Annotated in this window: 41 protein-coding genes (1 of these 41 running past the window's edge); 25 read left to right on the forward strand and 16 right to left on the reverse strand. The window is 32.9% G+C overall.

All coding sequences use genetic code 11. The annotated features are described in order from the left end of the window. On the forward strand, window positions 1-705 hold a 705-nt coding region (gene prfB / locus VLC96_RS05960; protein WP_325261314.1), incomplete at its 5' end, for a peptide chain release factor 2. 78 nt (window positions 706-783) lie between these two features. Here prfB and VLC96_RS05965 read toward each other — a convergent pair. After that, window positions 784-1,689, reverse strand: coding sequence for a phospholipase A (locus tag VLC96_RS05965; RefSeq protein ID WP_325261315.1), 906 nt, complete (start codon window positions 1,687-1,689; stop codon window positions 784-786). 261 nt (window positions 1,690-1,950) lie between these two features. Between VLC96_RS05965 and glgP the strand changes: the two genes are divergently transcribed. The 3 genes from glgP to VLC96_RS05980 all read left to right on the forward strand — a co-directional run bounded on the left by glgP (window position 1,951) and on the right by VLC96_RS05980 (window position 9,307). Next, window positions 1,951-3,612, forward strand: coding sequence for an alpha-glucan family phosphorylase (gene glgP / locus VLC96_RS05970; RefSeq protein ID WP_325261317.1), 1,662 nt, complete (start codon window positions 1,951-1,953; stop codon window positions 3,610-3,612). Window positions 3,613-3,769: 157 nt separating this feature from the next. After that, a complete protein-coding gene (locus VLC96_RS05975) occupies window positions 3,770-5,398 on the forward strand; it encodes an acyl-CoA carboxylase subunit beta (RefSeq protein WP_325261319.1) in 1,629 nt (542 codons plus the stop codon). A gap of 444 nt (window positions 5,399-5,842) precedes the next feature. Then, on the forward strand, window positions 5,843-9,307 hold the full coding sequence (locus VLC96_RS05980; protein WP_325261321.1) for a patatin-like phospholipase family protein: 3,465 nt from the start codon (window positions 5,843-5,845) through the stop codon (window positions 9,305-9,307). Between the two features lie 129 nt (window positions 9,308-9,436). On the opposite strand, the gene VLC96_RS05985 is transcribed toward VLC96_RS05980, so the two are convergent. From VLC96_RS05985 to VLC96_RS05995, 3 genes are all read right to left on the reverse strand, one after another. Next, window positions 9,437-9,742: a protease inhibitor I42 family protein gene (locus tag VLC96_RS05985; RefSeq protein WP_325261323.1), complete on the reverse strand. Its 306-nt coding sequence runs from the start codon at window positions 9,740-9,742 to the stop codon at window positions 9,437-9,439. 99 nt (window positions 9,743-9,841) lie between these two features. After that, window positions 9,842-10,243 (reverse strand): hypothetical protein, encoded by a 402-nt coding sequence (locus tag VLC96_RS05990; protein WP_325261325.1) that lies wholly within the window; start codon window positions 10,241-10,243, stop codon window positions 9,842-9,844. Window positions 10,244-10,272: 29 nt separating this feature from the next. Beyond that, window positions 10,273-11,379: a C1 family peptidase gene (locus VLC96_RS05995; protein ID WP_325261327.1), complete on the reverse strand. Its 1,107-nt coding sequence runs from the start codon at window positions 11,377-11,379 to the stop codon at window positions 10,273-10,275. Window positions 11,380-11,865: 486 nt separating this feature from the next. Between VLC96_RS05995 and VLC96_RS06000 the strand changes: the two genes are divergently transcribed. Then, complete coding sequence (locus VLC96_RS06000) at window positions 11,866-12,297, forward strand: DoxX family protein (protein ID WP_325261329.1); 432 nt, start codon at window positions 11,866-11,868, stop codon at window positions 12,295-12,297. 95 nt (window positions 12,298-12,392) lie between these two features. On the opposite strand, the gene VLC96_RS06005 is transcribed toward VLC96_RS06000, so the two are convergent. Both VLC96_RS06005 and VLC96_RS06010 read right to left on the reverse strand, forming a co-directional pair. Next, on the reverse strand, window positions 12,393-13,433 hold the full coding sequence (locus tag VLC96_RS06005) for an AMP-binding protein (protein WP_325261331.1): 1,041 nt from the start codon (window positions 13,431-13,433) through the stop codon (window positions 12,393-12,395). A 42-nt stretch (window positions 13,434-13,475) separates the two neighbouring features. Beyond that, entirely contained in the window at window positions 13,476-14,387 is a 912-nt protein-coding gene (locus tag VLC96_RS06010) for a CPBP family intramembrane glutamic endopeptidase (protein WP_325261332.1), read from the reverse strand. 105 nt (window positions 14,388-14,492) lie between these two features. On the opposite strand from VLC96_RS06010, the gene VLC96_RS06015 reads away from it, so the two are divergent. Next, window positions 14,493-14,834 (forward strand): arsenate reductase family protein, encoded by a 342-nt coding sequence (locus tag VLC96_RS06015; protein ID WP_325261333.1) that lies wholly within the window; start codon window positions 14,493-14,495, stop codon window positions 14,832-14,834. A gap of 80 nt (window positions 14,835-14,914) precedes the next feature. Further along, window positions 14,915-17,434 carry a TonB-dependent receptor gene (locus VLC96_RS06020; RefSeq protein WP_325261334.1) on the forward strand — a complete coding sequence of 840 codons (2,520 nt, stop codon included), beginning with the start codon at window positions 14,915-14,917 and terminating at the stop codon, window positions 17,432-17,434. 165 nt (window positions 17,435-17,599) lie between these two features. Here the strand turns inward: VLC96_RS06020 and VLC96_RS06025 are convergent, their stop codons facing one another. Then, window positions 17,600-17,800: a hypothetical protein gene (locus VLC96_RS06025; protein ID WP_325261387.1), complete on the reverse strand. Its 201-nt coding sequence runs from the start codon at window positions 17,798-17,800 to the stop codon at window positions 17,600-17,602. A 339-nt stretch (window positions 17,801-18,139) separates the two neighbouring features. On the opposite strand from VLC96_RS06025, the gene VLC96_RS06030 reads away from it, so the two are divergent. Then, complete coding sequence (locus tag VLC96_RS06030) at window positions 18,140-19,567, forward strand: L-serine ammonia-lyase (RefSeq protein ID WP_325261336.1); 1,428 nt, start codon at window positions 18,140-18,142, stop codon at window positions 19,565-19,567. Window positions 19,568-19,694: 127 nt separating this feature from the next. Here the strand turns inward: VLC96_RS06030 and VLC96_RS06035 are convergent, their stop codons facing one another. The 3 genes from VLC96_RS06035 to VLC96_RS06045 form a co-directional block, all read right to left on the reverse strand. Beyond that, window positions 19,695-21,638, reverse strand: coding sequence for a KUP/HAK/KT family potassium transporter (locus tag VLC96_RS06035; protein ID WP_325261338.1), 1,944 nt, complete (start codon window positions 21,636-21,638; stop codon window positions 19,695-19,697). Window positions 21,639-21,745: 107 nt separating this feature from the next. Next, window positions 21,746-22,432: a response regulator transcription factor gene (locus VLC96_RS06040; protein ID WP_325261339.1), complete on the reverse strand. Its 687-nt coding sequence runs from the start codon at window positions 22,430-22,432 to the stop codon at window positions 21,746-21,748. Next, complete coding sequence (locus VLC96_RS06045; protein WP_325261340.1) at window positions 22,425-23,537, reverse strand: sensor histidine kinase; 1,113 nt, start codon at window positions 23,535-23,537, stop codon at window positions 22,425-22,427. Before VLC96_RS06045 ends, VLC96_RS06040 begins: the two co-directional genes overlap by 8 nt. Before the next feature lie 322 nt (window positions 23,538-23,859). Here VLC96_RS06045 and panB point away from each other — a divergent pair, with 322 nt between their 5' ends. The 6 genes from panB (at window position 23,860) to ypfJ (ending at window position 32,848) form a co-directional block, all read left to right on the forward strand. Next, window positions 23,860-24,678 (forward strand): 3-methyl-2-oxobutanoate hydroxymethyltransferase, encoded by an 819-nt coding sequence (gene panB, locus VLC96_RS06050; RefSeq protein WP_325261342.1) that lies wholly within the window; start codon window positions 23,860-23,862, stop codon window positions 24,676-24,678. A 90-nt stretch (window positions 24,679-24,768) separates the two neighbouring features. Then, on the forward strand, window positions 24,769-25,458 hold the full coding sequence (locus VLC96_RS06055; RefSeq protein WP_325261344.1) for an RluA family pseudouridine synthase: 690 nt from the start codon (window positions 24,769-24,771) through the stop codon (window positions 25,456-25,458). 66 nt (window positions 25,459-25,524) lie between these two features. Beyond that, on the forward strand, window positions 25,525-26,856 hold the full coding sequence (locus tag VLC96_RS06060) for an aldehyde dehydrogenase (protein ID WP_325261346.1): 1,332 nt from the start codon (window positions 25,525-25,527) through the stop codon (window positions 26,854-26,856). A 195-nt stretch (window positions 26,857-27,051) separates the two neighbouring features. Next, a complete protein-coding gene (locus VLC96_RS06065) occupies window positions 27,052-27,843 on the forward strand; it encodes a DUF2189 domain-containing protein (protein ID WP_325261348.1) in 792 nt (263 codons plus the stop codon). A 697-nt stretch (window positions 27,844-28,540) separates the two neighbouring features. After that, on the forward strand, window positions 28,541-31,930 hold the full coding sequence (locus VLC96_RS06070) for a PAS domain S-box protein (protein ID WP_325261350.1): 3,390 nt from the start codon (window positions 28,541-28,543) through the stop codon (window positions 31,928-31,930). A gap of 60 nt (window positions 31,931-31,990) precedes the next feature. After that, window positions 31,991-32,848: a KPN_02809 family neutral zinc metallopeptidase gene (gene ypfJ / locus VLC96_RS06075; protein WP_325261352.1), complete on the forward strand. Its 858-nt coding sequence runs from the start codon at window positions 31,991-31,993 to the stop codon at window positions 32,846-32,848. 103 nt (window positions 32,849-32,951) lie between these two features. On the opposite strand, the gene VLC96_RS06080 is transcribed toward ypfJ, so the two are convergent. After that, on the reverse strand, window positions 32,952-33,758 hold the full coding sequence (locus VLC96_RS06080) for a ThuA domain-containing protein (protein ID WP_325261354.1): 807 nt from the start codon (window positions 33,756-33,758) through the stop codon (window positions 32,952-32,954). Between the two features lie 269 nt (window positions 33,759-34,027). Here VLC96_RS06080 and ku point away from each other — a divergent pair, with 269 nt between their 5' ends. The 3 genes from ku to VLC96_RS06095 all read left to right on the forward strand — a co-directional run bounded on the left by ku (window position 34,028) and on the right by VLC96_RS06095 (window position 35,888). Then, window positions 34,028-34,807 (forward strand): non-homologous end joining protein Ku, encoded by a 780-nt coding sequence (gene ku, locus VLC96_RS06085; RefSeq protein ID WP_325261355.1) that lies wholly within the window; start codon window positions 34,028-34,030, stop codon window positions 34,805-34,807. A gap of 156 nt (window positions 34,808-34,963) precedes the next feature. Then, window positions 34,964-35,458, forward strand: coding sequence for a DUF4199 domain-containing protein (locus VLC96_RS06090; RefSeq protein WP_325261357.1), 495 nt, complete (start codon window positions 34,964-34,966; stop codon window positions 35,456-35,458). A 7-nt stretch (window positions 35,459-35,465) separates the two neighbouring features. Beyond that, window positions 35,466-35,888 carry a DUF1801 domain-containing protein gene (locus VLC96_RS06095; protein ID WP_325261358.1) on the forward strand — a complete coding sequence of 141 codons (423 nt, stop codon included), beginning with the start codon at window positions 35,466-35,468 and terminating at the stop codon, window positions 35,886-35,888. Between the two features lie 147 nt (window positions 35,889-36,035). Here the strand turns inward: VLC96_RS06095 and ligD are convergent, their stop codons facing one another. Further along, on the reverse strand, window positions 36,036-38,579 hold the full coding sequence (gene ligD, locus VLC96_RS06100) for a DNA ligase D (RefSeq protein WP_325261359.1): 2,544 nt from the start codon (window positions 38,577-38,579) through the stop codon (window positions 36,036-36,038). 199 nt (window positions 38,580-38,778) lie between these two features. Here ligD and VLC96_RS06105 point away from each other — a divergent pair, with 199 nt between their 5' ends. Together VLC96_RS06105 and VLC96_RS06110 are read left to right on the forward strand one after the other, a co-directional pair. After that, on the forward strand, window positions 38,779-39,024 hold the full coding sequence (locus tag VLC96_RS06105) for a type II toxin-antitoxin system ParD family antitoxin (RefSeq protein WP_325261361.1): 246 nt from the start codon (window positions 38,779-38,781) through the stop codon (window positions 39,022-39,024). Then, the gene (locus VLC96_RS06110) at window positions 39,024-39,326 is read left to right on the forward strand and encodes a type II toxin-antitoxin system RelE/ParE family toxin (RefSeq protein WP_325261363.1); all 303 of its coding nucleotides are present in this window, start codon (window positions 39,024-39,026) and stop codon (window positions 39,324-39,326) included. The genes VLC96_RS06105 and VLC96_RS06110 overlap by 1 nt, the downstream gene beginning before the upstream one ends. Before the next feature lie 12 nt (window positions 39,327-39,338). Here VLC96_RS06110 and VLC96_RS06115 read toward each other — a convergent pair whose 3' ends face one another. The 4 genes from VLC96_RS06115 to VLC96_RS06130 all read right to left on the reverse strand — a co-directional run bounded on the left by VLC96_RS06115 (window position 39,339) and on the right by VLC96_RS06130 (window position 46,573). Continuing rightward, a complete protein-coding gene (locus VLC96_RS06115) occupies window positions 39,339-40,367 on the reverse strand; it encodes a LacI family DNA-binding transcriptional regulator (RefSeq protein ID WP_325261364.1) in 1,029 nt (342 codons plus the stop codon). Between the two features lie 177 nt (window positions 40,368-40,544). Continuing rightward, entirely contained in the window at window positions 40,545-43,217 is a 2,673-nt protein-coding gene (locus VLC96_RS06120) for a glycoside hydrolase family 2 TIM barrel-domain containing protein (protein WP_325261365.1), read from the reverse strand. Window positions 43,218-43,523: 306 nt separating this feature from the next. Next, window positions 43,524-45,326: a glycoside hydrolase family 2 TIM barrel-domain containing protein gene (locus VLC96_RS06125; protein ID WP_325261366.1), complete on the reverse strand. Its 1,803-nt coding sequence runs from the start codon at window positions 45,324-45,326 to the stop codon at window positions 43,524-43,526. A 206-nt stretch (window positions 45,327-45,532) separates the two neighbouring features. Next, window positions 45,533-46,573, reverse strand: a complete 1,041-nt coding sequence (locus VLC96_RS06130) for a LacI family DNA-binding transcriptional regulator (protein ID WP_325261385.1) — start codon at window positions 46,571-46,573, stop codon at window positions 45,533-45,535. Window positions 46,574-46,770: 197 nt separating this feature from the next. Between VLC96_RS06130 and VLC96_RS06135 the strand changes: the two genes are divergently transcribed. The 6 genes from VLC96_RS06135 to VLC96_RS06160 all read left to right on the forward strand — a co-directional run. Beyond that, a complete protein-coding gene (locus VLC96_RS06135; protein WP_325261367.1) occupies window positions 46,771-47,583 on the forward strand; it encodes an SDR family oxidoreductase in 813 nt (270 codons plus the stop codon). Between the two features lie 25 nt (window positions 47,584-47,608). Further along, window positions 47,609-48,784 carry a mannonate dehydratase gene (gene uxuA / locus VLC96_RS06140; protein ID WP_325261369.1) on the forward strand — a complete coding sequence of 392 codons (1,176 nt, stop codon included), beginning with the start codon at window positions 47,609-47,611 and terminating at the stop codon, window positions 48,782-48,784. A gap of 393 nt (window positions 48,785-49,177) precedes the next feature. After that, window positions 49,178-50,839 carry a hypothetical protein gene (locus VLC96_RS06145; RefSeq protein ID WP_325261372.1) on the forward strand — a complete coding sequence of 554 codons (1,662 nt, stop codon included), beginning with the start codon at window positions 49,178-49,180 and terminating at the stop codon, window positions 50,837-50,839. 183 nt (window positions 50,840-51,022) lie between these two features. Then, window positions 51,023-55,111, forward strand: a complete 4,089-nt coding sequence (locus VLC96_RS06150) for a hybrid sensor histidine kinase/response regulator transcription factor (RefSeq protein ID WP_325261374.1) — start codon at window positions 51,023-51,025, stop codon at window positions 55,109-55,111. Between the two features lie 483 nt (window positions 55,112-55,594). Continuing rightward, entirely contained in the window at window positions 55,595-56,653 is a 1,059-nt protein-coding gene (locus VLC96_RS06155) for a glycoside hydrolase family 88 protein (RefSeq protein ID WP_325261376.1), read from the forward strand. Next, on the forward strand, window positions 56,650-57,671 hold the 5' portion of the coding sequence (locus tag VLC96_RS06160; RefSeq protein WP_325261378.1) for a glycoside hydrolase family 2 protein. It continues 1,459 nt past the right edge of the window; the window shows 1,022 of its 2,481 coding nt (coding positions 1-1,022); its start codon is at window positions 56,650-56,652; its stop codon lies beyond the right edge, outside the window. Before VLC96_RS06155 ends, VLC96_RS06160 begins: the two co-directional genes overlap by 4 nt.

Genomic DNA, 57,671 nt, shown 5'->3' on the forward strand with positions numbered 1-57,671 from the left:
GGTACCGAAAGTTGCGATTGGGCTTCGATGCTAATGCGTATGTACATGATGTGGGCCGAAAAAGAAGGTTACAAAATTCGCGAACTGAATTATCAGGAAGGTGATGTTGCAGGTATAAAAACTGTCACGCTCGAAATTGAAGGCGATTATTCTTTTGGATATTTAAAAGGTGAAAATGGCGTACACCGATTGGTGCGTATTTCTCCTTTTGACAGTAACGCCAAAAGACATACTTCGTTTGTGTCTGTTTATGTATATCCATTAGTTGATGATACTATCGAAATTGAAATCAACCCTGCCGATATCGAAATTACAACAGCGCGTTCCAGTGGTGCCGGAGGTCAAAACGTGAACAAAGTAGAAACCAAAGTACAATTGGTTCACAAACCAACCGGAATTCAGATTCAATGTTCAGAAACGCGTTCGCAACACGACAACAGACAAAGAGCCATGCAAATGTTGCGCTCCCAATTGTATGAAATAGAACTAAAAAAGCAACAAGAACAACGCTCAGATATTGAAGCTGGTAAAATGAAAATTGAATGGGGTTCGCAAATCCGTAATTACGTAATGCAACCTTATAAATTGGTAAAGGATGTTAGAACTGGAGAAGAAACCAGTGATGTTGACAGCGTAATGAATGGAAATATTGATCGATTCTTAAAAGCATATCTGATGATGATGGGACAACGTGAAGAAGAATAGTCTTTAGTATTAAGATTGCAGATCGCATAACTTGTAAAAACCCGAGAGTTTAAAAAAACTTTCGGGTTTTTATTTAAACTACAGCCATTCTATTAAAGAAATTCCCAGTCCAACTGTAGTCTGAAGATGATTATAATCAATTAGTGATTCCCCATAACCGTGAGAAATTTGCAAATACGCTTTCAAATTATTTTTGATCGGGTAAGACCAAGAAAGCTCAGCATATCCTTTTGGCAAAGAAGTAAAATTCATATTATAACTTCCATAAAATGCAACTGTGTGTCCATTTTTTGTATAAATTAAATTTAAATCAGTTCTCCCTGTATAATCTGAAATATCTGGATTGTCACCGCTATTATCAGATAAACCATACCATGTTCTCAAGTAAACAGTCCAATTTTTACGTTCTAATCCAGCATGCGCAATAACTCTATTTAAAGTCCTGGAAAATGGATCACTTTTCCCATTCGACAAGTGATTAAAAGCTATTCCGACCATTTTTGTGTTAAAGCCAAAAATTTTAAAATTTACCGGGAAATTTAAAATCACCTCAGGTTCATAATTTATTTCCCTAAAAGGACGCGAAAGGTCATGATTGTAAACCTGCCAAAATGATTTTTGAGTATAAGCAACCCATAAATCGGCGCTTTTCCACAAAACGCCTTGCAATACTTTTGTTTTAAAGCTCAATTGGAATTTTAGTTCAATATTATCATAATTTATACCTTCCGGAACAATGTATTCAGGGCTATTGTTTTCAGAATGTGGTTGATCATTGGGATGAGTTGAATATTTTCCCAACAAAATATAAATCGGTTTATAGGGCGTTAATAAAAAAGTACTTCTTACCGCTGTTGTATCAATTTCCCAGCGTTGAGTTAAATTTTTCGGCCGGGGACTATCAACATCCAAAGCCTGAATTTGAGCATTTGCCACAAATGAGAAGAACAGCAGAATAAAAGCCAATTTTATCGTAAATTTCATAACCGAAGGTCTTATTTATTAACAAATATACCTTTCTAAAAAAATAAAAAATTATAGATTCACAACCAATGAGTTACATAATTATCACTTCTTTTTAATCAAAAAACATTATAGATTACTATTTATCATTGCTACAACGATATAGAGCAAACAATCTGGCAAATAACACTTTACCAACATTTTTATAACATTTTCACCTCTTTGATGGAATACCTTTTTTTCTACATTTGCCCCAGCATCCCATTTCTAAATTACATGAAAATGAAAAAGTTACCTAAACAATACAGACATCCATATACATTCAATAAAAAATATCAAAAATCAGCTGTTTATTTCTCTATGGAATTTGCAATTGATCAAAGCCTTAAAATCTATTCTGGAGGTCTAGGCTTTTTAGCAGGATCACACATGCGAAGCGCTTATGATTTGAAACAAAATTTAATAGGAATCGGAATTTTATGGAAAAATGGATATTACGACCAATCCTTCAATGAAGATTCATCAATGGGAGCTCTTTTCAGAGAAAAGAATTATAGCTTTCTGGAAGACACCAATATCAAATTCACCATTAAAATCAATAATTGCGATGTTTGGATTAAAGCTTACTTCCTGAAACCAGAAACATTTGGAACAGTTCCAATGTTCTTCCTTTCTACGGATGTTCCTGAAAATGATTATTTAGCCAAATCAACTACATTTAGATTATACGATTCAAATCCAAGTGCCAAAGTAGCTCAAACAATGGTTTTGGGATTGGGTGGTGCCAAATTATTAGACGCTCTAGAGTATGAGCCGGAAATTTATCATTTAAACGAAGCACATGCACTTTCATCTGTTTTTCATTTGTATAACAAATACAACAGTGTAGATAAAATAAAAGAGAAATTAGTTTTTACAACACATACTCCCGAAGAAGCAGGAAACGAAAAACACGATATTCATTTCTTAGAAAACCTAAGCTTTTTTGATGGGATTCCGTTAGAGAAAGTTAGAGAAATAACCGGAATTTATGATAACACTTTTAATCATTCATTAGTTGCATTGCGATTAAGTCATAAAGCAAATGGTGTATCCAAATTACACGGTGAAGTTTCTAGAGAAATGTGGAAAGAAGCAACAGGAATTTGTCCAATCACACATATTACTAATGCTCAAAGCAAAAAATACTGGATAGACCCGTGGCTAAATGAGGCTCTTACTGCCAAAAAAAGAGAAAATTTAATCAGCCGCAAAAAACGATTAAAAGAAAAATTATTCGAAGTTGTTGCCGATCAAACTGGAAAAATATTTGATCCAAATGTTTTAACCATTGTGTGGGCAAGACGATTTGCAGATTATAAAAGACCCGATTTGATTACTCGAAATTTTGAAAAATTCAAAAGTTTAATGACAGATTCAGAAAAGCCAATCCAAATTATATTTGCTGGAAAACCTTATCCTTCAGATTATGGAGCGATTCACAATTTTGATAACCTTTCACGCATTAGCAAGGAATTCAAAAACATGGCGGTACTTGTTGGACATGAATTAAGATTATCTCGTGAGCTAAAAATGGGTGCTGATATTTGGTTAAATAATCCAAGAGTAACTAGAGAAGCTTCGGGAACTTCGGGAATGACAGCAGCAATGAACGGTGCCATCAACTTTTCTACTAATGATGGTTGGGTTCGCGAATTCCAGGAATTGAATAAAACTAAGAATTCATTTATATTACCAATTGTAGATCACAATTTGCCTGTCCACCAACAAGACGGAATGGATTTGGAAAATTTGTATAAAATGCTTGAAGAAGAAATCCTTCCGTTATATTATGATCAACCAAAAGATTGGTGGAATTTAGTAGAAACCAGCATGAAGCAAATTGTCCCATTCTTTGATTCTGCAAGAATGGTCGATGAATACTATATAAAGATGTACAATTAAACCTAACCTAAGGATTCAAATTAATTTTGAAGTACACAAAAGAGCCTCGTTATTTTAATAAATGCGGGGCTTTTTCTTTTTAATAAAAATTCAACTTACAAACCATTATCTTCATTCGTTTCCGTAAATTAGCGATCACATCAATTAGATTATACTTATGGATTTAAACTTCAATCAAAACGAAGATCACAATAAACTTTTAGTTTCTGAACTTAGACAGAAATTTGCCCAAATCAAAATTGGAGGCGGCGAAAAAAGAATTGAAAAACTTCATGCCGAAGGTAAAATGACCGCTCGGGAACGTATTGATTATTTGCTGGATCATAACAAAAAATCTATTGAAATCGGCGCTTTTGCTGGTAAAAAAATGTATAAAGAACATGGAGGCTGTCCGTCTGGAGGTGTAATTGTAAAAATTGGATATGTCAAAGGAAAACAATGCATTGTAGTCGCCAATGATGCCACGGTAAAAGCAGGAGCTTGGTTTCCAATTACTGCAAAAAAAAATCTAAGAGCTCAGGAAATTGCTATTGAAAACCGTTTACCGATAATTTATCTGGTTGATAGCGCAGGAGTTTATTTGCCTTTGCAAGACGAAATTTTTCCAGATAAAGAACATTTTGGACGTATTTTTAGAAATAATGCTATCATGAGCAGTATGGGAATCACTCAAATCGCGGCGGTTATGGGCAGTTGCGTAGCTGGCGGCGCATACCTTCCGATTATGAGTGACGAAGCTTTGATTGTGGATAAAACCGGAAGTATCTTTCTGGCCGGAAGTTATTTAGTCAAAGCTGCAATTGGCGAAACCATTGACAATGAAACATTAGGTGGGGCAACAACTCACTGTGAAATTTCTGGTGTCACGGATTACAAAGCCAAAGATGACAAAGATGCTTTGGACAAAATAAAAAACATAGTTGATAAAATCGGTGATTTTGACAAGGCTGGATTCAATCGTATCAAAGCAGAAAAACCAGCTTTGGACCCAAATGAAATCTATGGTATTCTGCCAAAAGCAAGAAACGAACAGTACGATATGATGGAAATTATTCGCCGACTGGTTGATAATTCCGAATTTGAAGCCTATAAAGAAGGCTACGGGCAAACTATCATTACCGGTTATGCCCGAATTGATGGTTGGGCGGTTGGAATTGTTGCTAATCAAAGAAAGGTTGTAAAAACTGCTAAAGGCGAAATGCAATTTGGAGGTGTTATTTATTCGGATTCTGCAGATAAAGCGACTCGTTTTATTGCTAATTGCAATCAAAAGAAAATTCCTTTGGTATTCATTCAAGATGTAACTGGATTTATGGTTGGCTCAAAATCCGAACATGGCGGAATTATAAAAGACGGCGCCAAAATGGTTAATGCAGTGTCGAATTCGGTGGTGCCAAAATTTACTGTGATTGTCGGAAATTCATACGGAGCAGGAAATTACGCAATGTGCGGAAAAGCATTTGATCCAAGGTTAATATTTGCTTGGCCAAGCGCAGAATTAGCCGTTATGGGCGGTACTCAAGCCGCCAAAGTATTGGCGCAAATAGAAGCTTCAGCATTAAAAAATAAAGGAGAAATTATAGACGAAGCCAAAGAAGCCGAACTATTTTCGAAGATAAAAAATCGTTACGACGAACAAGTTTCTCCCTATTATGCAGCCGCTCGATTGTGGACAGATGCGATAATCGATCCCTTAGAAACTAGTACATGGATATCAATGGGAATTGAAGCTGCTAACCACGCTCCTATCGAAAAACAATTTAATTTGGGTGTGATTCAGGTTTAAGCAATTTTATTCCATGAAAATTATGTAGAACATTTTCAATTCCTGAATTGTCTTAATATCAAAAATTCAAAACAAAACTCATCATTTTTCGTAAATTATTAAGCCTTTTTTTCAAAAGGCAATTTCTATATATTCTATTTATAGCATATTTGAATAATTCAAACTTAACGGATTCTTTAATTGTTGCATCGCTTCATTTTCTCAAAATACTATTCCAACATTCTGAAATTTTATTTTAAAACTTTTCAAATTCAACCGTTCCGACTTACTTTTTGAGAACTTTCAAAAAATCGAATAATACACTTAAAAGTTGTATGTTATTTTTAAATAATTAACAATAATTCAGATACAACGCATTACCAAATAGTTAATTATCTGTATATTTACATTTAACATTTTTTAACATGAGTAGTTTTATTTTATTTATAATCTAAACTTTTAACCATGGACATTGTAACTGATCTTACAGCTGAAGCAATATCTTATCTAAACCTTTTTCAGGATATTTTGAAAAGCAATCCTCAGAATACTTTCCCAAAAGAATTCTTAGATAGAAATTCCTGGAGCGATCTCGGAAAAAAAAGTGATAATGACTATGGTATAAATAAATTAACACCCAGTCAAATAGACGAGATAACAGACTTAGTCTGGCATAGCCCTGATAATTGTAAAGATGAGATTCTAGTAAGGACATATTTGGATATAATGTACGATCTTTTGGAATGGCTAGGTTCCAATATTGATATAAAATATAAAGACACACCAACAACAACGGAACTTTTATTGTTTAGGGTTTCGTTTTTTTGGCGGCAACAAATGCGAGCAGCACTTTATAAAGGAGAATTAAACGAACGCAAGAAACTTTCGGCCTTGCTTATGTATATGCCAGTACAGGTAATTCTTGCAATTACCGGCCAGAACAAATCAGCATATGAAATTCGTCTTTATCAATTTTATATCTCAAAAGATAACAAATATGATTATTCGAAAATTCTAAATGAAGTTGATTATAAAAATCATAAAACGTGGTGGAACAAAAATGAGGAGGAATCAATAAAATACCTTACAAATGATAAGTTGTTACTTAAACAATTGTTGAAAAATAATACGGAAAGAAAAATACGAACCGAATTTCCATTACCATTTGAAACATTATTTAATGATGAACTGGACGAAATTGATAAAGCCCGCAAGAAGCGAAGCGAGGAATGGAGAGTGTCAGTCACAAATGATAAAATTGCAGATGAAAATCTGAATAATGTAGCTTCTGAAAAAACTAAAATACATGATCCTATGTCCAGAGCTGTAGATTTAAAGCTTACTGGACTCGCCTTTTCCGGAGGCGGCATTCGTTCAGCCACATTTAATCTTGGTATATTACAAAGACTGGCAAGTCTGGACGTTTTAGAAAAAATAGATTATATATCAACAGTATCTGGTGGCGGTTATATAGGTACATGGTACACTTCGTGGATAAAAAGATCCGGATCTTTTAGCAAAGTTACCGATCAGTTATGTCCAGAAAAATCATCTGACCCATTTGCTGATGAAGTTCGCCCGATACGCTGGCTTCGAATGTTTAGTAATTATCTTTCTCCAAATGTAGGCATTATGTCACCAGACGCCTGGACATCAGGAATGACATGGCTTAGGAACACTCTTGTCAATCAGATATTATTATTGCTGGTATTGCTGACTGTTTTTTCTTTGATTCTGGATCTGTATAATGGTTGGGAAATTCTTGGGCAACTATTTAAAGGGTTTGAAAAAAAGAATGAAATTCCGTATTTTTTTATAAATCTTTTAATGCTTTTATTTGGAGCTTTTACTGCGGCATTTGCCATGCGATCTTATTATAAAGTTAAACGAAAAAGAAAAGTAGCTCGAGCCAAAGAAAAATTGATTTTTTTCAATTTTAACATTTCTTTTTTAACGAAAATATCTAATCTTCTTCCTTATATACTCATAATTTGGACCGTCATTTGTGCATTTCTGATCAGTACATTTATGTTTAACATAAGCATAGATGAAATTTCCCCTAAACATGAAGATATTTACAAATGGTTCTTTATTAATGTCTCACTTCCTTCATTTATTGCATTGATTATAGTAGCGTTATTGGGTAATTATCACAAAAGATATGATCTTATTCAATTAGGCAGGGCAAATGTTGTCAAGGAGAAATTGTCTAGTGAAGAAAGAAATCTCGTAAATAATAAAATCAATAATATTTTATTATTAATCATATTAACAGTATCCTCAGCTGCTGCTGCACTATTGTTAAGTGCATTACTTTATTTGTTTTGGAAAAATTATGAATTGCTATTGATTCTGATTAGAAATTTAAATAAAAACATAAGCTCAAATAAAGTAATGTTATTGATCGGCGTTCCTATCGTACTTGAAATTTTTTCTTTTGCAATAATAATGCGTATGGCGATAATGGGCAAAATGTTTCCTGATTACCGTCGGGAATGGTGGGGAAGAACAGGCGGTTATGTAAATCGGTTTGTGCTTTTCTGGATTCTTATTTGTTTTTCAATATTCATTATGCCTGATTTATGGTCAACTTCGTCAATTGTTTTGCCAGCTGCATGGGGCGGTTGGTTCGGGATAGTTGGTTGGGGAGTAAAAATAGCATTTTCATCAAAAGGTGATGAAGACCCAAATAAATCTAAGAGTATTGGCAATATCTTCGTTAAAATTATACCATTTATTTTTATGATTGGGGTACTGCTTATTGGTTCCTATATTATAAATCTGATTAGAGGAGGAAATAATGATTTTATAAATTATCTGACTACCATAGGTTTATTATTAGTTACACTCTTTTTAAGTTGGCGCGTTGGAGTTAATGAGTTTTCTCTTCACCATTTTTATCGCAACCGGCTTATAAGGGCTTTTATGGGAGCAACCCGCAGCAGAGAAGATCGTATTAAAACAGCAAATGTATTTACCGGTTTTGACACAAATGATGATATATTGTTATCCTCTATGAAAGTTGAAGACGGTTATTTTGGTCCTTATCCAATTCTTAATACCGCTCTTAATGCAACGGTTATTTCAGCACTAGACAGGCAAGATCGTAAAGCAGAATCATTTGTTTTTACACCTCTGTATTGTGGTTATGATTTTAGTCCTACTCGTCCGTCAACTTATGATGTGGATCATGTTTATGAATACGGCTATCGTCCTACCAATAAATTTTCTAACGAAAATGGAGGTCCAACTATTGGGACTGCAATGGCAATATCTGGAGCAGCTGTCAATCCCAATTGGGGACATCATTCATCTGCACCAATGGCTTTTTTGCTAACAATATTTAACGTTCGGCTGGGCTGGTGGATTGGTAACACGAGACTTAAAAGATGGAAAGATTCTGATCCAAGAGGTGGTTTATTGTACTTAATCCATGATCTGACTGGTAAATCCGACATCAGTATGGATTATGTATGTCTCTCTGATGGTGGCCATTTTGATAATATGGGGTTATATGAACTCATCAGAAGACGTTGTCATTATATTATATTAGGGGATGGCGAGCAGGATCAGGAAGTTGCATGCGAAGGTTTGGCAAATGCCATAAGAAGATGTCGAATCGATTTTGGTGTTGAAATTATCTTTGAGAATTTTGAAGATATTACAAAAAATGCTGAAAAACTGAAGAAAAAGCACATTCTGAAAGGTGAAATCATCTATCCTGGTGTACCAATAAAGGGAACATTAATTTATATTAAAGCAGCGTTAACAGGTGACGAACCTATTGATATAAGAGAATACGCCTTGGCAAATCCCGATTTTCCACAGCAGTCTACAGGTGATCAGTTTTTTGACGAAGCACAATTTGAAAGTTATCGCAAATTAGGTTATCATTCGATAAAAGATTTATCCGAATTGCACTTGCCATAATTTAAAATTAGAACGATGGATAATTTTATTGCTGATCGAAACAATAATTAGATCTATTATAGGCATAAAAAAAATCTCTATTATTCGTAATAGAGATTTCTTTTTATGAATTTGTGATGATGTATAAAACTAACTTTCTATTGTCACGTTGAAAGTATCCGCTGGATCATTTTCCCAAGAGTTACTAAGAACAATATGCAAGTCACTTACGCCCTCGTTATTAATCTCAAAATAGAAAGTTTTTATTCCGCCTGCACCCACTCCGTCACCTTCAGCTTCAAACTTATCTTCTTTGAAATGAATGTGTTTATCATCTAAAGATTGAATTTTCCAAATATATCCTGTGGTTGGATTTTCTTCCAATTGCACTTTAATCGCCTCGCCTTTTTTAGACTTGATTTTCTTCCCATTAAATGTTTTATTTATCACTATCATTGTCTTACTTTTTTTAATTAAAACAAAAAAAACACCTGAAAAGTCGTTGTAATTTAGGAAAATAACAAGCTTCTTTTCAGATGTCTTAAAGATATAAAATTACCAAACGTAAATTTGAGTCACTTGTCCACCATCAAGAAAATAGTTAACAGGTGAGTTTTTGACTTTTCCTGCTGTAGAAAATACAGTAAGAGCTTCGTTAGCCGAGTCAATAGTATTGGCTAATTTTACCCATCCAATACCTACAACACTAATCCAGGAATTACGAGTTTCATTGACTGAAAACAATGCATTTATCCTTTTATCATTGTTCCATACGCCTGCTCCAAAGCCATCTTCAGCAGCATAATTTATAGCTGAAGGTGGAGTTAAAGTTGGAGCCGCTTCATCACTACTTATTGATGATGAACTTTCTATTTTTTCCACTGCTAAAGATGGAACACTTGCACCCTCTGTCTCAACTTGAGCAATTGGAGGATTATTTACTGGTGACTTTGCCATAATATTTATTTTTTAAATTAATTTTTTTTTTAGAATACATACACTTGTTGGATTAAACCATCCTTAATTACCACGTTGACATTTGAATTTGTAATTTTTGCTGAAGCCAACTGATTAGCCATGTTAATGAAAGCGGCATCATTCAAATTACCGATTTTTTTCCAACCGTTTCCACCACTTAAATACACCCACGCGTTTCTTGTTTCATTAATTGTCCATAATCCTTGAACTTTTACAGTATTAATATTGTAATCATTTACAATTCCGGTAACTCCATACACTTGACCTTCAATACCACAGTCTCCAAAAGCAATTTTAAAAAAACCAGACTCACCAAAATTAGTTCCCCAACTATTTTTACATATCCAGTATTTACCTGCGGTATCATAGCCTACAATACAAACACAATGTCCTCCCAATAGTTCTCCAGTAATATGTTTATAAACACCCGATCTATAATTATAGAAATCTCTATAAACGCTAAAACAAGCTTCTACAGGACCTTTGGTAGCAATATATTCCTTGATAGCTTCAATACCATTGATTTTTGAATAACCAGTTATCTTCGTAAGATTACTATCCCACCCAGCAAGTTTCCCTGAACAATTTTGATCACCAGCTGTATATGGATAATATACTTCTTGTGTTACACCAGCTGACTGAAAAAAGCTTAATGCTCTATCAGGCCACCAACCGTTGCCACAATTGCGACTTTCTGATCTTGCGTGGCAATAAAAAAGGTGCGCTTCCGATAGATCGATAGCATAAGTTGCGCCACGCAAAATTTTAACTTGACTTTCTACCGAGGCAATTGTACCAAATGCCACACAAGAACCGCAATTTCCTTGATTTTTTACTGCGGTAACAAAATTCCCACCATTATTGCGCCAATCTAAACCTGCCGGCGCGCCAAAAGAATCCGCTGCTGAAGCAGCTAAATATTGATTCAAGGCTGCCGAACATTGCTGTTCTTGTTCTTCTAAACTTGGATCCCCAGGTCCTGGTGTATATCCAAGAAGAATTAATTTAGCGTTTTCAGATAATTCCGATACACTTGTAATACCTGCTTCCCAATTAGCATCTGAACTTGCAATTGCTTCCTGAATTGCTCTAAGTTCTAATTTTTCTTTTGCCATTTTTAATAAAATTATGCACCTACTCTTTGATTGGATTTTCGGCTTATTCCATTTTTTTAGAAATTGTAATTAAATGATAATCAAATAATTGAATACAAAACAACAACAATAAAAAGCATTTTATTTCAGTATAATCACGATATTTCGATAGGTGTTTTCCACAATAATCACCATATCAAAGACTATTTCGATACTTGAAAGCTGATGTTACAAAAAATGGTAATTTGGAATTTCTTTATTTAAAAAGATGAAGATTATAATTAAATAGTCACGTAGCTACTTTAATAGTGGAATCAAGCGCTACTAGTGGGCAATAATTTTTTAAAATGATTTAACGTCATCTTAAGGTTCAAATGCTTCCTTAAAAAAATTAAATTCATATAAATATTCCATAAAAAAAACATAATCCACATTTTTTGGCGCTAAAATCAGACTTATGTCGTTAATAATTAATAACTTAGTATATTAATTTTAAACCAAAAAAATATGAACAATGTAAAAAGCTTAAATAAGTGGGCCAATGCGCATACTTATTTGCCATTAGATCTACTTCGAATGGGTCTTGGTGTTTTTTTATTTATGAAAGGTGTTTATTTTGTATCAAACACTCAATATTTGGTCGATTTACTATCACCTATCGACAGGTTCGATAAGTTTGGGGGAGGAATGTTTTTAGTTCATTATATTGCACCAGCCCATTTAATTGGAGGAATTCTGATTTTCTTTGGTTTATTAACCCGCTGGGCAATTATAGCGCAATTACCAATTTTATTTTGTGCAGTTATAATCAACTTTATGGGGCATATGCATCAACAAAATTTATTATTAGCAATACTGACACTCGGTTTATGTATCTTTTTTGCCATTTATGGTGGCGGTAAAAATTCTGCCGATTATTATTTTAAAATGGAAAAATAATTGTTTCCAATCATTTCATTACCTGAAAAAGTTACAAAAAAAAGCTGTCTAACTAGACAGCTTTTTTCATACAATATTATTAAACTCGAGTATAACTAATTTTTACTTTCGTCCCTCATTATCTTTCCTGTTGGGGTTTCTTTGAACTTTGGAATAAAAATAATTTCTTTTGGTTTTTCATATTTATTTAAAACATTAAAAACGGAAGGATTAATATCAAATGATTCTCCTTCAACGTACAAAACCACTTTTTCGCCCAAAGTGTCATCTTGTTTCCCCGCAACAAAATAACGTCTCGGAATTAATGTTGACAATTTACCTTCTACTTGTTCTGGTAAAATTTTAATTCCACCGCTGTTAATTACATTATCAATACGGCCTAACCAAATAAATTGCTTGTCTGAAATTAATTTTACCAAATCATGAGTAACAATTTTTTCATCTCTGATATTTTTTGCCAGAATCTCCAAACACTGGTTTTCATCTACTGAAACTGTAACGTTTGGCAAAGTCGTAAAAGCCTCTTCTCCAATTCTTTTGGCAGCAATATGAGTGATTGTTTCTGTCATTCCGTACGTTTCATAAATCTCTACTGGAAGTTTAAGTAATTCTTCTTCGAGTGATTTATTTACCTTGGCTCCGCCTACAATTATCTTTTTGATATTGGTTAATTTGTCAACTGAGTTTTTTGCTTGCAAAGGCACCATTGCAGCAAAATCATATTTTTGATCATTATATTCTAATGGATGAGAACTTGGTGCAACAAAATCCAAATCTAAACCTAAAACAAAAGCACGAATAAACATCATTTTTCCGGCTACATATTTTGCAGGCAAACAGTGCAATACTCTATTTCCTGGTTCCAATCCAAAAAATTCTCCTGTCGAAATAGCCGAATGAACCATCGCATCTTTTTGAATTCTAATGCTTTTCGGCTTTCCGGTGGTTCCAGAAGTAGACATATCAATATACGACTTATCATCAAACCAATCTAATACGAAATCTCCAACTGCTTGCTCAAAATCGGCACCTTCTTTTATAAAGCTATAAGCAACTCTACATAAATCTTCTTTGGTCAAATGGTAACCATTTATTTTAAAATGGCTGTGCACACTTTTGTAAGTTATTGTACTCATACTATAAAATATTGATTGTTGTTTTAAATTATTAAATATGATCTATTCTAAGGTTCCAGTCAATTTTTCTTTCCAATCAGACCACTTATATTTTCTACCAAATATAATCAAAAGCACAGGATAAATCACTATCACAGGCAATATAATATCAAATCCAGCCGTTGGTTCCGACACATCTTTTAAAACAGAATAAGTTTGAAAAGCAGACCAATCCGAAGTTACTAATAAAGCTCCAATTAAATTATTGGCAGCATGAAAACCAAGAGCCAATTCCATTCCGTCATCCATCAAAGTTATTATTCCCAACAGCAATCCGGTACCAATATAATAGACCAAAATTATATTGCCCATTTTTAAAACTTCTGGATTAAAAATATGTAGTAATCCAAAAATAGTTGAAGTCATAATTAATGGCAACCATTTATTTTTGGATAAATTGCCAAATCCCTGCATTAAATATCCACGAAAAACTAATTCTTCGACAGTTGTTTGTACTGGGATTAATAAGGTTGCAATCACGAATAAAATCAAAAAAGGGCCAAGCTGAAAATTAATTTTATAGTCAGAAGGATTTAAATAATAAGTAATTAATGTAGAAACCGCCATAAATATAGCCCATAACGAAAATGAAAATATGACTCGTTTCCAATCTATATTTTTTCTTGCCGTAATGATTGAAATAAACTTTTGATGATGAATATAACGAACGATAAGATAAATCGCTCCAAGAATCACAACGTAAGAAAAAAGCAAAAGAAACAAATTCAAGTTTGGCTCTAAAAAATTCATTAATTCTGAATCGGTGGAGGGAAATGGTTTTCCTTTTAGAGTTTCAAATAAAATTACCGCCAACATTGGAATTTGCCCCAAAAATGATGCTCCAATAATAATTAACATCCCCAAAAAATACTTTCCAAATTTGTTTTCTTCATTTATTCCCTGCTCTATAAACATATATTTTTTTTCTAAAATTATACCTCAAATAGTATTTCAAATCTTATTTTTGCTGGCTCTAAAATAGCTATTCTATTTTATAACAACTCATATTTTACTCAAAAAATGATACAAATTTACCATAATCAACGTTGCGGAAAATCAAGAAATTGTTTGCTGGTTTTGCAGGAATCAAACAAGGAATTCGAAATTATCAATTACTTAAACACTCCTCCTACCGCTGCTGAATTAATCTTATTATTAAAAAAATTAAATTTCACTCCAATTGAATTAGTCCGAAAAAAAGAAAGCATCTGGATAGAGAATTACAAAGGAAAAACTCTTACTGATGATCAAATTATTCAAGCAATGGTAGAGAATCCAATTCTTATAGAACGTCCAATTGTTGTCAAAGGTGACCAGGCAATTATTGGACGAGATTTAGACCTAGTCATTCCATTTATTTAAATATTAACATAAGTTTAAGAACTGTCATTTAAACTATTTCCCCATTTCAACGTCTTACGGACTAATCTATTTATCAAAAAATGAAAAATTTCAACCTTACTTTAGTCCTATTATTTTTGTTTTTAGGACTATCTAACTTTGCACAGCAAGGCCCCCCAGCATTTAACAAAGTCAAAGTAACTGGAAAAATTGTAGACAAAAAAAGCAATCAACCATTAGAATATGCTACAATTACTTTAAAAAATCAAAAATTTCCTAAAGCCATTTCGGGAGGAATCACCAATAACAAAGGAGAATATGAAGCTGATGTGATTCCTGGAACTTATGATATTACTGTCGAATTTATTTCGTTCAAATCAGTTAGTATAAAAGGTAAAAATATTAGCGGAAAAACGACATTAGAAACTATCGCTCTCGAAGATGATGCTTCGCAATTGGATGAAGTTGTTGTTCGTTCTGAAAAGTCATCAGTTGAAATCAAACTGGACAAAAAAGTATATAATGTTGGTCAGGATATGATGGTAAAAGGAGGAACAGTAAGCGATGTTCTTGATAATGTACCATCAGTTTCTGTTGACACAGAAGGGAATGTGAGTCTAAGAGGAAGCGATAATATCCGAATTTTAATTGACGGAAGACCATCTTACGCCGTAAACATCGCAGAAGCATTAAGACAACTTCCTGCTGATGCTATTGATAAAGTTGAAGTTATCACCAATCCTTCTGCACGATATGATGCCGAAGGTGGTTCTGGAATAATCAATATCATTCTTAAAAAAGGGAAAAATCAAGGTTTTAACGGAACAATTATTGCTTCTGGAGGAATTCCTGAAACGTATGGTTTGAGTGCCAATGTCAATTACAAAACAGAAAAGTTAAACTATTTCACTACTGTGGGCTATAACCACAGAACAAATGAAGGTGGTGGTAAAACCAATTCTCAGTATTTTAATGATGATGGTTCTGTTAAAAATTATTTAGACGAGGACCGTGACACAAAAAGAACCAATGATGGTTTTAACGGAAGAGCCGGCCTTGAATGGACTGTTGCTCCAAATACATATTGGACAAATGCTATTAATTATGAAAAGTATACTGGCGATACCGAGGATTTAATTAATTACAACAACTATGATGCAGCCCATGTTTTCACAACCAGCTCATATCGTTTGAATACGGGAGATAGTGGTAGTGAAAATGTATCATATACTTCAAACTTAATTAAAAACTTCAACGACAAAGGGCACAAACTTACAGTTGATGCTTCTGTTTCAAGAAATACTGATGATAACCAAAGTATTATTACGGGTTCTGATAATTACAACAACACCTTAAATAATCAGGTCCAAAAGCAAGCACAAATTCAAGCTGATTATGTTCTTCCATTGGGAGAAGGGAGTCAATTTGAAGCGGGATATAAAGGAAATTTTGGAGATTTAAATAATATATATTCTGTTAAGGACGAAAATGGAAATCCAATTTCAAACTTATCAAATACTTTAGAATACAAAGAAAACATCAATGCGCTTTACACACAGTATGGTTTCAAAGCAAATAAATTCTCTTATTTGTTTGGATTGCGTTGGGAAGACACGAATATTCATGTAAACTTATTAGAGGACCCAAAAGATTTTAATACTAAAAAGTATAACAACTTTTTTCCAAGTGCTTTCATTAGTTATGAACTTTCAGATCAAAGTAACATTACAACAAGTTACAGCAAGCGTCTATCAAGACCTAGAGGTCGTTTTATGAATCCTGCCGTTAATTATTCAAGTAATGTTAATATTTTTCAAGGAAATCCAGATTTAGATCCAGCCTTAACAGATAAATTTGATATTGGATATATTAAACGTTGGGAAAAAGTAACTTTCACTACTTCTGCTTATTTTGAAAGCACTAAAGATGTTTTCAGCTTTGTAAGATCTCCAACCGGTGACTTCGTAACTCCTGATGGTGAGGTGGTAACTCCATCTCCAGGTGAAGAAATTATAGGGATTCCAGTTATAAAAAGTCAGCCAATTAACTTAGGAAAAGAGCAAAAAATAGGTTTTGAATTTACTTTAAATTATACCCCATTCAAAGTATGGAGAATAAACAGTAATTTCAATTTCTATAATGTAAAAACAACAGGAGAGCACAGTTACACTGATACGACAGGAAAACTTGTAGTACAAGACCTTAACAATCAGGCTACAACTTGGTTTGCAAGAGTAAACTCAAAATTAACTTTGCCATACAAAATCGATTGGCAATTGAATGGTACTTATAACGGGGAACAAAAAACTGCACAAGGGAAAAACTTGGATCAATTTTCTATGAACACAGCTTTCAGTAAAGATATAATGAAAGACAAAGCTACAATAGCGTTCAATATTAGTGATATTTTCAATACGAGAATTATGAGATCTTATACTTATTTTACAGACGAAGTAACAAATCTCCCAACTCAAATCTCGTATGGTGAAATGCAATTCCGTAAACGTCAATTTAATTTATCATTTACTTACCGTTTCAATAAATCTAAAAACGACAGAGAAAAGAATCAAACTCCTAGAAATGAAGGTGGCGGAGATGGCGGAGGAGAATTTCCTGGATAATCTTAAACCAGACACAATAAAAAAAGGATTCGTTATAGCGAATCCTTTTTTTATAATTTTGACTTTGGGTAAAAATTTCTTGCGTATCTTTTTATATACAAAAAAACATAAAAAAAGGACTCGTAATAACGAATCCTTAATTTCTTTGCAAAGTAAAAAATGAGACTAAGCCTCTTCTTCTTCTCTTTGTTTTGCTCTCTTTTCTTTATATGCTTCCCAAGATGCTCCCGTTACCCAATAAGATAAGAAACCAACTAAGAAAAACATTAACCAAAATCCCATTGTAAGGATGGTTAAGAAAAGTAAAAAGCCTAAATACTGTTGAAATTCAAACATGTTTTCCGGAATTTTTGAATGTAGCGACAAATATAGTTTTTAAATCGTTTCACACCAATAAAATCAACAAAAACTGCACTACTTTTTTTAAATATCTTAACAGATGAATGTTGCTGCGTTTCGAAGTCATTAAGGATGAAGATTTAATAGTCTGATTTTTCAATTAGACAACCTGGGATTGACGTAAAAGTGCTCATTTTTAGTAAAAAACAAAAAAATCTCAATGAACACAAAACCATTTTACCTGCCCTATTATTTAATTAACATAATTATCTGATTTTTTAATTCACAAATTATCATTTATTCAAACATTACAATCATTTTTACCTAAATTAATAATTATATTTGTTCTTCTATAAATATAACTTCATGGAAGAATGTATCTCTGTTTTTGATATGCTAAAAATTGGTGTCGGTCCTTCGAGCTCGCATACACTAGGCCCTTGGCGTGCTGCCGAACGTTTTCTAGAGGAATTAAGAAGTGATTTTGATATCAATACAATATCAAGAATAAAAGTGGATTTGTATGGTTCTCTTTCATTAACTGGAAAAGGACACGCAACCGATTTGGCGATTATGCTTGGTCTAAGCGGTCAAGATCCCGAATACATTCCGGTGCAAAATATTGATGGAATCATCAAATCAATAGAAAGCAAAAATGAAATCAATCTCGGAAACCAAATCCATATTCCTTTTTATATTCTTCAGGATATTGTTTTCAATAAAAATTTCCTTCCTTTTCATGCAAATGGATTGACTTTTACTGCCTATTTCAATAATAATACCGAGTACAGCAGTACATTTTACTCCATAGGCGGTGGTTTTGTTGTAAAGGAAGAACGAGAAAATGCCCAAAAGAAAAACGCTATCAAATGTGCTTTTCCTTTCCCTATCAACAAAGCTTCGGAATTGTTAGCTTATTGTAAAAATGAAAACAAAGCCATTTCGGAAATAGTTTACGCCAACGAAAAGTCGATGAAACCAGAAGCAGAAATTCATCATGAGTTAATGCGAATTTGGAATACGATGCTGGAATGCATGTACATTGGTTGTCATTCTCAAGGAATGCTTCCCGGAGGATTGCATGTTCACCGCCGCGCTTTTGATTTGCATCAAAGTTTGATTGGTCTGTCTAATTATTCCAATCCCCAAGAATGGCTGGAAGAAATTAGAAAAACCGAAGTTAAATTTCGCCAGATCCTGAAATGGGTAAGTTGTTTTGCACTTGCCGTAAATGAAGTAAATGCTGCGCTGGGCCGAGTGGTAACCGCTCCTACCAATGGAAGCGCCGGAGTAATTCCGGCGGTTTTAATGTACTATTTGGTTATCGAAAACCATCAAGGTGGTGAAAATGAAATCAAGAAATTCTTGATGGTTGCTGGCGAAATAGGAAGTATTTTCAAAAAAGGATCAACCATTTCTGCAGCAATGGGCGGATGTCAGGCTGAAATTGGAGTATCGAGTGCAATGGCCGCCGGTGCATTATGCGAATTAATGGGCGGAACTCCTGAACAAGTAATAATGGCCGCCGAAATCGCGATGGAACATCATTTAGGACTTACATGTGACCCAATTGGTGGACTAGTTCAAATCCCTTGTATAGAACGTAATACGATGGGAGCAATAAAAGCAATTAATGCCGCAGAACTCGCCTTGGCAACCGATGCAAAAAATGCCAAAGTCTCGTTAGATAAAGTAATAGACACGATGTGGCAAACTGCCAAAGACATGAATTCAAAATACAAAGAAACCTCCGAAGGCGGATTGGCCGTTGCTGTGAATATGGCGGATTGTTAGGTAATAAGATAATTTGGAAATTAGAAAATTAGATAATTGACAAACTGGATAAGACCCAATCAACCAATTATCTAATTTTCAAATTTTCTAATTTTCAAATTATCTAATTTCCAAATTATCTCATTATCTAATTGACCAATTTCCTATCCAATTCCAGTTTTGTAATAGGATGATAAACGATAGGGATTTCTTCGACAACTACATCACTTTTATCAAGGCCGAAAGCCCTAGTATCTGACAATGACATATTTTTCAACATATAATAGGAGTTCAATAAAATGCCATCACTTATAGAAAATTCATTTTCAACCGATAAAAACTTTTCGATAATTACGAATTTAAAATCGGGTTCCGGATTATATTTTGTTGAACCATCGGAGCGAATATGCAAATTCAGTTCTTTATTATTAATAAGATTTTGAACAATTCGTTTGAAATACAATTCGACTTTTGGCTGAATTCTAAAACCAATATTCAAGACAATCTTAATCACTTTATCGCTCACCAATTCTATAACTTCATAATTCAAATCAAAAGGTGAATTGGTTCTGTTGATGTGAAAAAACCAATATACGTCGGCTCTTTTGGGTTTCTTGGAAAAAATAGAATTCAATATTTTTTCTTCAATTTCATAATTTCGATCTGCTTTTGATAAATAAATTAAATGAGTCGAATATTTCGGAATGGTAACATCATTACTCAGTTCCAAAAATTTAGCTCCGTACTCTGTCAAATTAGTAAATTTCACCAATTTATTATTGATTTTTCTGGAAAAGAACCAAACGTACATTGTCATAAATATGAATAACTCGAAAAACAAAAACATCCAGCGTTCTTTGATTTTGACAATATTGGCAGCAAAAAACGCAATTTCAATAATCACAAAAACAGTAATAATTACAGTAATCAACACCCTGTTTAATTTTTTGATATAAATCAGATAATAATTCAAAAGAACGGTAGTCATCAGCATCGCTATGGTTATTGAAAATCCATAAGCTGCCTCCATATTAGTAGAAGTTCTGAAATACAAAACCATCAAAATACAGCCTACCCATAAAATCGTATTTACCGATGGAATATAAATCTGACCTTTCAAATTAGTTGGATTTTTCATTGTCACACGCGGCCAAAAATTTAGAGACACCGCTTCATTAATTAATGTAAATGAACCGCTTATCAAAGCTTGCGAAGCAATAATGGCAGCAAAAGTTGATATGAGAACACCCCAAAACAAAAACCATTGTGGCATGATGGCATAAAAAGGATTCTTGCCTTCTAGAAAAGGATGGCTTTGGTTCATCAACCAAGAAGCCTGACCCAAATAATTAACTACTAACGCAATTTTTACAAAAATCCAAGTTATTCTGATATTGCTTTTTCCACAATGTCCTAAATCCGAATACAATGCCTCGGCTCCGGTAGTGCAAAGAAAAACAGCTCCTAATAACCAAAATCCATGGGGATATTCAACCAATAACTCATACGCATACATCGGATTCAAAGCCGTTAAAATTGCCGGATGCTCTAAGATTTGGACAAACCCTAAAATTAAAAGCATCGAAAACCAAACTACCATAGCCGGACCAAAAAAAAAGCCTACTTTTTGAGTTCCGAAACGCTGAAAAACAAAGAGCCCAGATAATATTACAATAACTATTGGAAGTATTGGAATATTGGGTACCACATCTCCAAGTCCCTCCACTGCCGAAGTAACAGAAATTGGGGGCGTGATAATTCCATCCGCCAAAAGCGTAGTCGCTCCCAAAATGGTTGGAATTACTAATTTTCCTTTCCCAAAGCGTTTGACCAAAGCATAAAGAGAAAAGACCCCGCCTTCACCGTGATTGTCGGCGGATAGTGTCAGCAATACATATTTAAAAGTCGTTTGAAAAGTCAGTGTCCAAAACACACACGAAATTCCTCCATAAACCAGCAATTTTGATATTTCTCTTTGACCAATAATTGCTTTCATCACATATAACGGACTCGTTCCGATATCTCCGTAAATAATCCCAAATGCAACCAAAAGTGATGCTGCCGTAACTTTTTGAACTGTCGTAGTATTCATTTTATTTAAATTATCATTGTATATATTTCAATCTTTTGAGCATGCAAAACCCTATACAAAGTGTAGAGGACTTTGCATTGTATTTAATTTCAGTATTTTAAATTGATTTACCCTGTACTAAAACGGTATCCTACACCAGATTCGGTGATGATGAATTTAGGATGATTTGGATCTTCTTCAATCTTTTTTCTAAGTTGTGCCACAAAAACCCGCAAATATTGGGTTTGATCTACATAACTGTTTCCCCAAACCTCTTTCAGTAAATAGTGATGTGTTAATACTCTCCCTTCATTTTTTACAAAAATGGAAAGCAAATTGTACTCGGTGGTCGTAAGTTTCAAAATTTCATTATTCAGCCTTACCACCCTAGACGCTAAATCAATCGAAACAGAACCAAACTCAAATGCAAGTCTTTTTTCTATGCTTACTGAATTTCGCAAGGCAGTCCGAATTCTAGCTAGTAATTCTTGTGTACGAAACGGTTTAGTCAAATAATCGTTTGCTCCATTATCTAGTGCTTTTACAATTTCATTTTCGGAGTTTTTTACAGTCAAAATGATGATTGGGTTGTTGTACCATTCACGCAAACGTTTCAGAACCACTTGTCCATCCTCATCAGGCAAACCCAAATCAAGAATGACCAAATCAGGCTGATGATTGGCAACCATAGACAATCCTTCTTTTGCATTGACAGCAAAAATTGTTCGGTATTCATTAGAATCCAACGTTATTTCAAGTAGTTTCCTAATTTGAATTTCATCATCAATTACCAAAATTTGGGCACTATTACTCATTTGAAATTTCTTTAGTATTCATTGTTAAAGTTTGGAAACTGAGTATAAAAACTGAACCTCCTTCTTCCCTGTTTTCTAGTCTTACTTTTCCGTGTTGGGCTTCGACAAAACCTTTTACAATAGATAACCCAAGCCCGGTTCCACCTGTTTTGGAATTTTGAAGACGGTAAAATTTATCAAACACTTTATCAATTTCATTTTCAGGAAAACCAATACCGTCATCAGCTATTGTGATCACACAAGGCAATATTTTATCAGGATTGTATTCAAAATCAGCATCCACATTGTACGAAACTTTAATTTCGATTTTGGCTCCTTTGGGTGTATATTGGGAAGCATTAAAAACCAAATTATAAATAATCTGTTGCATCAATCCATAATCTAATTTAAAAAGTGGTAAATTCTCATCTGTTTTCACTGTTATTCTATGAAATTGCAAATCGTCTTTTAGTTGATCCAAAACATTATAAATCAATTCTTCCAAATCACACCAATCCATTTTAGGCTCAATAACACCCGATTCGAGTCGGGACATATTCAATAGATTTTCTACCTGATGATTCAATCGCAACGAAGCTTTTTCAATTTCAGAATATAAACTCTCTTTATTTACCTCGGAAATATGCACCGATTTACTCTGAATGGTATCTATGGCGCCCATTATTGTTGAAATCGGTGTTCTCAATTCATGCGATAACGAGTCCAATAATGCATTGTAGAGTTTCATGGTGTTCACTCTGACTTCTTTGATTTGCAATACCTTTTCGGCTCTTCTGATTTTATGGGTCAAAACTGCATTTACAAGGGTAATAATAAAAAACAAAACCAACAATAATGAATCTTCGGCATTACTGATATGTAAAGTATAATAAGGCTTAATAAATAAAAAATTTAATATTAATGCACTCAAAACCGCACTAAGCAACAACGGCAAAATTGCCAGAAACATTGAAAGTACCGAAACCACCACCAATAGAATATAACCAACAATTTTATAGTCCAAATAATCTCGGATAAATAAACACAATGAAGCGACTGTAACAACAGATAAAACGCTTATTAAGTATTGGTTTTTAATCTTTATTTGATTCAAAATACTGCTCATAACCTTAGTATTTATTTGATGAAACAAAGTTATATCATATCATGTAAGTATTTTATAATATAACAAAGCCACATATAAAGATTTTATAAAGATTTAGTTTTGGTCTAGATTAATTAAAACATCCGAATAACAACCAATTTAGCAAGCAAATTTCACCGCAAGAATTCTTTAAAAAGCCCCCATTAAATTGCCAATATCACAATTTGACCTGTCTTCAATCTCATATTCTTTATGAAAATCTAATTTAGAAAATTCTATTTATTACTTTTGTATTCTCAAAAAACAAAATCAATCCGAAGAATCGGAATAAAACATAAATAAAATGTCTGCAATAAAAAAAGATTACAAAAAAGTCACCACAAAGTCTCTAATTGAAATGAAAACCAATGGTGAAAAAATATCAATGCTTACCGCATATGATTATACCATGGCCAAAATTGTAGATACGGCTGGGATAGATGTAATTTTAGTTGGTGATTCTGCTTCAAACGTAATGGCGGGTCACGAAACCACTTTACCTATTACCTTAGATCAAATGATTTACCATGCATCATCAGTAGTTAGAGCTGTTGACAGAGCTTTGGTAGTTGTTGATTTGCCTTTTGGAAGCTATCAATCAGATTCAAAAGAGGCGTTGCGATCTTCAATCAGAATTATGAAAGAAAGTGGTGGTCATGCGGTAAAATTAGAAGGCGGAAAAGAAATAAAAGACTCTATCAAAAAAATCTTAAACGCAGGAATTCCAGTTATGGGACATTTGGGGTTAACTCCTCAATCTATCTATAAATTTGGAACATACTCTGTACGTGCCAAAGAAGAAGCCGAAGCCGAAAAACTAATAGAGGATGCCAAATTATTACAAGATTTAGGGTGTTTTGCATTAGTACTTGAAAAAATTCCAGCTTATTTAGCACAAAAAGTAGCTGAAAGTATTTCGATTCCAGTTATCGGAATCGGAGCTGGCGGCGGCGTTGATGGTCAAGTATTGGTCATTCATGATATGTTGGGAATGAATAACGAATTCAGTCCACGTTTTTTAAGACGTTATATGAATTTATACGAAGGAATGACTTCTGCTATCAGCCAATATGTGGAAGATGTTAAGTCCAAAGATTTCCCGAACGAGAAAGAACAATATTAAGACACTAAGATACTAAGTTTCTAAGTTTCTAAGCTGCTAAGTTTTTTTTATCTTAGGAACTTAGGAACTTAGTAGCTTAGAAACTAAAAAATGAAATTAATTTCAAACAAAAATAATCTCCAAATTTTACACGAAGACAATCATCTTATCGTGGTTAATAAGCGCGTAGGTGACATTGTTCAAGGAGACAAAACGGGAGATAAACCGTTAAGCGACGTTGTAAAAGAATACATTAAAGACAAGTATAATAAGCCAGGCGAAGTATTTCTTGGCGTTGTTCATCGATTAGACAGGCCAACAACTGGAATCGTGGTTTTTGCCCGTACCAGTAAGGCTCTGACTCGCATGAATGAATTATTTAGTAGCCGGGAAACCAATAAAACCTATTGGGCAGTGGTCAAAAACAAGCCTGCCAAACAAGAAGATAAACTCGTTCATTACATCAAACGGAACGAGAAAAATAACACTTCCAAAGCGCATCTTAAAGAAGTTCCAGACAGCAAAATGGCCAGTTTAGAATATAAAATTATTAAAGAACTGGATAATTATTATGGCCTTGAAATTTTACTACATACAGGAAGACATCACCAAATAAGGGCACAACTTTCTGCAATCGGATCGCCTATCAAAGGGGATTTAAAATACGGTTTTGACAGAAGTAATCCTGATGGCGGCATTCATCTTCATGCTCGAAAACTGGAATTCATCCATCCTGTTTCCAAAGAAAAAATAAGCATTATCGCTCCTACACCAGACGACGTTATTTGGAAAGCCATTTAATTTTTCAATTGGAAAAGAATTTTATTCTAAATTTACTAATGCATATGATTTAAAACTTTTTTTACCATGAGTTACAAATTAAATATTAGTACCAGAAAAGAAGCTTTAATAAAATTATTGGATGAAATTATCAAACGCGAAAATGAAATCATTCAAGCATTGTACGAAGATTTTAAAAAACCTCCCTTTGAATCGATTGCAACCGAAACCAGTTATACCATTTCTGAATTAAAAAATACCATTAAGAATATTGAGAAATGGGCAAAAATTAAAAATGTATTCCCTTCAATACTCAATTTTCCTTCTACAGATTATATTGTAAAAGAACCTTACGGCAAGGTTTTAATCATAGCTCCGTGGAATTATCCGTTCCAATTGGCAATGTGCCCAATGATTTCGGCAGTTGCAGCTGGGAATCAAGTTGTATTAAAACCCTCTGAATTGACTCCAAAAACATCAACTATAATTCTAAAAATAGTATCTAAAGCATTCCTCCCTCAACATGTAAAAGTAATTGAAGGCGGTGTAGATGTCACTCAAAAATTACTCGCCAAACGCTGGGATTATATTTTCTTTACAGGAAGTGTGGCAGTTGGTAAAATCGTTGCCAAAGCTGCCGCTGAACATCTCACACCGGTAACATTGGAACTTGGCGGAAAAAACCCCTGCATTATTGATGAAACTGCTAATTTAAAACTTGCGGCTAAAAGAATTGTCTGGGGAAAATTCCTGAATGCAGGACAAACTTGTATTGCACCAGATTATATTTTGATACAGGAAGAAATGAAAAGCCATTTTGTTGATTATATGAAAGATGAAATCACAAAAGCTTATACTGAAAATCCAAAAGACTCTCCCGACTTTGCCCGTATTATAAACGAAAAAAACTGGCATCGTTTAGTAAGTATGATTGAACCAAAAAAAGTAATTTTTGGCGGACAAACTGTCATCGAAGATCTTTATATAGCGCCAACATTAATTGAAGAAAATAACCTAGACAGTTTAATAATGAAGGATGAGATTTTTGGTCCTTTGCTTCCCATAATCACCTATAAAGAAGAAAAAGAATTAGTCAAAATCATATCAAAATACGAAAAACCTCTTGCTCTCTATGTATTTAGCGACGACAGAAAATTTGCCAGAAAAACAATTTTGGAACATTCATTTGGAGGCGGTTGTGTAAACGATACTGTAATTCATTTTGCCAATAAAAGACTTCCGTTTGGCGGTGTCGGTCATAGCGGAATTGGTGCTTATCATGGTCAGATGAGTTTTGATACATTCTCGCATCATAAAGGAATTGTGAAAAAAGCAAATTGGCTGGACCTAAATCTAAGATATGCTCCTTACACAAATAACAAAATAAGTACGCTAAAAAAAATATTAAACTGGTTATAACAACCAAAAATTATCAAAGCTCTAAAAATAACCTAAAACAGGTACTCTCTTTTTTAAACATAAAAAAAACAGTAAATTTACGTCCTGATTTATAAAGAAATACAACAATCTGGTTGTAAACGAAAGAATCATAATAAACCTTTTTAATTACCGTTTTAAAAAAACACATTACTTACAACAACTAATCATATATACATGAAAAGAACTTTAGAAAAACTAGAAGATATTGAGAAAAATGGATTCCAAATTGATTTTGGAAATGTTTTTAATCACGCTTTTGAGAATTATAAAAAAATTGCATTATATGCTGGGTTAGTACTATTTATCTTTATAGTTTTATTTATAGTTGTTGCAACTGTTTCGCTGGTTTCAATTCTGGGAATTGCCCAAATGACTGAGGAATTAACTCCAGAAAAACTTCAAAATCTTTCTGAAGAGAATTTACTGATTATTGGCGCTATTATGACTATTGTTTCGTCATTGCTGAGTCCTTTTCAAGCCTCATTTTTAAAAATGGCTCATCATGGAGACAGAGACGAAAACTTTCCAGTTTCTTCTTTATTTTCTTATTATAAATATCCTTATTCAAAAGAAATAATTCTTGCCACTTTTCTAATTTTAACAGCAAGTTATATCCAATCAAATTTATTTGTACACTTTAAATTTGAATTTACTGGTTCAATTATTTCGTATTTTATATCATTTATAACAATACTTACAATTCCATTAATAGTTTTTGGAAAATTAGGAGCTATTGATGCTATAAAACATAGTATTAAAATTGTTTTTAAACAGCCATTTGTGCTTTTAGCACTTATGATTGTTGCTGTAATTGGATCTTTTGTTGGATTTATAGGTTGTTGCATTGGTATATTTTTTACAATGCCATTTCTTTATTCTATGAATTATGCTATTTATAGCGCTATTGTTGGAATTGACGATTCTGAAGAAAATGCAAAAACACAACACAACGACCTGAATTATTAAACATTAAAACAAAAAATAGTTACACCCCCTAGAGACTATGACATTATGTTGTGAATTTTTATTGTTTTTCAACACCAGCTTTTCTTTACCGAGTTCAGTTTACGCTGCTATGCCATTAAGTTTGGTACACAATCTTTTCATATTACTGATACATAGAGATACATTTTTGTTTATAATGTTCTTTCTTCTAGCGGTTGCTGTTTTTTATTTCAATACCAAAATAAATTCAACTTTAAAACGAATTGATAATCTTCCAAATAAAGAATCTGAAAAAAGAGAATACCAACTCTATCTATTGTACCTCGGTTTAATCCTTCCATTGGTAGAAATTGTATTTGAGTTGTTTAAAGTTCGACCGCAAAGTCTACTAGTGTACAACTTTACAATTGGTTTTGTGTTTTTGCTGATTTTTTTAATAAGCGAAAAGTCAAAATATGTATATGATAGACTCCAAACCATATTTACCTTTTTGTTTTGTATTTATATTTCCTTAACAGCATTCAATATCGTTTTTTTACCAAATGATCTCATTCCAACATTTACCTTCAATTTAGCATTTTTCTTTTCTTATATAATTATCAAACCCATACAAAAATATTGGGTCTTTTGTGGCTGTATTTTCTCATTTATACTCTTTACTCTTTATTTTGATTTAATACCGCTTAATAAAGCTATTATCCTTATTTGTTATGCTATAATGGCATTTATAATTAATCACATTCGGTATATCTCAATTTTTAGGATTCAGGAAAAGGTTAATTTTACCAATCAAATTGTAAATAAAGGAAACTCACTCACAATAGCTACAAATAAATTAGGCGAAATAACTTTTTGCAGTGATACTATTACATCAATTTTGGGTTATACTCCGGATGAAGTTATGGGATATGGCTTTTGGGAGCTGACTGAAGATCCAGAATTTATTAGAGAAGATTACCATAAAAACTTTGTTGACAACCGTTTATATGTTCGCAAATTGAAATGTAAAAATGGCGAATACAAATTCATTCAATGGATTGATAAACAGTTTGCTGAGGATTCTATTATTAGTATTGGTCAAGATATTACTAATGAAATAAAAATAAGAAAACAGTACGAAACCTTAATCCAAACAGCAGTTGATATCATTTTTGAAGCTAATGCCAAAGGGAGATTTACGTTTGTGAATGATTATGGAATAAAAGCTTTAGGGTATTCTAAAGAAGAATTACTAAACAAAGATTTTTCTTCAATAGTCAGAAAAGATTACATCACCAATACGTTGAGCTTTTACCAAAACATTTTGGATATTGAAGAGAATTTTACCACGCTCGAATTTCCTATCATCAAAAAAGACGGAAGCGAAATTTGGATTTCCCAAAATGTTTTTGTCAGAAGAAATAGTTTTGGAGAAATCGATGGCTATTCCGGAATTGCCAGAGATATTACGCTATTAAAAAACATAGAAGACGAAAAATTAAAAAGACAATATAAGATAGAAAAATACAGCAAAACGCTCAAAGATCTTGCTGTATTAAATCATTCCAATACTGATAATTTCGATCAGACTATTAGCAATATTTTACAAATAACTGCCAAAGCTTTGGATATAAACAGAGCCGGATACTGGTTATATGATGTGAACAAAATTGTATGTAAAAAGCTTTATGAGTCTGGAATCGATGTCGACACTCAAATTGAATTTTATAAAGATGAAAATATAGATTATTTCAAAAAAATCGAAAATAAACTTCAAGTCGTTCAGTCTGATATTAGATCGTATACAAACAACAATGACATAAAAAACAATTATGTTTATACCAACAACATATTTTCAACTCTTGATACACCCGTTTTTATTGATGGCGTATTAAAAGGCATCCTTTCATACGAATCGACAGATCATGTCAAAAACTGGGATAATGAAGATATTAATTTTGCCAAATCAATCTCAGATTTAATTGTTATTGCATTAGCATCTCAAATGAGGTTAGAAATAGAACGAAAATTAGCTTACAAAAGTGAGTTGCTGTTTGTAATAAATAAAAACACTAACCAATTTTTACTGGAAAAGAGATCCAAAAACCTTATCATGGGAATAATAAATGAGCTTGGAAAAGTAACCAACTCAGGACGTATTTCTTATTTCAAAAAAAATCCAAGAACAAATTTATTTGACCAAAAGTATATGTGGACAAATGAGAAACGAGATTTTGAAGAAGTTTTTCCGATATTTCAAAATCTGGAGTTTAGTGAATTTAGTGATAATCTAAAAGACTTATCTCCAACGCAATTCTTGGAAGCTATTATAAATAACATGAAAAACGAAGCAGATAAAATGCGTTTAAGGAATTTAAATCCTGATTCATTGTTATTTCTACCTGTTTTTATAAAAAATGAATTTGATAGCTTTTTCGCATTTGATAATTCTATCAGCAAGCGAGTTTGGACCTCAGATGAGATTTCGATTTTACAATTATTAGTCAAAAATATTTCATCGTCAATTGAACGTAATATTAATGAATCGATTATCGAAGAAAGTGAAGAACGATTCCGTTTATTGGCTAATAATATTCCGGGAACTGTTTATTTATCTAATTATGATGAAAAATATTCGAAAATTTACCTCAACGATGAAATTGAAAAGCTAACAGGTTATCCAAAATCTGAGTTTTTAGAAAATAAGATTTACTACATTGACTTAATTTTTCATGAGGATTTAGAATGGGTTTTAGAAAAAAATAAAAAAGCACTACAGGAAAAGGAAGCGCTACATGTTATTTATCGAATTGTTCATAAAAATGGCTCAATCGTTTGGGTTGAAGAATTTGGGGATTCTATTTTAAAAAATGGTCAAATTGCTTTTATGGAAGGAATTCTTATCGATATCACCGAGAAGAAAAAGAATGAGTCTATCCTGAAAGAAAAAGAACTCGCAGAAGCAGCAAACAAAGCAAAATCGGAGTTTTTGGCCAATATGAGCCACGAAATACGAACTCCATTAAACGGAATTATTGGGTACACCGATTTATTGATGAATTCTAAACTCGAAAATACCCAAAAAAAATACATGAATACCATTAATCAATCGGCCAATATTTTATTGGAAGTAGTTAATGATATACTTGACTTTTCGAAAATTGAATCTGGTAAATTAGAACTTAATATAGAGAAATACTGCATTGAAGATATCATCCTTCAAATAAAAGAATTAATCAATTATCAAGCTCGTAAAAAGAAATTAGAAATAAACTATATTATTAATGAGGATGTCCCAAAATACATTTGGATCGATTACATCCGACTTAAACAAGTATTGATCAATCTGTTAACGAATGCAATTAAGTTTACACATACCGGAAGCATTACATTGACTATTGCAGCTTTAGAGGCTCATAAAAATCATACAACTTTGCGATTTTCAGTAAAAGATACCGGAATCGGAATTCGAAAAAGCAATCAAAAAATTATATTTCAGGCATTTTCGCAAGAAGATAGTTCGACAACCAAAAAATTTGGCGGAACAGGATTGGGATTAACAATTTCGAACCAGTTATTGAGTTTGATGAATAGTAAGCTACAAATTAATAGTCAGTACAAGGTAGGAAGTACTTTTTTCTTTGATATAAAATTAAAAAGCAGTAATAAACTCAAAAAAGATAAATCACTTGAATCTCAAAAAGATACATCAGAAAATCGTATCTTACAATTTGAAAATCAAGAGCCAAAAATATTAATTGTCGAAGATAATAAAATCAATATGCTGTTGACTAAAACATTAGTCAAACAGATTATTCCAAAATGCATCATTTACGAATCTGTAGATGGTGAAAAAGCGCTCGAAAAAGTAAAAGAAGTTATTCCGGATATCATTTTTATGGATATTCAAATGCCTTTGATTAATGGTTATGAAGCCACCAAACAAATTCGAAAAATACCTAAGTTGGAAGATATTATTATCATTGCTCTGACAGCTGGAACGATAATGGGAGAAAAAGAAAAATGCATTGAAGCTGGTATGAATGACTATGTTTCTAAACCGATAGTAAAGAAAACGCTGGAAGATATTTTAGAAAAATGGTTAAAACCCAAAAGTATAATTTCATAAATCTATTTTTTCTATAAATTATCATTAAATTAATAACTAACATCTAAATTGTATAAGGCTATGAAATGGATTGGAAGAAGACAAAGTGATAATGTGGAAGACCGCAGGGGAATGTCCACAGGTGGAAAAACAGTTGTAGGCGGAGGAGTAATTGGGCTTATTATTTTGCTGGTAAATGCTTTTGGTGGTGAAAACGCTCAAATAATTACTCCAGTATTAGAACAATTCAACCAACCAACTACCCAAGGCGAAAGTAGACCATTGACCGAAAAAGAAAAAACAGAAGGTGAATTTGTAAAGACGCTTATGGCCGATAATGAAGACGTTTGGTCAAAAATTTTTAAAGAAAATGGCTTGACTTTTGAAGCTCCAAAGCTCATTCTTTTTAGCGGTCAAGTTGAAACTGCTTGCGGAGGTGCTAGTTCTGCATCTGGACCTTTTTATTGCCCGGGAGACAAAACGATTTATATGGATATGACATTTTTTGATGAACTAAGAACCAAATTTGGAGCCGAAGGCGGTGATTTTGCAGTAGCTTATGTAATGGCACATGAATTTGGACATCATATTCAGACGTTACTGGGAACTTCAAAAAAAGTACGCCAATTACAAGAAAACAAAAGCGAAACTGAAGGCAATAAACTGTCTGTTGCTTTAGAATTACAAGCCGATTTCTATGCTGGTCTTTGGACACATTATAATGAAGCCCAAAACAAAATGCTTGAACCTGGAGATATTGAAGAAGCTTTGAGCGCTGCAAATGCCGTTGGTGATGATGCAATTCAGAAAAAAATGCAGGGGCAGGTTGTTCCCGATTCTTTTACACACGGAACTTCAGAACAAAGAATGGATTGGTTTAACAGAGGTTTCAAAACCGGCGATATCAAAAGAGGAAATACTTTTGACGAATTGAATTAAAATAAAAATCTTTCTGTGTTCGATATTTTAGAAAGTTATAAAATCATAAATGCTCCACTATATTTTGAAATAAAGTGGAGCATTTTAAATTTAAAAACATTCGTTATAAGCCTTTTCCAGTGGCAGCATAATAAATTCCGCCATATAAATGCTCTAGGAACCAATGATTTTTGTACACATTATCAATATGCCCAAGAGCGGTGTAAAATGATCTTCCGCCATCAAATTCATGATACCAGGAAATAGGATGAAAGTCTCCCATTCCATTCCCTACCCTATCAATCGGTTTTCCTTTTGCATCTGTATCTCGACCTTTCCAAACTGTTTTTGGGTCGTATGTTTTTTCATCAACGGCGATCAGGTATTTTAAACCCGAAACTTTTTCCGGACCAAATTCGTACCATTCATCTGTCCATAAAAGTGAATTTGGAAAACTTTCCAGACCTGGAAAATCATGATTTAAGATTTTGAGTTTTGCGGTTTGCTGACTTGGATGAATATGAAACATTCTTCCAACAAGTTTGGTGTACCATTCCCAGTGATATTCCGTATCGGATGCGGCGTGAATCCCCACAAATCCTTTGCCTGAGTGGATAAATTTTTGAATGGCAAGTTTTTCACTTTCATCAAAAATATCATCAGTAGTACTCAAAAAGATTATTGCTGCATAATTCTTTAATTTATCTTCTGTAATCTTTTGTGCATTTTGTTGTCTGTCAACTTCAAAATTGTGAGTAGCTGCTAAATCATTTATTGCAACGACTCCAGATTCAATCGATTCATGATACCAACCTTTGGTTTCTGTAATCAGCAAAACTTTAAATTGTTTTTGTGCTAAAATCAAATTGGAAAACATTAAAAAGACCATTAAGAATCCAATTCGTTGAGAATAATTTGTTCTAAAAATCATATTTGTGTATTTACTATTTAGTATTCTTCAACATAGTTACGATTTCAAATTCATTATTCAAAATTTTTGGCACACTAGACAATTATTTATTAAACATGTATATTTTGTAATTTATTGTTTTTTAAGTATAAAGGCTAAAAACAAACAACTCCTTAAATTTATCCAACTTAAAAATCATCCCCATGATACACTTAATGATTTCAATGAGTATTGCAACAATCCTCTATTATATTGCTGCATCTTATGAAAAATGAATTTAAATTTAAATTATGAGATCAATCTGGACAGGCTCTATTAGTTTTGGATTAATTAATATCCCAATTAAATTATTTTCTGCAGTTGAGGAAAGTTCTCTTGATATGGACATGCTCGATAAAACCGACCACGCCAACATTAAATTCAAAAGAGTAAACGAAAATACAGGAAAAGAAGTCTCTTATGAAAACATTGTAAAAGGGTATAAAATAGAGGACGATTATGTTATTCTTGAAGATGAAGATTTTGCCGCTGCCGATGCCGAGAAAACCAAAACCATTGACATTTTGAGTTTTGCTTTAGAATCAGAAATAGATAGCATTTATTTTGAACAGCCTTATTATCTTGAACCAGACAAAGGCGCAATGAAAGCTTATGCATTATTACGAGATGCGTTGGAAATGTCCGGTAAAGTTGGAGTCACAAGTTTTGTACTGCGAAATAAAGAAGGTCTGGCAATCTTAAAACCATATAAAAATGTAATTGTTTTAAACCGAATTCGCTTTCAGCAGGAAATCAGAGATCCATCAGAATTAAATTTGCCACCTGTGTCTAAAACAAAGGCTAAAGAGATGGATATGGCTAATAAATTAGTTGAACAATTAACTGAGAAATTTGATATTTCGAATTATAAGGATGAATATACCGGTAAGCTTTTGCAAATTATAAAAGATAAAGCCAAAGGCAAAAAACCAGCTCCTACCAAAATGAAAGTCGTTCATAAACAAAATGATGATTTAATGGAAATGCTTAAAGCCAGCCTTGAAAACAAAAAAAAGAAAAAAAGCTCTTAGATAAGCCTCCAAAAAAAATTACAATACTTGCCACTATATAAATTTGCAAAATTGAAAAATCTTAAGACCAAAACACAATATTAATTATTTACATTTCAGAACTTTACATCCTGTTTAACTAAATTAGCGAACATTTTAATTTTGGAAAACTAGATCATGGTGAACAACATCTTAAAAAACGGGATTTTAGGTGGGATAGTTGCCGCAGTTGTCATGTCGGCGATGGTATTCTACATGAAAGCCAATCCGGGAGTGCAACCTAATACGGTTATTGGTTTTGCCAGTATGCTTTTGGCTTTTGTCTTTCTAATAGTAGGTGTCAAAAAAGATCGCGAAAGGAATAATGGTAAAATCTCTTTTGGAAAAGCATTTCTGGTTGGTTTGGAAATTTCGTTCATTATTTCGATCATTTACGTTTTGACCTGGCTGGTTATTTTTTATAATTTTTTCCCTGATTTTATAGAAAAATACAGTGACATGGTTTTGAAAAACACAAATCCCGAAGATCTTGCCGAAAAAACAACCGAAATGAATCAAATGAAAGAGTGGTACAAAAGTCCGCTCATGATAGTCCTACTCACTTTTATGGAAATTTTTCCTTTAGGTATTCTCATTTCGCTAATTGCCGGATTATTTTTAAAGCAAAAATAGAACAACAATGGCTACAAAAAATAAAACAACCGAAACAAATGTAGATGTAAAAAGCTTCATCAATCAATATGTCGATGATGAACAAAAAAAGTCAGACAGCCTTCAATTGATCGAACTTATGGAAAAATGGACAGGTTTTGCTCCCAAAATGTGGGGACCAACAATTATTGGTTTTGGATATTATCAGTACAAATACGAAAGTGGGCATTCTGGTGAAGCTCCTCTAATAGGGTTTTCCCCTAGAAAAACAGCATTTTCAATGTATGTGTATTTGCCAACTCAAGAAAACGATCAATTACTGAAAGATTTAGGCAAATTCAAAATGGCCAAAGCCTGTATATATGTAAAAAAACTTTCAGATATCAATATGTCAGTCCTGGAAAAAATCTGTAAATCAACAGTTGAACACATCAAACAAAAATACGACTAAGCCAACTGAAAAAAATCAACAGCAGAATCGCCTTTATTGTTGTCTTTCTGTTTCAAAAGAAGTTCCCGTATTTTTCAGATCAAAAAGACTCTCAATAACAAATTTACTAGAAGAAGTAAAAGATTGTTATCGGTAAAATTTAAATATTTAAGACATTTTTTTAATAATGGATTTAATATTAACTCCTTTACCTAAAACAGGTTTCCATAAATCTCCTTTTTTCTCAAAGCGATCCAATACATTTTTGATTGTAAATTGCTTAGGAGACAGTTCTTCGTTGACCTCATTCCATTCTAAAGGCGTTGACACAGTTGCGCCAGGCTTTGGTCTCACTGAATAAGGTGCTGCGAGAGTTTGTCCAGTTCGATTTTGCAGATAATCGATATATATTTTATGATTTCTTTTCTTTACAGTACGCTCCAAACTGGTTGTTTCTGGCAATCTTGTATTTACTTCATGAGCGATTAACTGTGCAAATAGTTTAGCGGTATCATAATCATATTTAGCTCCCAGCGGAATATAAACATGCAATCCCGTAGCACCTGAAGTTTTGCAGTAACATTCTGTTTCCAATTCATCCATAACTTCTTTTACTGTAAGTGCAGTTTTTACAACTTCTTTAAAATCATCTTTCTCAGGGTCTATATCAATTACTACCCAATCTGGATTTTCAATATTTTTGATTGTAGAATTCCAAGGATTTATATCAACACAACCCAAATTTGCCATATACAATAAAGTTGCTTTGTCATTGCAAATAAGATAATCAATATTAGCATTATTAGATTCAGAGAAAATCTTTTCTGTTTTTACCCACGAAGGCATTTTATCTGTATCAACATCTTTTTGATAAAAACCAGAAGCTGTAATTCCGTTTGGAAAACGATACATGGACTGCGGACGATCTTTTAAATAAGGCAGCATTAAATCTGCTACTTCATTATAATAATTCAAAATATCTCCTTTGGTAATCGAATCTTCGGGAAAATAAATCTTATTTTGATTGGTTAAATGCAACGTTACTTTGCCGACTTTTAAATCATAATCACTTTCCTCGTGCTCTTTTTTTTCATTCTTTTCATTCTTTTCCATCTCTTCTTTATTTTTTTCAAGAACTGTTTCTTTAATTTTTCCACTAAAAATCACTTCCTTTACCGGTTTATCAATTCGGAGTCCTAAAAAAACAGGCTGACGCAAATGATTATCGTCTGTCCATTCGGCAAATTTTATCTGGCAGACAAACTTTGGTTTTATCCACTGTATCTTATCCCGAATTGGTAATTTTTCATCCAAAGGCGATTTATCTACAAAATACCTAGCAAATTTGGTATGGAGTTCTTTGAGGATTTCCTGTGTAAATCCAGTACCACATTTGCCAATATATTTTAGTTTATCCCCTTGATATTGACCCAGCAATAAAGCTCCAAAATAAGTGCGGGAATTTCTTGGCTCTGTAATTCCTATAATAATCGCTTCCTCCTGTTGCGAAAGTTTTATTTTAAGCCAATCATTGCTTCGTCTTCCAATGATATATTGGCTACTGGCTCGCTTAGCAATTATTCCTTCGCTTTCTTTTTTGGCGGCAACTTCAAGGAAATCAATCCCTTTCTCACTGACATGTTCAGAATAAATGACGTTAGACAATTTGGATTTAGACAACAACATTTCCAGAAGTTGTTTTCTTTCTAACAAAGTTAAACTGGTGGTATCATTGCCATCGAGGTTTAATATATCGAAAACATAATAAAGCAGCTTTCCTTTTCCGGTTTTTAAATAATTTTGAAGAAATTGAAAGTTAGAACGCCCTTTCTCATCTTCTACAACCACCTCTCCATCCAAAACAACTTCATGATTTATCTTTCTTAACTCCTCGGTAATAGGCTTGAAATTGTTGGTAAAAGAATTACGATTTCTGCTAAAAAGTTCAACATTGTCTTCTTCTACTAATGCAAGAGTTCTATAACCATCAAATTTATTTTCAAAAATCCAATCGGGATCGTCAAAAGGTTTTTCGACCAGAGTAGCCAACATAGGTTTGTGAAAAGCAACTTCAACTCTTTTGTGAGTTGTCTTTTTTTCAATTATTTTTTTTTTAACAGGAGCTTTTTCTTTAGCTGTTTTCTTTTCGAGGGATTCTAAAGTTTTCTTAGTAATTACAGATTTGTCTTTTGCAAGTATATCATCTTCGGAGGCATATTTATCCTCTTTTTTCATTAATAACCAGGCATTTTCCTGTTTACCTCTCAATTTTACTAACGAGAAATCTCCTTTGAGTTTTTTGCCTTTAAGTGTAAAACTTAAATGTCCTTTTTTAAGATCCGATTGTAATTTATTTTCAATAGTTCCTTTATAATTAGAATCAGAGGGAAGATAAGTTCCGTTGTCCCAGACTATGACGTTTCCTGCACCATAATTTCCTTCAGGAATTGTTCCTTCAAAATCCTTGTAATTGTATGGATGATCTTCGACCATCATCGCCAAACGCTTCACTTCGGGATCCAGAGACGGGCCTTTTGGTACTGCCCAACTTTTTAACACACCATCCATTTCCAAACGAAAATCGTAATGTAAATGAGACGCAGCGTGCTTTTGAACAACGAAAATCAATTCATTTTCTGATCTTCCAATTTCGCCTTCAGGTTCGTCGGTAACGGTAAAATTTCGCTTTTGATTGTATTTTTGAAGAGACATAATCTTGAAAATTAGATGACATTTAAATCATTTAAGTATTTCAAAATTAAATCGTTAAACTCCGAAAAAATTACATAATTACGAGTGAAAATTATATTATTTATCAGTTTATAAAAAAGTTAGCAGTAACTTTTGCGCAAAAACTGAAAAAATTTGAATTTAATACCAATTCTTGGTATCTTTGGTAAAAAATAGAATTATGGCACGAAATACATCAATATTATTAGGAGACTATTTTGAAAACTTTATTAATGAACAAATTTCAACTGGAAAATATAATTCAGTAAGTGAAGTTGTTAGAACTGCTTTAAGAGTTTTTGAGCAAGAAGAAGCTAAAACAAAATCTCTAATCAATGAACTAAAAATTGGTGAAGAGAGTAGTAAAATCAGAAATTTTGACCGCAATAAAAATCTTGAAATACTTACAGCTAATTTTCAAAAATAATGTCAAAGTATATTATTAGTGAAAAGGCATTAGAAGATATTAATAACATTTGGATTTATACAGCAGAAAATTGGTCTGTCGAACAAGCTAATCGATATTATAACTCAATCATTGACGAAATTGAATATATCGTCGATAATTTTGACATGGCTCATGACTTTGGGAAAATTCGAACATCATATAGATATTCAAAAGTAAAATCACATTTAATTTTCTTTAAAAAAGACAAAACAAATGAAATTGAAGTCGTTAGAATTTTACACGAAAGAATGGATATTGAAAACAGATTAGCGAATAAATAAAAGAAAGAAAAATTAAAAAACACGTTTATTTGAAGATTCACGGACTTTTAATTCGGCATTAAGTACAATCTTTTTAGATATTTCTTTGACGTTTTTTTGCTTAAGCAACATTAACATCAATTCCATTAAACTATGGCAAATAGCTTCTAATGGTTGAGATACTGCCGTAATTGTTGGATTGTAGATTTTGAAAAGTTCATTATCTCCAAATGCAACCATCCCTAAATTATAGTTGGACTCCAAATTATTTTCTTTAAAAGTTTCTAAACCTGATTGGGTAAGGTAATTTGTTGCAAAAAAAACAGCGTCTAAATCCTGAGTAGTAAGATATTTTTTTATGGATTTTTTTGCTTTGCCATTTTTGGCATCTTTGTATGGAATTTTAAGAATGTGTGATTTTAATTTATTTACCGCTATTGCATTTTTATAACCCAGCAAACGATTCTGAACTTGCATTTGGTCGGAATCTGTTGTTATAAAAGCAATCTTTTTATAATTGTTTGCAATTAAATGACTAGTCGCATCAAAAGTTGCTTTTTGATCATCAATAACAACACTATTACATTCTAAATCATGAAAATAACGATCCAACAGGATAACAGGGTGATTTTCTTCAATCAACTCGGCAACCATGTTTTTTATGCCTGGAGAAGGAACGATTATGAAGCCATCAACTTGCCTGTTTTTGAATAATCCGATTAGCTCGAGCGATTTGGTATCATCATTTTCATTACTACAAAAAATCACTTTATATCCTTTTTCATAAGCAATGTCCTCAATAATCCTGGCTAATTTTGCAAAGAAATAATTAGAAATATCTTCGACCATAAAAACCAATATTTTGGATTTCCCAGTCCTCAAGCTTTGCGCCAATTGATTGGGTTTATAATTTACCTTTTGAGCATAATCTAAAACTTTTTGGGTAAGAATTTCTGAAATATGTTTTTCTTTTGCCTTGCCATTTAAAACAAAAGAAACTGTTGTAACTGATATATTTAAATGCTCGGCAATATGCTTAATCGAGACCGTTTTATTTTTCATTCGTAAAGTTTAAAAATCCTCAATTCATCGTTCATTTTCAACCGTCATAATCAGGAAATATTCAACAAATATAGCAAAACGGCTAAGGTTTCATCAGGATACAAATGATAAAGTTTTAATAAAGAAATTAATTGTTTTTATTATTTTAAATAACTTCAAAACAAGTAACAAATCAATTTAATAGCATTTTTTCAACTGAATGCCATTCAAAATTGTCTCTCCTAATATTGGTGTAAAATTAATTTTGATTCCAGATTGATTGGTTACAATTATTGGAATTGTATAACTTATCGCCTGCCCTGACTTTAGTTCATTTTTATTACCTAATCTTTCAATCGCTGGTTTGCCATTGATGATTACATCAAACAAACGTTCGGCAAACTGATCTTTATTGGCTGTTTTATCGCTTAAATTATAAGCTAGTGTTTTTTGCTCTTCGGTAGAAAGTAATTCGGCGAAGTGTAGAGTCAAATTATATTTACCATCAGGAACATCAAAATTATAACCTGTAATTCCAACACGTTGCGTTTGATAAACAGGATCCAACAAAGTCCCACTAATAGCAATATTAGAACCAAAACTTTGTCTTGCTGTATCTGCTAATTGGAAAACTTTTCCGCCAATATATCCCCAAGATCCTACTTTATATTCCTGATCTGGCAACCATAATTGCTTATCTTCTTCTGATAAAAAATAACGATTGTCACCAACACTCACATTAATTTCATCAAATGGAAGTGTCTTACTGGCTAATTGCTCAGGAACCAAATTTGCGGTTATACTAAGTTGGTCTTGAATAAATACATCACCGTCTCCAGCCGTTGCAATTAGAGTATTTTCTCCTTGCTTAAAAGGAACGTTGAAATTGGCACAACCCATTACTGTAGATTGCATATCTAGTTTTTTCCCATTCACAGTCAAGCTAATTGATTTTTGATTACTGTAAACTTTTAATTGTTGTTCCAATATATCATTGGCATTAGCGACACCACCAACTATATTTCTTCCGCTTAAGCCAATTTTCAGAAAAGGTTTGGTCAATAAATTTGCCTGATAGAATAAATAACTGTCTTTCGGTTTTCTATCAATAGTCAGTAAACCTTTATTGTTTATGCTTGGGTCAGTTTCCGCACGTTCTTCAGAACTAAAATCAGCCAAGTTCCAGGCAATTCCAGCCGCTACAAATGGTCGATCAAGCATAGCTTTTAAATATACCTGATGATAATCAATTGCATATTCAACGCTCTTGTCAAAACGGATGGGATTGTTGCTGTGAAGTCTAATATCGGCATCAGCTCCATACTCAGTGATTAACAATGGTTTGTTCGGTAATTCTTTGTGATGCATATCTAAATAAGCCGCAAAACCATCTAACTTTCCGCCATACCATCCCTGATAAAGATTCCAACCTACCAACATTGGGATTTTGGTAAGTCCAACGCGATTATAAAGTTCAAAACTACCATGATTTGGTATCATTGTGTACCTAGTAGGGTCTTCGCTACGGGTTATATCTTCAATTTCTTGTGCCAGTTTTGCTACACTTTTGAAATAAATTTCACGACGATCTTTATCATTTCCAAAAGGTGGACGAAGCAAAATTTCGTTCATGTAAGCCCAAATTATTACACTTGGATGATTGAAATTTTGACGTATCATCTCACGCTGCATGTATTTACAATTCTCCGAAAAAGCTTCCGATTCGGTAATTGCATTTACTATTGGAATTTCAACAGAAGCTAAAATCCCTAATCGATCGCAGGCTTCTAAAACGACTGGATCTTGTGGATAATGGGCTACACGCAAAAAGTTTCCTCCCATTTTTTTTAATAAATGCACATCATTAATAGCAATTTCATTAGAAACCGTGTTGGCCATTCCTTTAAAATCCTGATGTCTGCTTGCACCAATTAATTTCAAAGATTTTCCATTTAAAAAGAAACCATTATCGGCATCAAAATTAAACCATCTGAATCCTAATGAATTAGATATTTCATCTAAGATTTTGCCAGTTTTTTTGTCTGTAATTGTTGTGATTACCTGATAAAGATTTGGTGTATCTGTTGACCATAATTTTGGATTTTTAATATCCTGAAAATCAATCTCAAAGACATTATTAGTATTCAGTTTCAGTTTTTGCTGTTGTTTTGCGATTTTGGTATTTTGATCGACAATTGTTGCTGTAACAATCACTTCTTGCTCCGTACCTTTGCTTATAGTTCCTTTTATTTTTACAGTTGCTTTGTCATTGGTAACGAGTGGCGTAGTGATAAAAACTCCTTTACCTCCATACTGGTCGATTTCGAAATGTGTCTTGGCAACAGCACTAATAAAAACATCGCGATACAATCCTCCAAAAAAGGTAAAATCAGCAGTTAATGGCGGAATATCAGCTTGGTAACTATTGTCTACTTTTACTGTGATTTCATTACTTTTTTCGTCTCCGAATTTTACAAAAGGCGTAATATTAATAGTAAAAGCTGTGTATCCACCAATGTGTGAACCCGCTTTTTTACCATTTACAAAAACTTCAGTCGTTTGATTGGCACCTTCAAATAATAAATAAACATCACGGTTTTCCCAAGTTTTAGGAATATTTACAGTTTTTGTATACCAGCCAGCTCCTCTGTAATAGCCAGGAGTATCATCGTTGACATCCGTTTTGTTCCAGCTATGTGGAATTTGGACTTTTTCCCAATTTTTCTGATTTAGCACTTCAGGATACGTTACATTGCCTTTAAAAAAATCCCAGTTGGAATTGATTGAAAATGTAGTTTTCTCTTGACCAAATGTTGAAAAAGCAAACAAAACAGAAAGCAAAATAGTAAACCAACGTTTTTTGTTATTCATAGTAGTAAATTTTAATAAATCATAATCCCACAGTCTTTTGTCTAAACCCTATTTACTAAATTAAGAGCAAGTTCTTTTTTACTATAGCAGAAAATTTATAAATAAAAAACCCCGAGAAATATCTTCGGGGAATCAAATATATTATTAATACCATTATGTTTGATATAGTAAAATTGTATTGTACAATTTTTATACTACAACTGTATTATTTTGCAACATCATTATCATCAGCAAGGTTTTAGGTTAAAAAAAGTATTTGCTGGAATAAAGCTGTCGTGTTTATTATTTTTTCGGAAGTAATGAGTGTTACTTATACTCTTCGGCCTTTTTATCGTACCAATTTTTCATTACATAAAAAGCTTTCTTCTTAATTCCTCCGCTAGAAATTAAACCCTTACGATTAAAGAAATCCTGAATATCTGGCAGTTGACGGCGAGGTGATCTAAAATCAACAAGTATCCAAGGTGAAATTCCTGAAAGTCCTTCAATATGGTTGAACATTTCGGTGTTTTGCTTATACAATTCTTCCTGATATTCTTCTGTCCAACGCTCTGTTTTATCCCCATGTCTTCCTTGTAAAGCCTCACCTCCAAATTCACTTACAATCACTGGTTTGTTATAAGGAATAACCCATTTCATAGTTTTGCAAGATTCATTAGTTCCTCGATACCAGCCCACATATTGGTTAAAACTTACGATATCAACATATTCATTCATGTTATCATGAAGTGTATTAACGTCATTTTCGCTCTTCGTAACTTCCATAGCCATACTTATCAAACGAGAATTGTCTTGTGTACGGGCATATTTGGCTAGTTTGCTAAGGAAAACATCACGATCATCACCATGAGGGGTTTCATTAGCAATTGACCAAATCACAACACCGCAACGGTTTTTATCCCTGTAAATCATATCATGAAGTTGGTGTTCTGCATTAGCATAAGTATCTGGATTAGTCCATGAAATTGTCCAATAAACCGGAACTTCAGACCAAACCATCAATCCCATTTTTTCAGCTTCACGAACCATATTTTCATTATGTGGATAATGCGCCAAACGAACATAATTACAACCTAATTCTTTGGCCCATGTCAATAAAGTAGTAGCATCTTCTTTTGACCAGGCTCTGCCTTGTCTAAATGGTGCTTCTTCGTGAATGCTAATTCCTCTCAAAAAAGTCTTTTTACCATTCAATAAAATTTCTTTACCTTTTGTTTCAATCGTTCTGAAACCTATTTTATCAGTAATATTTTCACCAGATTTATCAATCACAACGTCATATAATTTTGGTGATTCTGGTGTCCATAAAACGGGATTTGTTTTTACTTCAAAATAAGCTATTCCGTTTGCATCAGTAACAATGTCTTTTTTGATTTTTAATTCTGGAATTTTAACCGATAGAGACTGATTCGCAACAACTGAATTTAATTTTATCCATCCAGAAATTTTCTTAGAATCTTTTTTGTCCAATTGAACCAAATAATCTTCAACATACACTTTAGGTACTTTTGCCAACACTACATCACGAGTAATTCCGCCATAATTCCACCAATCCATATTTACAGTTGGAACATTATCTTTATGGCGTTTGTTATCGACTTTTACAACAACAAAATTCTTTCCATCTTTTAAAACATCAGTAACATCAAAATTAAAAGGAGTATAACCTCCAACATGACCACCTACAAACTTACCATTCACATAGACTTTAGCATCATAATTAACTGCGCCAAAATATAGAATCCCTTTTGAATCTGAGGTTTTTTTATAATCAAAGTCTTTTTCAAACCAAACTGTTCCTTCATAGAAAAATAGTTTTTCATCTTTAGTATTCCAGTCTGACGGAATATCCATAGTTGCAGAAGTAGCAAAGTTGTATTCTACCAAATAGTCAGTAGAAAATGGTTTGTTTTCGAAAAAACCATTGGTTTTAAATGGTTGAAGTCTATAATCATAATAGCCATTTTCGAGCGGATCTACTATGTAACTCCATTTTCCATTTAAAGTGATGTTATCACGGGCAGAAATATTGGCAACCAAAGGAATTTCCTGTGCTATGGCTTTTCCTAAAAAAGAAAAAACAAAGCATAACGTAATTATTTTTCTCATAGTCAAGTTTGTATTAATGATAAATTAAAAATGCTGCTCGATATAAATTGATCAGCAATTTACTAAAATTACTTCTAATCAAAATCCGGATAAAATTCAGGACATTAAGCTTATCATCTTTATAGAATTTACGAGTCCTATTAGAGGTTTGATTAAAATTATTCCCAAAAAAAATGCTAACCTTAAGAAAATAAAAATCACGAATCTTATTTATTATCAGGACGAATGTAATTTTCTTTAACAATTATCTCCAACGGAATAATAATATTAGAAGTAAAATCTTCCTGCAACACAACTTTTTTATACAAATATTGAACCGCAAGATAGCCTTGTTCCTCAGGTTTTTGGTTAATTAAAAAATCGATACTTCCAGAATTGAGATGTTGTATATTGTCTTCCAATAAATCATAACCAATAATTCGGATACCTTTGATATGATGCTCTTCTAAAAAACGTGCAATAATATAAGCCCGGGAATTAGGGATAAAAATGCTGCTGGTATCGGCGAACATGTCAACATGCAGGCTATCAATATCTGATTCTTTTACATTTACTTCGGAAAATTTGAAATTTGTTATTGAAGGATTCTCCTCAAAATAAGAATAAAACCCTTTGATGCGCTGCAAATAAACCGAAGTACTTTCAATGTCGCGGGTAATCTTAATAATCAGAACTTTTCGTTGGTCTTTTACTGCAAAGCTTATTAACCGACCAGCCAGATAGCCACTTTTAAAGGCATCCTGTCCAATATAAAAATGAGGTATTCTACTTTGAATATCAGAATCAATCATAACAACCGGCAGTTGCTTTTTAGCATATAAATCTAAAAATGCGATAGATTCTTTGTGAAAAATTGGAGCAAACAACAAACCATTACATTCAAAATCAATGACTTTGGAAATAGTATTTTTAAATGAAACCGGATCAAAATCATAATAAAAATATTCTAATTCGATACCAAATTTTTTAAACTCTTCTTCTGCTTTTTTAATTCCGATGATTTGACTTTTCCAGTATTCTATTTCCTTAAATTTTGGTAGAAAAACGGCAAATTTAAATTTCTTTTTTGCCGCCAGATTACTCGCAAATATATTACGCTTAAAACCATATTGGTCTATAATCGCATTGACTTTATCAATATTTTCCTGACTCACCTGACCTCTTTTATGGATAATCCGGTCAACTGTACCAGTTGAAACATTGGCTAACTCCGCTATTTTTTTGATTGTAATGATACCTTCTTTTATTTAAGTTAATGAGATCGTAAATTTAATTTTTTTATTTAAAATTCAATTTTATTATTCCACTTTTTATATATATTTGTAAAGTCCGTGTGCGTACACGAAAATAATGCTTTTTAAAATGTTTAGTTCTATTTTTCTATCTTTTTGATATACAGCATGCTTCATTTTTTAACTAGAATTTAATTTTAACTAAATTACCAATGGAATCAATTTTTAATTTGAACAATAAAATAGCTCTGATAACTGGTGGAGCTGGAGTATTAGGGAGTAACATGGCAAAGGTCTTGTCCAAACAAGGTGTAATCACCGGAATTGTTGGATTAACTTTAGAAGAAGCTCAAACAACTGTAAACGAAATAGAAAAAGAAGGCGGAAAAGCATTTGCTGTAAAAGGAAATGTTTTAAATGTAGAAGAACTTGAGGCAATTAAAACATTAATCGTAGAAAAATATGGCCGATTAGACATCTTGATAAATGCAGCTGGCGGAAATATGCCTGGCGCAACTATTGGACCCGACCAGGCTTTTTATGATTTAAAGGTTGGCGATTTACAAAAAGTATTAGATTTAAATATAATAGGAACTGTACTTCCTACTCAGATTTTTTCAGAACTTTTTGCAAAACAAAAAAGTGGTGTAATCATCAATATTTCATCGGCATCGGCAGAAAGACCGTTAACTCGCGTAGTAGGTTACTCAGCATCAAAAGCTGCTATTGATAATTTCACTAAATGGACAGCAGTTGAATTAGCAAGCAAATATGGCGAAGGTATTCGTGTCAATGCAATTGCTCCAGGATTTTTTATTGGTGAACAAAACAGAGCATTATTACTTACTCCAGAAGGAGAATTGACAGCACGAGGCATCAAAATTATTGATCATACTCCAATGGGACGCTTTGGTGTACCGCAAGATTTAGATGGTGTATTGCTTTTCTTATGTAGTGATATGTCAAAATTTGTAACGGGTACCATAATCAAAGTTGATGGTGGTTTTGGTGCTTCAAGCATATAATTATAATTTTAAAAAAATAAAAAAAATGGAACAAACATGGCGTTGGTACGGTCCCAAAGACCCGGTATCATTATCAGATGTAAAACAGGCTGGAGCTACAGGAATTGTATCAGCTTTACACCATATTCCTAACGGTCAAATATGGACAATCGATGAAATTAACCAAAGAAAGAAAATCATTGAGGATGCGGGATTAACCTGGTCAGTGGTAGAAAGTATTCCTGTACACGAAAATATAAAAACTCGTTCAGGAGATTATCTTACTTATATTGAAAACTATAAAAAAAGTATCGAAAATTTATCAGTTTGCGGAATCAACATTGTATGCTACAACTTTATGCCGGTTTTGGATTGGACCAGAACCGATTTGGAATTTGAAGTAGAAGATGGTTCCAAAGCACTTCGTTTTGATGTGGTTGCTTTTGCCGCTTTCGAATTATTTTTATTGAAGCGTCCGGGAGCTTCAGACACTTATCCGGCCGAAATTCAATCTCAAGCAAAATTGTATCTGGAAAAACTTTCTGATGACGAAAAAGCAAAACTTGTCAAAAACATCATCGCAGGATTGCCCGGTGCTGAAGAGGGATATACTTTGGAGCAATTTCAAACTATTTTGGATACTTATGCAACCATTGATGCTCCAAAATTAAGAGAAAATTTAGTTTCATTTTTGAAAGAAATCGTTCCTGTGGCTGCCCAAAATAATGTTTTGATGTGTATTCACCCTGACGATCCGCCTTATCCAATTTTAGGATTACCAAGAGTAGTAAGTACCGAAGAGGATTATGCCCATTTATTTTCTGAAGTTCCTAATATTTCAAACGGAATTACTTTTTGTACGGGGTCATTAGGAGTTAGAGCAGATAATGATTTGGTTCGAATATTCAAACGTTTTGCCGACAGGGTTCACTTTTTGCATCTCAGAAGTACAAAACGTGACGAAGTAGGAAACTTTTACGAAGCAAACCACTTGGAAGGTGATGTAGATATGTTTGCCGTTATCAAAGAAGTTGTTGTCGAAGAAAACAGACGTAAAGCAGCAGGAAGAAAAGATGCTTTGATTCCGATGCGCCCTGACCACGGTCATCAAATGCTGGATGATTTGAAGAAAAAAACAAATCCCGGATATTCTGGAATCGGCCGTTTAAGAGGTTTAGCCGAATTGCGAGGACTCGAATTGGGAATTAAAAGAAGTTTATAAAACCTATCCACCTTCACTTGTTTAAAAACAGTGAAGGTGTTTTTTTTTTAGTGGTATTTCAAGTAAAATTCAATCTGGACATTTTACAATTTTGACATTAATTCTTTTTTGTCTTCTACTCCTACCTATCAATAATCACTAATCAATTATCATAAACACAACATACTAAATAACAACATTCTGTACATTTTTTATACCTATCATGGACTTTTGAATCCAATTTGATTAATAAATTTATCGTTAAATAACAGACAATTTTTGAGGCAATTCAGTAATTGTTTTAAAAATAAATTATCAAATAAAAACTTAGCACAATCGATCAATGAGCAAATCAGAATAATAATTGACTTATCAATTCATTCAGTACCTGATTTAACTAAAAATACCACAAACATGCAGAGACAAACTCTCAATTTCAGTCATAGTTTTTTGATTGGTTGCCTAATATTAGCTATTAATGTTAAAAGTCAGGAAACGCCAAAAATCCTCAATGATAACCAAAAGCAAATTAACTATCTACCTGATTTTAGTTATGCTGGCTATCATTTTGGAGAAAGCAATCTTCCGGAATCTCAAGTTAAAATTATTAATGCAACAGACTACGGAGTAAAATCAGATGATGCATTAGATGATTCAAAAGCTTTATTAAAATCAATAAAAGCGGCCAATGAAGTTGAAGGAAATGTAACTCTGCAATTACCTGCTGGACGTATAATATTAAGTGATATTTTATATATTGAAAGAAGCAATTTTGTGCTACGTGGTACTGGTTCAGGCGATAACGGAACAGAAATTTATTGCCCGAGACCAATGATGTATCTCAAAGATCCAGAATCATTATCAGAATTGAGAGAATACCTGACTACTTTTGATAAAAGACAGCGAGAGAAAGAAAACAACATCGACTTGCCTTTTTCCCAATATGCATGGTCTGGAGGCTTTATTTGGACTCAGGTTCCGAATGAACGTGTAAAATCATATTTGGATAAATACGAGCCCATTCCAACTATTTTGGCCAAAGTCAGTAGCGGAAATACAGGCGAACATGTAATTACCGTTTCGGAAATAAAAGGGCTAAAAGTTGGCGATGTTGTGGAGTTACAATTATTCAATAAAGATGGAGAAACTGGTGAAATCATCAAAGATTTATACAAAGGTGCTAACGTAAAACCAGGTTCACATCATTGGAACTTCCCAAAATTACCAATTGTAAGGCAACAAGTTGAAATTGTTAAAATAGCTGGTTCAAAAATTACGATTAAAACCCCTCTTACAATTGCAATTAAACCAAGTTATCAGGCACAATTAGTAGAATGGAAACATTTAAATGAAGTCGGAATCGAACATCTTCGGATAACATTTCCTGATATTCCAAGGGTTGCACATCATGTGGAGCCAGGAAATAATGGTATCTTTTTGACCCGAGTTTTCAATAGCTGGGTAAAAGATGTAACGATTACAAATGCTGATAGCGCAATTTTGGCTGAAGAAATTGCCAACGTCACGATACAGGATATTGTTACAAATGGAGATCATCTGGCACATTATACAGTTACTTTAGGAGGTGTCCACAATGTTTTGGTCAAAAATCTCAAAGTTTATAACAATGCAGTTCATCCGTTGAGTTTTAACACATTTGCAACCAAAAACGTTTATCAGAATTGCGAAATATTTGTAAGTCCAGTTCTCGATCAACATTCGGGTGCCAATCATCAAAATCTATTTGATAATATTACGGTTCATTTAACTCCAGACAACGCCAATAGTTACGCATTGTTTGGCGGAGGTGGCGCCGAATATTGGAAACCGTCTCATGGACCATACAGTACATTCTGGAATCTGAATGTGCAAGTTCCAAATCCAGAAAAAATCACAAAATCAATTTTACTTTATGGAATGAAAGATGGTCCACTTGCCCGAATAATTGGTGTGAATGGCAATGCAAAATTTGAAATTAAATACGAACCTGATCCATATATAGAATTTTTGAACATTCCAATGGACAAAGTTCCTTCACTATATGATTACCAACTAGCAAAACGATTAAAAAAATAATAACACTTAAAGATTTTTTAATTTATTTGATAATGAAATTTAATTTTAGAAAAGCATTAATAGCTTAATTATTTTTTTTTAAAATTTGTAAAAATGCTTAGGGATTTTGAGACAAAACAAAACCAAAGAAATCCATAAAATTGGATTTAATTATCTATCCAAATAACAAGTAATATTATACTCATGAAATACAAAATTATTTTTTTGGTTTTACTCTTTATTTCGGGAAATCTGTTTTCCCAAAATAAATTTCGCCTGAAAAATATCTCAACAACTGATGGGCTTTCGCAAAGTTCTGTAATTGCGATTCATCAGGATAAATTAGGCCAAATGTGGTTTGGAACCCGAGATGGACTCAATAAATACGATGGTAGCAGATTTACAGTTTTTAGAAATGATCCTTCTGATACTACTTCCATCAGTAACAATGATATTCTTGCCATTGAAGAAGATAATTCAGGCAAAATCTGGGTTGGTACTTATAACGGGCTAAATTGTTATGATCCTGTTTCGAATAGTTTTAAAAGGTATTTACATGACGAAACCAACCATTCGGTTAGTGCCAATGCTATTTCTACAATCGAAGAAATTGGAAACGAACTCTGGTTTGGAACGACAAAAGGGCTGACAATTTATAATAAAAAAACAAAACATTTTTCTTCGGTATTTCACTCAGATAATGATATTTCAACCTTGCCTAGCAATAATGTTTTAAGTATTTTAAAAACTAAAAAAGGAAAAATCTGGATTGGTACCACAAGAGGTTTCTGCCAACTTATAAGCAGAAATAAAAACACATTTACATTTAAAAAATATCCATTAAACACTACAGAATTGCTGAATACACAAACTATAGTAGAAGATAATTGGGATAATTTATGGATTGGGACAAAAAATAAAGGCCTATTAAAATTGGATACTTCGACCAATAAATTTGTCCCTTTTTTATCTAATGAAAAAAATAAAGAAATCAATACCGACATTAGAGCATTAACCTTTGATAATAAAGGATCATTATGGATTGGTGCTTATGATGGAATTTATATTTACGGACAAGATAAGAGTCTGGAAAAAATAAACAACACCAATAATAACAACGGAATTGACAAAGTAAAATCAGTATTTGTTGACAAAAAAGGATCTGTCTGGATTGGCTGCTATTACAAAGGTGTGAATATTTGGGATGTTTCTAACGTCAATTTTTCGAATTACAACCAAAATTCAAAAAAGATTCCAATGAGTTTTGATGTGGTCAGTTCGATTATTGCTGATAAAAACCAAAACATTTATTTTGGTACCGAAGGCGGAGGAGTCACTATCTACAATAAAAATACTTCTACAACGAGTTATATCAATAGTAAAAATGGTCAAACCGATAAAAATGATATCAAATCAATGTGTCTTTCTGCAGATAATATTTTGTGGATTGGTACATTTTCTAAAGGTTTGACAGCTTACAATACTATTTCAAAAAGAATTGAAGACCATCGGATTTCTACCGAATTAAAAGAGTTTTTAAAGGAAACTGGTGTTTACTCCATTAAAACAGAAGCTAATGGAATAGTTTGGATTGGTACATTTTCTAAGGGTTTGATTCGTTACGATTCGACCAATAAAACCTTTCAAATAATTGGAAACGACAATACCAAACCCAATTTCCTGACTAATAATATCGTTCGAACTATTTTAATAGATAAAAAAAATAGTCTTTGGGTAGGCACTCAAAACGGATTGAATTATGTTACGCTTAATAGTTTGAAACCAAATAATTATTCTATTAAGCATTTCTTTTTTGATCAGACAACTTTATCTGGTGACGACATACTTACTTTATTCCAGGACAGTCACCATGTTTTGTGGGTAGGAACGAAAGCCAAAGGACTGCATTATTTTGATGGAAAAAAATTCAATAAAATCAATCTAAAAGTTGGAAATACAGCTGTGACTTCAATTCATTCTATTTTAGAAGACGACAAGAAAAATTTATGGATTAGTACCAATCAAGGGATTATAAAATACAATACTTTACATAAAAACACTATTCTTTATGACCAAAAAGATGGATTGGCAAGTAATGAATTCAATGATAATTCGGCATTGAAAATTGGTCCAAATAAATTTTATTTTGGAAGTCCATCGGGAGCGACTTTCTTTGATGCCAGTAAAATTTCAGTTAATAACTACTCGCCTCAGGTATTAATCACCAATTTAAAAATCAAAAATGAAACGATTAATCCCAATGATGCTGACGGAATTTTAGAAAAAAGTATTGGCTACACCAAAAAAATAACACTCGATTATGACAAAGCCAATTTCTCTATCAGTTTTGCCATTCCCAATTACCTGCGATCAAAAAATAACCAATACCGTTATCGCTTAATTGGTTTGGAAAACTCGTGGACAACCACCAAAAACTCAGAAGTCAATTTTGCTATTCAAAATCCAGGAACCTATATTTTTGAGGTAAAAGGCGCCAATAATGACGGCGTTTGGAATAAAACTCCCACTACTCTAACTGTTGTTGTAAATCCTGCACCCTGGCGAAGTATTTGGGCATTTTTATTATACGGAATTATAATCAGTCTGTCAGTTTACGGATTAATCTGGATTATGAAATCGAAGGCAAGACTCAAACAAAAATTAGAATTAGAATATCTGGAAACCCAACGCATCGAAGAAAACAATCGTGCTAAACTAGATTTTTTCACCAATATCTCACATGAATTCAGAACGCCGTTAACATTAATATTAGGTCCATTACAACAAATATTAGCTGATTATAATGGAACAAACGAAATGTATAAAAAACTGTTGGTTATTGAAGGAAGTGCCAATCATCTCTTAAGCCTGATTAATCGTCTAATGGATTTTAGAAAACTTGAAAACGGTCAAGTTACATTAGAATCTGCAAACGGAAACATTGTAAAATTTGCCAATGAAATATTTTTGTCTTTCATAGAATATGCCAAAGATGGTGGTTACACCTATACTTTTGAATCCTCGGAAGAAGAAATATTAGTTTATTTCGACCGATATAAATTAGAGCGCGTATTTTATAATTTAATTTCTAATGCCTTTAGATATACGCCAAAAGGAGGCAATATCAATTTTAAAATTACACATGATAATGCAAATGTTTTTATAGCTGTTGAAGATTCAGGAGTTGGAATTGCCGAGGAACACATTGATAAAATTTTCGATTTGTTCTATGAAGTTTCGATGCATAATGATGTCCAAAAAAATTACAACAAAGGAACCGGAATTGGTTTATCAATCGTAAAAAACATCGTAAACCTGCATAAAGGAACTATAGATGTTGTTAATAAAAAATCGCAAGGAGTGATTTTTACCGTGACGCTTCCTCTTGGAAACGAACATTTGCAGGAAAATGAAATTCTTCAAGATTTCAAAATTAGCGATGATATTGAGCAATATACACAACAGCTTAAAAATGTTGAAACAGCCGAAAGTGAAGATATTGAAGACTTTATAATCAATACCGAGAAACCAACGATTTTGATTGTAGAAGATCATAAGGTTTTGCAAAATTTCATGAAAAATTTACTCAAAAAAGAATACAATATCATTACTGCTGACAATGGAAAAGTAGCTTTGGAGAAAGCATTAAAACACATTCCAAATTTAATCATCAGTGACGTAATCATGCCTGAAATGGTAGGAACCGAGCTTTGTTCTAAAATAAAAGAAAATTTAAAAACGAGTCATATTCCTGTAATACTGCTAACTTCCAGAAGCTCTTTGGTATATAAATTTGAAGGCTTAGAAAGTGGTGCAGATGATTATATCAGTAAGCCGTTCAATTTAATTGAATTCAAACTTCGAATAAAAAATGTTCTGAATTCGACCGAACGTTTAAAAGCAAAATTTTTGAGCGAAGATACTTTTTCACCCTCAGAAATAACCATTTCTTCATTAGACGAAGAACTATTAAAAAAAGCATTCAAAATTGTAGAAGATAATATTTCAAACGAGCAATTTGATATTCCGTTTTTCAGTTCAGAATTGGGAGTGAGCAGAACGATGTTATTTCTAAAAATAAAAGCATGGACCAATTTTACACCAAACGAATTTATTCAGGAGGTACGATTAAAACGTGCCGCTCAATTATTGGAACAAAACAAACTCAATGTTTCAGAAGTAGGTTACAAAGTTGGTTTTAACAACCCGAAATATTTCAGCAAATGTTTTCAAAAAAGATATGGAGAAACGCCTTCACAATTCGCTGACAAATTTTTCAAAGAAATCTATTAAATTCCAATAACCATTGTTTTTAATGGCTTACAAAAGGGTATCTGTATTTTTAGATACCTTTTTTTGTATTTCTAGATCTCTTTATGGCGATAAATTTGTAATACAAAAGACAATAAAGTAATTCATACCAACTCAGATTCTATTTAGGATTTTGGAAAAGAGGAATGGTTATTGCTTTTGAATTTCAATTTAATGACTACTACTCTAAACTCTAAATGAATGTTAACAAAACAAAACCTTAAATCGCCTAAATGGAGCTTTATAGTTCTTTTATTTCCATTACCAGAAACACACTTACAAATAAATCTAAACTTAGTCCCAAATAATCCTAGATATTAAAGCCTTATAATTATTATGAATAAAGTCCGTCACCTATTTTTTATTCTTGCACTTGCATTGCTTATTAGTCCCTGCAAATCCAAGATTTATTCTCAAACAAAGAACGCTTCAACAGTCAATAATCTTCTTGAAACAAGATACAAAATGATGTTGGATTATCCTGTAGATTCTATGTCTATGCCACGCAGTATGACCATAAAATCCAATCATTTAAAGAAAGTATCTTCTCGAGATTGGACAAGTGGATTTTTTGCTGGAAACTTATGGCAATTGTATAGATTAACTGGCCATTCAGAATATAAGCAACAAGCCGAAAAATGGACAGCTTTCAGTAAAAAAGAAAGTGTAAACAGAGATTCTCATGATGTAGGATTCAAAGTGTATTGCGCTTTTGGGGAAGGATTAAAAGTTGAAAATAATTCTGATTATAAAAAAATAATTATCAAGGCAGCTGAAACATTATGTACTCGCTTTGATGAAAAAGTAGGTGCCATAAGATCTTGGGATTTTAATAAAAATATCTGGGATTATCCTGTTATAATCGATAATATGATGAATCTCGAATTGCTTTTTGAAGCTACAAAATTATCCGGTAACAAAAAGTATCAGGATATTGCTATTAAACATGCCAATACCACTCTAAAAAATCAGTTTAGAAAAGACAATAGCTGTTATCATGTAATAGATTATAGCCCTGTTACGGGAGCAGTCAATAAAAAAACTACACTTCAAGGGTATAATGATGATTCAGTTTGGGCGCGTGGTCAGAGTTGGGCTGTTTATGGCTTTACAATGGCTTACAGATATACAAAAGACAAAGCGTATTTGGATCAGGCAAAAGCTACTGCAAAGTTTTTTATAACTAATAAAAACTTGCCAGAAGACGGAATTCCATATTGGGATTTTAAAGATCCGAGTATTCCAAATGCAGCCAGAGATGTATCTGCTGCAACTATAATGGCTTCTGCACTTTATGAACTTTACGGTTACACAAAAGACAAAAATTATTTGACTTATGCTAATAAAGTAATCAACTCTTTAAGTTCTGATAAATACATTTTAGACAGCAAAATAAACGCCCCTTTTATTCTGGATCATAGTACAGGAAACTGGCCTAAACACGATGAAATTGATGAACCAATCGTATATGCCGATTACTATTTTTTGGAAGCATTATTAAGAAAAAAGACTTATAACTTATGATAAGATCACTTTACATAAATAAGTTTTTTGTTAGTTTCATTTTGGTTATTCAGTTTAGTCTGAGCAGCGCATTTGCTCAGACTACTACTGATATGCGCACGAAAACAAACATCAATAATAATTGGCTTTATTTAGAAAATGGCACTCCAAATCTTAGTGATGTGCAAAAAGCGGATAAATGGTCCGAAATAAATCTACCGCACAGCTGGAATAGTGAAGATGCAACCGACCTAAATCCCGGTTACAGAAGAGACGCAAGCTGGTATCAGAAAAAGCTAAACATAGCACATATCGATTCCAACAAACGCTATTTTTTATATTTTGAAGGATCAAATGTAACTACAAAAGTATATGTAAACAATAAAGAAGCTGGTGGGCACATTGGTGGCTACATTGGGTTTACAATCGATATTACTAATTATATCAAAGAAGGAAATAATGACATTTTTGTTCGGGTTGATAATAGTTATAATATTGAAATTATTCCTTCTCAAAAAAGTGATTTTTTTATTTATGGAGGAATAACAAGAGATGTTTGGTTAGTGTCTAAATACAAAAACAACATTGATAATTTGAAGATAACAACACCCGAAGTCTCTGCTACGAAAGCGTCTTTGTGTGTGATTGCTTCGATAGTAAATCCTGATAATTCAAAGAGCTTATCATTGACTGTAGATCTTAAAGATCCAAAAGGGAATAAAGTAGCAAGCAAAACAGTTTCTGTTATTGATAAAACTTCAAAAATAACATTTGAAAATCTTAAAAATCCGATGCTTTGGGATATTCAGAAACCAAATCTATACACTGTCACGGCTACTTTATCTGAGAAAAATCAATTAGAAGATAGCCTTAATGAAAAGATTGGTTTTAGATGGTTTGAATTCAAAGATCATGGCCCATTTTTTCTTAACGGAAAAAGATTGCTGATTCGAGGCACTCACAGACATGAAGAACAAGCTGGTGTTGGTGCAGCAATGAGCAATGCACAACATCGCGCAGATATAGAATCGATAAAAAA

Origin of the sequence: Flavobacterium sp. (assembly GCF_035456085.1) — a bacterium.
Taxonomy (GTDB): Bacteria; Bacteroidota; Bacteroidia; order Flavobacteriales; family Flavobacteriaceae; genus Flavobacterium.

Excerpts from the sequence above, each read along its gene's own strand:
- VLC96_RS05965 (WP_325261315.1), bottom strand. The coding sequence starts at position 1,689 with ATGAAATTTACGATAAAATTGGCTTTTATTCTGCTGTTCTTCTCATTT.
- glgP (WP_325261317.1), top strand. The coding sequence starts at position 1,951 with ATGAAAAAGTTACCTAAACAATACAGACATCCATATACATTCAATAAA.
- VLC96_RS05975 (WP_325261319.1), top strand. The coding sequence starts at position 3,770 with ATGGATTTAAACTTCAATCAAAACGAAGATCACAATAAACTTTTAGTT.
- VLC96_RS05980 (WP_325261321.1), top strand. The coding sequence starts at position 5,843 with ATGGACATTGTAACTGATCTTACAGCTGAAGCAATATCTTATCTAAAC.
- VLC96_RS05985 (WP_325261323.1), bottom strand. The coding sequence starts at position 9,742 with ATGATAGTGATAAATAAAACATTTAATGGGAAGAAAATCAAGTCTAAA.
- VLC96_RS05990 (WP_325261325.1), bottom strand. The coding sequence starts at position 10,243 with ATGGCAAAGTCACCAGTAAATAATCCTCCAATTGCTCAAGTTGAGACA.
- VLC96_RS05995 (WP_325261327.1), bottom strand. The coding sequence starts at position 11,379 with ATGGCAAAAGAAAAATTAGAACTTAGAGCAATTCAGGAAGCAATTGCA.
- VLC96_RS06000 (WP_325261329.1), top strand. The coding sequence starts at position 11,866 with ATGAACAATGTAAAAAGCTTAAATAAGTGGGCCAATGCGCATACTTAT.
- VLC96_RS06005 (WP_325261331.1), bottom strand. The coding sequence starts at position 13,433 with ATGAGTACAATAACTTACAAAAGTGTGCACAGCCATTTTAAAATAAAT.
- VLC96_RS06010 (WP_325261332.1), bottom strand. The coding sequence starts at position 14,387 with ATGTTTATAGAGCAGGGAATAAATGAAGAAAACAAATTTGGAAAGTAT.
- VLC96_RS06015 (WP_325261333.1), top strand. The coding sequence starts at position 14,493 with ATGATACAAATTTACCATAATCAACGTTGCGGAAAATCAAGAAATTGT.
- VLC96_RS06020 (WP_325261334.1), top strand. The coding sequence starts at position 14,915 with ATGAAAAATTTCAACCTTACTTTAGTCCTATTATTTTTGTTTTTAGGA.
- VLC96_RS06030 (WP_325261336.1), top strand. The coding sequence starts at position 18,140 with ATGGAAGAATGTATCTCTGTTTTTGATATGCTAAAAATTGGTGTCGGT.
- VLC96_RS06035 (WP_325261338.1), bottom strand. The coding sequence starts at position 21,638 with ATGAATACTACGACAGTTCAAAAAGTTACGGCAGCATCACTTTTGGTT.
- VLC96_RS06040 (WP_325261339.1), bottom strand. The coding sequence starts at position 22,432 with ATGAGTAATAGTGCCCAAATTTTGGTAATTGATGATGAAATTCAAATT.
- VLC96_RS06045 (WP_325261340.1), bottom strand. The coding sequence starts at position 23,537 with ATGAGCAGTATTTTGAATCAAATAAAGATTAAAAACCAATACTTAATA.
- panB (WP_325261342.1), top strand. The coding sequence starts at position 23,860 with ATGTCTGCAATAAAAAAAGATTACAAAAAAGTCACCACAAAGTCTCTA.
- VLC96_RS06055 (WP_325261344.1), top strand. The coding sequence starts at position 24,769 with ATGAAATTAATTTCAAACAAAAATAATCTCCAAATTTTACACGAAGAC.
- VLC96_RS06060 (WP_325261346.1), top strand. The coding sequence starts at position 25,525 with ATGAGTTACAAATTAAATATTAGTACCAGAAAAGAAGCTTTAATAAAA.
- VLC96_RS06065 (WP_325261348.1), top strand. The coding sequence starts at position 27,052 with ATGAAAAGAACTTTAGAAAAACTAGAAGATATTGAGAAAAATGGATTC.
- VLC96_RS06070 (WP_325261350.1), top strand. The coding sequence starts at position 28,541 with ATGGCATTTATAATTAATCACATTCGGTATATCTCAATTTTTAGGATT.
- ypfJ (WP_325261352.1), top strand. The coding sequence starts at position 31,991 with ATGAAATGGATTGGAAGAAGACAAAGTGATAATGTGGAAGACCGCAGG.
- VLC96_RS06080 (WP_325261354.1), bottom strand. The coding sequence starts at position 33,758 with ATGATTTTTAGAACAAATTATTCTCAACGAATTGGATTCTTAATGGTC.
- ku (WP_325261355.1), top strand. The coding sequence starts at position 34,028 with ATGAGATCAATCTGGACAGGCTCTATTAGTTTTGGATTAATTAATATC.
- VLC96_RS06090 (WP_325261357.1), top strand. The coding sequence starts at position 34,964 with ATGGTGAACAACATCTTAAAAAACGGGATTTTAGGTGGGATAGTTGCC.
- VLC96_RS06095 (WP_325261358.1), top strand. The coding sequence starts at position 35,466 with ATGGCTACAAAAAATAAAACAACCGAAACAAATGTAGATGTAAAAAGC.
- ligD (WP_325261359.1), bottom strand. The coding sequence starts at position 38,579 with ATGTCTCTTCAAAAATACAATCAAAAGCGAAATTTTACCGTTACCGAC.
- VLC96_RS06105 (WP_325261361.1), top strand. The coding sequence starts at position 38,779 with ATGGCACGAAATACATCAATATTATTAGGAGACTATTTTGAAAACTTT.
- VLC96_RS06110 (WP_325261363.1), top strand. The coding sequence starts at position 39,024 with ATGTCAAAGTATATTATTAGTGAAAAGGCATTAGAAGATATTAATAAC.
- VLC96_RS06115 (WP_325261364.1), bottom strand. The coding sequence starts at position 40,367 with ATGAAAAATAAAACGGTCTCGATTAAGCATATTGCCGAGCATTTAAAT.
- VLC96_RS06120 (WP_325261365.1), bottom strand. The coding sequence starts at position 43,217 with ATGAATAACAAAAAACGTTGGTTTACTATTTTGCTTTCTGTTTTGTTT.
- VLC96_RS06125 (WP_325261366.1), bottom strand. The coding sequence starts at position 45,326 with ATGAGAAAAATAATTACGTTATGCTTTGTTTTTTCTTTTTTAGGAAAA.
- VLC96_RS06135 (WP_325261367.1), top strand. The coding sequence starts at position 46,771 with ATGGAATCAATTTTTAATTTGAACAATAAAATAGCTCTGATAACTGGT.
- uxuA (WP_325261369.1), top strand. The coding sequence starts at position 47,609 with ATGGAACAAACATGGCGTTGGTACGGTCCCAAAGACCCGGTATCATTA.
- VLC96_RS06145 (WP_325261372.1), top strand. The coding sequence starts at position 49,178 with ATGCAGAGACAAACTCTCAATTTCAGTCATAGTTTTTTGATTGGTTGC.
- VLC96_RS06150 (WP_325261374.1), top strand. The coding sequence starts at position 51,023 with ATGAAATACAAAATTATTTTTTTGGTTTTACTCTTTATTTCGGGAAAT.
- VLC96_RS06155 (WP_325261376.1), top strand. The coding sequence starts at position 55,595 with ATGATGTTGGATTATCCTGTAGATTCTATGTCTATGCCACGCAGTATG.